The organism is Flavihumibacter solisilvae, from assembly GCF_000814475.1.
Lineage (GTDB): Bacteria > Bacteroidota > Bacteroidia > Chitinophagales > Chitinophagaceae > Flavihumibacter > Flavihumibacter solisilvae.
Genome location: NZ_JSVC01000045.1, coordinates 1 through 57,671, shown reverse-complemented (window position 1 = coordinate 57,671; position 57,671 = coordinate 1). Strand labels below are relative to the sequence as shown.

48 protein-coding genes and 1 tRNA gene (1 of these 49 running past the window's edge) are annotated in these 57,671 nt (G+C 47.0%); 25 read left to right on the top strand and 24 right to left on the bottom strand.

Going from position 1 to position 57,671, the window contains the following annotated elements:
- Positions 1-446 carry the 3' portion of a hypothetical protein gene (locus OI18_RS22755; RefSeq protein ID WP_039144421.1) on the top strand. 1,006 nt of this gene lie to the left of the window's left edge, so only the last 446 of its 1,452 coding nucleotides appear in the window; its start codon lies beyond the left edge, outside the window; its stop codon occupies positions 444-446.
- Here the strand turns inward: OI18_RS22755 and OI18_RS24085 are convergent, their stop codons facing one another.
- Together OI18_RS24085 and OI18_RS22740 are read right to left on the bottom strand one after the other, a co-directional pair.
- On the bottom strand, positions 447-1,073 hold the full coding sequence (locus OI18_RS24085; RefSeq protein WP_082038099.1) for a molybdenum cofactor guanylyltransferase: 627 nt from the start codon (positions 1,071-1,073) through the stop codon (positions 447-449). It abuts the gene before it with no gap.
- Positions 1,042-1,335 (bottom strand): Rdx family protein, encoded by a 294-nt coding sequence (locus OI18_RS22740; RefSeq protein WP_039144419.1) that lies wholly within the window; start codon positions 1,333-1,335, stop codon positions 1,042-1,044. The genes OI18_RS24085 and OI18_RS22740 overlap by 32 nt, the downstream gene beginning before the upstream one ends.
- A 67-nt stretch (positions 1,336-1,402) precedes the next feature.
- On the opposite strand from OI18_RS22740, the gene OI18_RS22735 reads away from it, so the two are divergent.
- Positions 1,403-2,200 carry an MOSC domain-containing protein gene (locus OI18_RS22735; RefSeq protein WP_039144596.1) on the top strand — a complete coding sequence of 266 codons (798 nt, stop codon included), beginning with the start codon at positions 1,403-1,405 and terminating at the stop codon, positions 2,198-2,200.
- On the opposite strand, the gene OI18_RS22730 is transcribed toward OI18_RS22735, so the two are convergent.
- From OI18_RS22730 to OI18_RS22695, 8 genes are all read right to left on the bottom strand, one after another.
- Positions 2,187-2,615, bottom strand: coding sequence for a hypothetical protein (locus OI18_RS22730; RefSeq protein WP_052273501.1), 429 nt, complete (start codon positions 2,613-2,615; stop codon positions 2,187-2,189). The two genes, OI18_RS22735 and OI18_RS22730, sit on opposite strands and share 14 nt — an antisense overlap.
- Before the next feature lie 31 nt (positions 2,616-2,646).
- Positions 2,647-3,723, bottom strand: coding sequence for an NAD(P)/FAD-dependent oxidoreductase (locus OI18_RS22725; RefSeq protein ID WP_039144417.1), 1,077 nt, complete (start codon positions 3,721-3,723; stop codon positions 2,647-2,649).
- Positions 3,724-3,746: 23 nt separating this feature from the next.
- Positions 3,747-9,809 (bottom strand): alpha-2-macroglobulin family protein, encoded by a 6,063-nt coding sequence (locus OI18_RS22720; RefSeq protein WP_082038098.1) that lies wholly within the window; start codon positions 9,807-9,809, stop codon positions 3,747-3,749.
- A 107-nt stretch (positions 9,810-9,916) separates the two neighbouring features.
- A complete protein-coding gene (locus OI18_RS22715; RefSeq protein WP_039144412.1) occupies positions 9,917-11,872 on the bottom strand; it encodes a T9SS type A sorting domain-containing protein in 1,956 nt (651 codons plus the stop codon).
- Positions 11,873-12,144: 272 nt separating this feature from the next.
- Positions 12,145-13,020, bottom strand: coding sequence for a succinate--CoA ligase subunit alpha (gene sucD / locus OI18_RS22710; RefSeq protein WP_039144409.1), 876 nt, complete (start codon positions 13,018-13,020; stop codon positions 12,145-12,147).
- Between the two features lie 76 nt (positions 13,021-13,096).
- Positions 13,097-13,906, bottom strand: a complete 810-nt coding sequence (locus OI18_RS22705) for an ABC transporter ATP-binding protein (protein ID WP_039144407.1) — start codon at positions 13,904-13,906, stop codon at positions 13,097-13,099.
- Between the two features lie 13 nt (positions 13,907-13,919).
- Positions 13,920-14,657: an MlaE family ABC transporter permease gene (locus tag OI18_RS22700; RefSeq protein WP_039144402.1), complete on the bottom strand. Its 738-nt coding sequence runs from the start codon at positions 14,655-14,657 to the stop codon at positions 13,920-13,922.
- Between the two features lie 48 nt (positions 14,658-14,705).
- Positions 14,706-17,051, bottom strand: coding sequence for an NADP-dependent malic enzyme (locus OI18_RS22695; RefSeq protein WP_039144399.1), 2,346 nt, complete (start codon positions 17,049-17,051; stop codon positions 14,706-14,708).
- A 138-nt stretch (positions 17,052-17,189) separates the two neighbouring features.
- On the opposite strand from OI18_RS22695, the gene OI18_RS22690 reads away from it, so the two are divergent.
- From OI18_RS22690 to OI18_RS22675, 4 genes are read left to right on the top strand one after another with little or no spacing between them, the layout of a single operon-like run.
- On the top strand, positions 17,190-18,020 hold the full coding sequence (locus OI18_RS22690) for an ABC transporter ATP-binding protein (RefSeq protein ID WP_039144396.1): 831 nt from the start codon (positions 17,190-17,192) through the stop codon (positions 18,018-18,020).
- 22 nt (positions 18,021-18,042) lie between these two features.
- Complete coding sequence (locus OI18_RS22685) at positions 18,043-18,849, top strand: hypothetical protein (protein WP_152616945.1); 807 nt, start codon at positions 18,043-18,045, stop codon at positions 18,847-18,849.
- A gap of 22 nt (positions 18,850-18,871) precedes the next feature.
- Positions 18,872-19,249: a GntR family transcriptional regulator gene (locus OI18_RS22680; RefSeq protein ID WP_039144391.1), complete on the top strand. Its 378-nt coding sequence runs from the start codon at positions 18,872-18,874 to the stop codon at positions 19,247-19,249.
- 10 nt (positions 19,250-19,259) lie between these two features.
- On the top strand, positions 19,260-19,973 hold the full coding sequence (locus tag OI18_RS22675; RefSeq protein WP_039144389.1) for a hypothetical protein: 714 nt from the start codon (positions 19,260-19,262) through the stop codon (positions 19,971-19,973).
- Here the strand turns inward: OI18_RS22675 and OI18_RS22670 are convergent.
- From OI18_RS22670 to deoC, 3 genes are all read right to left on the bottom strand, one after another.
- Positions 19,966-21,156, bottom strand: coding sequence for a M20 metallopeptidase family protein (locus OI18_RS22670; protein ID WP_039144386.1), 1,191 nt, complete (start codon positions 21,154-21,156; stop codon positions 19,966-19,968). The genes OI18_RS22675 and OI18_RS22670 overlap by 8 nt on opposite strands.
- A gap of 132 nt (positions 21,157-21,288) precedes the next feature.
- A complete protein-coding gene (locus OI18_RS22665; RefSeq protein ID WP_039144384.1) occupies positions 21,289-21,714 on the bottom strand; it encodes an SPOR domain-containing protein in 426 nt (141 codons plus the stop codon).
- A gap of 34 nt (positions 21,715-21,748) precedes the next feature.
- The gene (deoC, locus tag OI18_RS22660; RefSeq protein WP_039144382.1) at positions 21,749-22,423 is read right to left on the bottom strand and encodes a deoxyribose-phosphate aldolase; all 675 of its coding nucleotides are present in this window, start codon (positions 22,421-22,423) and stop codon (positions 21,749-21,751) included.
- A gap of 86 nt (positions 22,424-22,509) precedes the next feature.
- On the opposite strand from deoC, the gene OI18_RS22655 reads away from it, so the two are divergent.
- The 5 genes from OI18_RS22655 (at position 22,510) to OI18_RS22635 (ending at position 29,590) form a co-directional block, all read left to right on the top strand.
- Entirely contained in the window at positions 22,510-25,587 is a 3,078-nt protein-coding gene (locus tag OI18_RS22655; protein ID WP_039144380.1) for an amidohydrolase family protein, read from the top strand.
- A gap of 13 nt (positions 25,588-25,600) precedes the next feature.
- A complete protein-coding gene (locus tag OI18_RS22650) occupies positions 25,601-26,902 on the top strand; it encodes an amidohydrolase family protein (RefSeq protein ID WP_039144591.1) in 1,302 nt (433 codons plus the stop codon).
- A gap of 176 nt (positions 26,903-27,078) precedes the next feature.
- Positions 27,079-27,522: a hypothetical protein gene (locus tag OI18_RS22645; protein WP_039144378.1), complete on the top strand. Its 444-nt coding sequence runs from the start codon at positions 27,079-27,081 to the stop codon at positions 27,520-27,522.
- A gap of 43 nt (positions 27,523-27,565) precedes the next feature.
- A complete protein-coding gene (locus OI18_RS22640) occupies positions 27,566-28,387 on the top strand; it encodes a phytanoyl-CoA dioxygenase family protein (protein ID WP_039144374.1) in 822 nt (273 codons plus the stop codon).
- Between the two features lie 21 nt (positions 28,388-28,408).
- A complete protein-coding gene (locus OI18_RS22635) occupies positions 28,409-29,590 on the top strand; it encodes a DUF5009 domain-containing protein (protein WP_039144371.1) in 1,182 nt (393 codons plus the stop codon).
- 5 nt (positions 29,591-29,595) lie between these two features.
- Here the strand turns inward: OI18_RS22635 and OI18_RS22630 are convergent, their stop codons facing one another.
- The 3 genes from OI18_RS22630 to secA all read right to left on the bottom strand — a co-directional run bounded on the left by OI18_RS22630 (position 29,596) and on the right by secA (position 35,511).
- The gene (locus tag OI18_RS22630; RefSeq protein ID WP_039144369.1) at positions 29,596-31,680 is read right to left on the bottom strand and encodes a TonB-dependent receptor plug domain-containing protein; all 2,085 of its coding nucleotides are present in this window, start codon (positions 31,678-31,680) and stop codon (positions 29,596-29,598) included.
- 42 nt (positions 31,681-31,722) lie between these two features.
- Complete coding sequence (locus OI18_RS22625; RefSeq protein ID WP_039144366.1) at positions 31,723-32,115, bottom strand: hypothetical protein; 393 nt, start codon at positions 32,113-32,115, stop codon at positions 31,723-31,725.
- Between the two features lie 66 nt (positions 32,116-32,181).
- Positions 32,182-35,511 carry a preprotein translocase subunit SecA gene (gene secA / locus OI18_RS22620; protein WP_039144364.1) on the bottom strand — a complete coding sequence of 1,110 codons (3,330 nt, stop codon included), beginning with the start codon at positions 35,509-35,511 and terminating at the stop codon, positions 32,182-32,184.
- A 210-nt stretch (positions 35,512-35,721) separates the two neighbouring features.
- Here secA and atpG point away from each other — a divergent pair, with 210 nt between their 5' ends.
- The 5 genes from atpG (at position 35,722) to OI18_RS22595 (ending at position 40,885) form a co-directional block, all read left to right on the top strand.
- Positions 35,722-36,603 carry an ATP synthase F1 subunit gamma gene (gene atpG, locus OI18_RS22615; protein ID WP_039144588.1) on the top strand — a complete coding sequence of 294 codons (882 nt, stop codon included), beginning with the start codon at positions 35,722-35,724 and terminating at the stop codon, positions 36,601-36,603.
- A gap of 278 nt (positions 36,604-36,881) precedes the next feature.
- Positions 36,882-37,721, top strand: a complete 840-nt coding sequence (scpB, locus tag OI18_RS22610) for an SMC-Scp complex subunit ScpB (RefSeq protein WP_039144586.1) — start codon at positions 36,882-36,884, stop codon at positions 37,719-37,721.
- Between the two features lie 39 nt (positions 37,722-37,760).
- Positions 37,761-38,972, top strand: a complete 1,212-nt coding sequence (gene lysA / locus OI18_RS22605) for a diaminopimelate decarboxylase (RefSeq protein ID WP_039144361.1) — start codon at positions 37,761-37,763, stop codon at positions 38,970-38,972.
- A gap of 24 nt (positions 38,973-38,996) precedes the next feature.
- A complete protein-coding gene (locus OI18_RS22600; protein WP_039144359.1) occupies positions 38,997-39,485 on the top strand; it encodes a DUF4442 domain-containing protein in 489 nt (162 codons plus the stop codon).
- On the top strand, positions 39,482-40,885 hold the full coding sequence (locus OI18_RS22595; protein ID WP_039144356.1) for an MBL fold metallo-hydrolase: 1,404 nt from the start codon (positions 39,482-39,484) through the stop codon (positions 40,883-40,885). Before OI18_RS22600 ends, OI18_RS22595 begins: the two co-directional genes overlap by 4 nt.
- A gap of 200 nt (positions 40,886-41,085) precedes the next feature.
- Here OI18_RS22595 and OI18_RS22590 read toward each other — a convergent pair whose 3' ends face one another.
- Positions 41,086-42,249: a trans-sulfuration enzyme family protein gene (locus OI18_RS22590; RefSeq protein WP_039144354.1), complete on the bottom strand. Its 1,164-nt coding sequence runs from the start codon at positions 42,247-42,249 to the stop codon at positions 41,086-41,088.
- Positions 42,250-42,378: 129 nt separating this feature from the next.
- Positions 42,379-42,798: an OsmC family protein gene (locus OI18_RS22585; protein WP_039144352.1), complete on the bottom strand. Its 420-nt coding sequence runs from the start codon at positions 42,796-42,798 to the stop codon at positions 42,379-42,381.
- Between the two features lie 64 nt (positions 42,799-42,862).
- On the opposite strand from OI18_RS22585, the gene metX reads away from it, so the two are divergent.
- A complete protein-coding gene (gene metX / locus OI18_RS22580; RefSeq protein ID WP_039144349.1) occupies positions 42,863-43,876 on the top strand; it encodes a homoserine O-acetyltransferase MetX in 1,014 nt (337 codons plus the stop codon).
- Here metX and OI18_RS22575 read toward each other — a convergent pair.
- Together OI18_RS22575 and OI18_RS22570 are read right to left on the bottom strand one after the other, a co-directional pair.
- Entirely contained in the window at positions 43,869-44,558 is a 690-nt protein-coding gene (locus OI18_RS22575) for a LytR/AlgR family response regulator transcription factor (protein WP_039144346.1), read from the bottom strand. The genes metX and OI18_RS22575 overlap by 8 nt on opposite strands.
- Entirely contained in the window at positions 44,555-44,959 is a 405-nt protein-coding gene (locus OI18_RS22570) for a hypothetical protein (RefSeq protein ID WP_152616944.1), read from the bottom strand. The genes OI18_RS22575 and OI18_RS22570 overlap by 4 nt, the downstream gene beginning before the upstream one ends.
- Positions 44,960-45,020: 61 nt before the next feature.
- Between OI18_RS22570 and OI18_RS24080 the strand changes: the two genes are divergently transcribed.
- Positions 45,021-47,153, top strand: a complete 2,133-nt coding sequence (locus tag OI18_RS24080) for a PAS domain-containing hybrid sensor histidine kinase/response regulator (RefSeq protein WP_052273500.1) — start codon at positions 45,021-45,023, stop codon at positions 47,151-47,153.
- Here the strand turns inward: OI18_RS24080 and OI18_RS25175 are convergent.
- The 3 genes from OI18_RS25175 to OI18_RS22555 all read right to left on the bottom strand — a co-directional run bounded on the left by OI18_RS25175 (position 47,139) and on the right by OI18_RS22555 (position 48,577).
- Positions 47,139-47,243 carry a hypothetical protein gene (locus OI18_RS25175; RefSeq protein ID WP_338030056.1) on the bottom strand — a complete coding sequence of 35 codons (105 nt, stop codon included), beginning with the start codon at positions 47,241-47,243 and terminating at the stop codon, positions 47,139-47,141. The two genes, OI18_RS24080 and OI18_RS25175, sit on opposite strands and share 15 nt — an antisense overlap.
- 180 nt (positions 47,244-47,423) lie before the next feature.
- Positions 47,424-48,368 (bottom strand): NmrA/HSCARG family protein, encoded by a 945-nt coding sequence (locus tag OI18_RS22560; protein WP_039144340.1) that lies wholly within the window; start codon positions 48,366-48,368, stop codon positions 47,424-47,426.
- A 137-nt stretch (positions 48,369-48,505) separates the two neighbouring features.
- A tRNA-Glu gene (locus OI18_RS22555) sits at positions 48,506-48,577 on the bottom strand.
- 136 nt (positions 48,578-48,713) lie between these two features.
- Between OI18_RS22555 and gap the strand changes: the two genes are divergently transcribed.
- The 5 genes from gap to OI18_RS22530 all read left to right on the top strand — a co-directional run bounded on the left by gap (position 48,714) and on the right by OI18_RS22530 (position 52,952).
- Positions 48,714-49,727, top strand: coding sequence for a type I glyceraldehyde-3-phosphate dehydrogenase (gene gap, locus OI18_RS22550; protein ID WP_039144338.1), 1,014 nt, complete (start codon positions 48,714-48,716; stop codon positions 49,725-49,727).
- Positions 49,728-49,784: 57 nt separating this feature from the next.
- The gene (locus OI18_RS22545) at positions 49,785-50,981 is read left to right on the top strand and encodes a phosphoglycerate kinase (RefSeq protein WP_039144335.1); all 1,197 of its coding nucleotides are present in this window, start codon (positions 49,785-49,787) and stop codon (positions 50,979-50,981) included.
- Positions 50,982-51,077: 96 nt separating this feature from the next.
- The gene (locus OI18_RS22540) at positions 51,078-51,674 is read left to right on the top strand and encodes a LemA family protein (protein ID WP_039144334.1); all 597 of its coding nucleotides are present in this window, start codon (positions 51,078-51,080) and stop codon (positions 51,672-51,674) included.
- A gap of 5 nt (positions 51,675-51,679) precedes the next feature.
- A complete protein-coding gene (locus OI18_RS22535) occupies positions 51,680-52,141 on the top strand; it encodes a TPM domain-containing protein (RefSeq protein WP_039144331.1) in 462 nt (153 codons plus the stop codon).
- Between the two features lie 16 nt (positions 52,142-52,157).
- The gene (locus OI18_RS22530) at positions 52,158-52,952 is read left to right on the top strand and encodes a TPM domain-containing protein (RefSeq protein WP_039144580.1); all 795 of its coding nucleotides are present in this window, start codon (positions 52,158-52,160) and stop codon (positions 52,950-52,952) included.
- A gap of 125 nt (positions 52,953-53,077) precedes the next feature.
- Here OI18_RS22530 and OI18_RS22525 read toward each other — a convergent pair whose 3' ends face one another.
- Positions 53,078-55,573, bottom strand: coding sequence for a M1 family metallopeptidase (locus OI18_RS22525; protein WP_039144328.1), 2,496 nt, complete (start codon positions 55,571-55,573; stop codon positions 53,078-53,080).
- A gap of 115 nt (positions 55,574-55,688) precedes the next feature.
- Here OI18_RS22525 and OI18_RS22520 point away from each other — a divergent pair, with 115 nt between their 5' ends.
- Together OI18_RS22520 and truA are read left to right on the top strand one after the other, a co-directional pair.
- Positions 55,689-56,420: a hypothetical protein gene (locus OI18_RS22520; protein WP_039144325.1), complete on the top strand. Its 732-nt coding sequence runs from the start codon at positions 55,689-55,691 to the stop codon at positions 56,418-56,420.
- The gene (gene truA, locus OI18_RS22515; RefSeq protein ID WP_039144323.1) at positions 56,380-57,138 is read left to right on the top strand and encodes a tRNA pseudouridine(38-40) synthase TruA; all 759 of its coding nucleotides are present in this window, start codon (positions 56,380-56,382) and stop codon (positions 57,136-57,138) included. The genes OI18_RS22520 and truA overlap by 41 nt, the downstream gene beginning before the upstream one ends.
- Positions 57,139-57,671 lie beyond the last annotated feature (533 nt).

Sequence of the window (57,671 nt, the reverse complement as noted above, 5' to 3'; positions counted from 1 at the left end):
GTATAGGCATTAAAACAAGAAATAAGTCGGAGGTTTTCAGTAGTATTCTTGTTCGGAGGAGACCTTTACTGAAGATCGGAAGGTTTCGACTCTTTCATACGTATGATATTTTGTGCGCCCAGGATTACAATCCTAATCAAAGGACAGGTTTCATTTACAGCAAAAATAATCCACGGTGGCTGTTACCGGAGCAATTGAGACGTGCGGTAATTGCATATTACCAGCAAAAGCCGGTTTCCGTACCGAGGGTAAAACAACCTTCAAAGGAAGATGTTTCTTCTGCTCCCGTTACTGTCTACCAGTGTGGCGAATGTCTCACCGTCTACTGCGACAAGGAAGTGCCATTTATTTCACTACCGGACACTTATGCATGCTCGTTATGTGATGCATCGAAGTCTGAATATCGCCAGGTCGATGTTCGATCACTCGGTTACCAGGAAACCTGACTATAATCCATTCAGCTCGGAATGCGCATTTATGTTCCGGAAACTGAATGCCAGGTGCTGCGGCACTGCAATGAAGCACGTGTCAAGTTTACTGATCATGTTTTTCATGCTATGCCTGTGGAGACCGCCTGCCTTGAATTGCCCGTAAATTTTTGCAAGACCTATTGCGGTGTAGATCGCACATAACGGTTCGGTTTCCTCACCGTTTCTGAAGACAAAGGCTTCAAACTCCCGGTGATGCTGGTACTGAGCTGTAAGCAGGCTTAAAACTTCCAGGTTCATCACGGGCATATCACAGGCCAATACGAGAAGATCCAGGTCGGGAAACTGAAGGTGGATGCTCAATATGCCGTGAAGCGGACCTGCGATGATTAAGAGAGGATCGTCTGCTATCAGCTGTCCTGATGGTATGGCAGTTTTATAAGTAGATACCTGTTGCGGATTTACCGATATCAAAACAGGGGTTGTAATAGCTGACAACAATTCAACGCTTTGTTGTACCCATGTAATATCCTTGGGTTTGATCAGTCCCTTATCCGTACCCATGCGGGTACTTTGTCCGCCACACAATACAACCGGCTGCAGCTTGTCCAGGTTAGTGTTCCCTGTGGGGAGGAGTGTCTGCATGTCCAAGATTTTTTTCCGGATTTACAACATCCCGTACGATTTGTTTGATTTCCTTGATTTCCGGGAAACCGCCAAAAGACTTCCGGTCAAACACAACTTTCCCATCAATGCTAATGGTGTAACGTCCATTCACTTCACTTGGTTCCAGTGTCACCGATTTGATTTCGTCAACAAATGTTGTAAGCAGCTCTTGTGCCATATAAGCCGCCCTGAGTAACCAGTTACATTTCGGACAATATTCAATAGTCAGTGTGGGTTTCATATTTGAAGATTCTGATTCAAATGTAAGTCATGCGACAGGAAAAAGGTATCATTGCATAATCAGAATTATGCTAACCGTAAGTGAACTGTTTATTTACCCGGTAAAGTCACTCGGGGGAATCCCGGTCGATGTTGCAAAAGTCACTGAGCGTGGTTTTCAGCATGACAGGCGCTGGATGCTGGTTGATCAGCAGGGAATGTTCTTTACGCAACGTGACATTCCCGCGATGGCATTGTTTCGTGTTCAGCTGCAGGAAAGCGGTTTGAAAGTATTCTATAAACCTGATCCGTCAAGATATATTGATGTTCCATTTGAGCCGGTTTCCGCAGAATTAATGAACGTTGTGGTTTGGGACGATACCTGCTTTGCACTGACAGTTTCTGACGCTGCCGATATGTGGTTCTCTTCGATCCTGGGAATTAATTGTCGCCTCGTGTATATGCCTGATGATTCCATAAGAAAGGTGGATCCTGAATATGCATCAGGAAATGAAATTACCGGTTTTTCTGATGGCTATCCTTTTTTGCTGATCGGGCAGGCTTCGCTGGACGATCTCAATAGCAGGATGGTTGAAGCTGTGCCAATAAATCGCTTTCGTCCGAATATCGTATTCTCCGGCGGTGCACCGTTCCAGGAAGACGAAATGAAAGAGTTTAGTATTAACGGGATCCGGTTTTATGGGGTGAAGCTTTGTGCACGCTGTGTTATCACCACGATTGACCAGGAAACTGCTCTTAAAGGCAAGGATCCGCTAAAAACACTGGCTTCTTACCGTAGCATGAACAAAAAGGTTTTATTTGGCCAAAACCTTTTACATAATGGCAGCGGAGAACTCAGGATTGGCGATGAACTCATCCTGCATTAGCAACTTTTACGGTATTTTCCGGCACCTCAATATTAATCATGATTGTTTTCTGGTTTTTCTTTTCTGCAGGTTTTACAAGCAGGTAATATGCTGCAATAAAAGTAAACCCGATGCCGAAAGGAATTGCAGCATAGTAACGATAGTGGTCAGGTGCGTCCAGGAATTCAACAATCATCCAGTAACAGTTGGCGAGGATCCAGAACAAAACAGCAAGATTATGATATAACTCCGATTTCAGTTTCCTGGTTTGCCATGTGATAAGTACCGCCACTATCAACGTAGGAAAGATCATGGCGATGCCCAATGGCCTCCAGAGCATCGCCCAACTCATGTCTTTGATAAGCCAGAATACGATGTGGAGGTTTTCGATCCTGCGAAAGCGCTCCGGAATTGAATACATGCTGTTGCTTGCCATTTATAAAAATTTCAGCGACAAAAATAAAAATTCATGCCGATAATATTCCGGAAAACCTTGCCACGCTTGCTTCCGGCTGAATTGGTGTGCCATGCACAATTTGGTCAGCTAGCTGCTTTGCAAACCAGGGTGCCAGCGAACAGCCTTTGGTTCCCGTCCCGTTAAGAATTCCCAGCTGGGGGTAAACCGGATGCATGCCCGCAAAAGGCCGTCTTTCCACTGTTGCCGGCCTTATTGCCGCCCAGTGATCCACAACCCGGAAAGGCACTTTCAGCCAGTCTCGCAGCACTTGCTCCGTACGTGTGCGAAATGCAGCGGTGGGCTGTTCATCTTTGAAACGATTCTCATATGTTGACCCGGCCCAGAAATACCGGTCATCTGCTGCGGAATTGAAATGTGGAAAAGGAACTACTGACAAACCCCTTTTGTAAATATGGCTGGCAGGCAATTCTTCTATCTCTAGTAAAAGTGCTTCACCTTTATTGGGAGAAAATGGAAGCCGGTTGAAAAATGGAAGGTGCAAACTTCCGATTCCGTCACAGAATATAACTCTCTCTGCTTTAACGTCTTTATACGATACCAAACCATTTTTGAGTGACAGGGCTGACAGGTCAAATGTTTCCTGCAAGAGGCTTCGGTCACGTGACAATCGCTTTTGCCATTCATTCAAAAGCAGGTTCAGGTCGATCAACAATGCGGGATGAATGCTTCCGAGGCCAAATGGAATCTCCATCAGCTTTTTCCATTTCTCCTCATTTTCCGGGTAAGTCAGGTATTCCGGAATTTCCGGCAACCTTTTGTCAAAGGCCTCGCGCATTTGTGCCGTAGGAAAGCTGTGGAGTATGTCAACCGTGCGAATACAGTTAATGTCCAGCTGTTGACCGAACTGTTCATAGGCTTCCAGCGCAAAGGGAAGGAGTTGCCCGGCCATCCATGTCCGTGCAAGCACCCTCCCTGTAACAGGGTTTATGACCCCTGACGCAATTTTCGAAGATGTGACCGGTTTGGATTCATCAATAACCATGACCTGCTGCCCCATATCTGTCAGCCATTTGCTGAGCCATGTTCCGCATAAGCCCTGGCCTATGATGATTGTGTTCACCTGCATCCTGCAAATCTATTTTTTCATCATCACTCTGTGACAATTTTTATTCCTTCAGTGTGACTGCTGAATTCAGGTGCGTACATGCATTGAATTGTACTGATTCCATTGCTGAATATACCAGCATGTGTTAAGAATAAGGGATATTCGAGCACATGTGTTCCTTTCGGCAGGTAACTGATAAAGAAGCTTGTGCTGGCATCTCTTGTGCTTTCGTAGTACCCAAGTGTGCCCTGCCATTTGTATCCACTGATTACATTAACCGGCTCCAGGGCACTTGCACGCATGTCTTTCAAGTGTACGTATTCCATCGCCCTGTCTGAAACGATCTCAAGACGCACTTTTATTTTGTCTCCGACATTTAACTGCATGCCTTCCTGAACTGGCTCCAAAACCGGTCCGGAAGCTGACATCCTTTCAACCATTACCTGTTTCCTCAGCCGAAGAGTGGAAGCTGATGATTTGATCTTATCGAGGTTCTCGAAGTATTGCCAATAAATAGTGCCCCAGACAGGTAAAGCTGCTGCGGAAGGTTGCTCGGTTATTACTGTTATATTTCCCATTTCCGGGAATACAGCGGTTCCCGGTATGGTCTTTTTTAAATAGCCTGTGCCCGCTTCTGCCGCATCTGATTTTACGGTTGTCACGCTTCCTAATTGAACACTGACCTTCGGTTCATTTTCAAGCCAGTTTACGCCGCTTAATAGTAGTGCATAACAGGCATCGGCTGTTGCCTTTGTCGATGACCACCGGTTCGTCTGTTTGTTACGGAGCAGCCAGGTCTTCAGGGAATTCACTTCTTTTGGATAACTACCTGTTTCGCTGAACGCTTCAATCAGCACCGCGTGTGTTTCAATCGGCGCGTCCTGCCAGAAATACGGCGTGATTTTTTCCTTCCAGTACATACCCAACTCTTCATTGATGATAGATGTTTCCTTCAGCGACCTGACAATCTGTTGGGCGGTATATTTATCACCAGTACGATGAAGTGCAAGCGCTATCATCGCTTTGGCCATCCTGTTGCCTTTGGCCCAGAGCTGCTGCATTTCCTTCCGGTAATAATTTGCAGCGGTTACCTGGTTGCCGGGGATGCCCTTCTCCGGGAAGAAGCTGCGCATGTAATGATATTGAACTGCATAATAATTCAGGTATGCAGGTACAGTGTTCTTTTTGTCACGCTTTTCATAGTCTTCCCTGATCCGGGCATCCAGGTATGGCAGCGCTTTATTGACAATTGCATTCAGGCTTTCAGGGTCTTTCGAAACTGCTCCCAAATGCCTGAGATGACCAATGCCTGTTACTATATATTGGGTAATGAACCTGTCGTCAGGTCCGCCTTTGAACCAGCTGAATCCGCCATTCGGTGTTTGCATTTCCTGAAGCTGTGCAAGCATCTTATTCCGGTCGGCAGCCAATTGCACAAGGTTAAACAATTGTGCAATCCTTTTCCTTTGTTCTGTCTCCGATTTTGCCTCCAGCACCCATGGGGTTTCTTCCAGCAACACCTGTTTCAACTCTTGATTCTTCTCCAAATTACTCAAAAGGGAACTGGTGTCTTTTGTCAGCCACTGCTCCATTACCGCTTTTATCTTCGGCAGGCGCTCCACTATGTTTGCAGCGAGTAGGTTGGCATACAGCCTGTTGAATAATTGCTCTGAACATTCATATGGATATTCGGTAAGGTATGGCAACGCCTGTACGACATTCCATGCCGGGTTGCCGGTAATTTCAATGGTCAGGGATTTGTTGCTCAGCGTTTCACTTGCGCCACTGGCCACAAGTTTATCAAAGGAATATTTCCTGGTTCCTGCGCCACTTAAATAGAATGGCAGTGTTTCCGTAACCAGTTGTCGGTTGCTCAACACCGGTATAAATGCTTCCTCTCCATCGCTGAGGTCGCCTGAACGGGCAATCAGTCGCCAGGTGAGTGCCTTGTCAAACAGATAGGGCACTTCAATCGGGAATTTGACGAGTTCTGAAGCACCCGCTGCAACAGTGAAATACTGGTTTGGAAAAAAATTGTGAAACCATCCGTCGATCGGTTGATTGGTGGTAGCATCTATTAACTGTAGTTCCACCTGCCCGGTTAGTTCTTTTGATGAGAGATTCACCACTTTTGTTGTCAGCTCAAGCCTGTCTCCTTCACGTAAAAAGCGAGGCATGTTCGGCTGAACCATCAGTTCTTTCTGTGTAACGATATCTTTCTGAAGAAGTCCCAGCGCAAGATCCTTATTATGAGCAAAGAGCTGCCATTTCCATGTTGTCAGTGCCTCGGGCATTGTAAAACTGAATTGGTAATTGCCGTCTTTGCCAGCCGTTAACTGAGGAAAGAAAAAGGCGGTTTCCCGGAAGTCCTTACGTGTTGCGGTGCCGGCATTTTTGAGCTCGGGTGTCATTGGCAATTCAGCCTGTTTTTCTTCGTCTTCCTGCTTTTCTCCATTTGCTACAACCATTTTATCTGCAAAGCCAACTTCTTCCGAAACAGCCTTGTCCCTGGGCATCGCAATACCAGGCGCGCGACCACTTAATGTTCTTTGGAGAGAGTGCATGGGGCTTCCAAAAGTAATCAGTTCATCATACTCTTTGCTCTTCTGTTCCAGCACTGGTATTTCAGGATAATTCTGAACCGACATGACGCTTGTGAAATTGCTTGTTCCTCGCCATTGTCCGCGGGCAATGTACTGTGGCCATAACAAAGGTTGCATCCATTGGTGAGGGTAGAACTGGTCTAACGAAGCATCGTACATTCCTGTGAGCAATTCTGCCGCAACTTTTTCACCCTTCTGGCCGCTGATGCTTACCGTCCAGTTTTCCTGCGACCCTGGAAGTGTTTTATCGCGATAGGTTTTTACCGAAATATCAAGCTCCTTATTTGTCCACGGTATGGCAATTCCTTCCACAAAAGCAAACAACCTGTTGTGTTTCACAAAAAACTGGTGCATGCCTAAACCTCCACGATCAATTTCCTTCGCCGTTATGATTTGGGCATGCAAAGAATTATCCAGTTTGATAATATTGAAACGCTCAGAAAATGACAATAACGAGTCTTTATTCATTCGCTCCACGTTTTCTATCTGTTGAACAAGGAAAATGTCGGGTGCACTACTACCAGTCACCACCTGTGCAGACTCGCCGGGTTCAATTGACGACTTCTGTTTCATTGAAACATAATATGCAGGAACTGGCAGCTGCCTGGATTTTGCGTCATATAGGAACACGGTCTTTTGATCTGTTGCTGTGTCCCCGAACCTGTCGACAACAGAAGCCTTTAACAGGTACCATCCGCCCTTCAGGTTTTTAACATCTATTGCAGCCCTGTTATCTGAACTGGTTGTAATGGCCGTTCTGAATACTTCAGTTCCCGGCTTCCAGTTTTTCGGATCGCTTTCATTCACATATTCGTCATTTGGAAATGCACCTACGAATTCAGCTTCCGTCATTACAAACTGGTCTGGCTGTTGCCAATATCTCTTTTTAACCAGCCGGTCGGGAGACAATAGCGGTATGAGTCTTACGTCTGCTTCTGCTTTCTCAAAGTTTCCAGAGTTATTGCGGGTCTGGAGGTTGAATTTGCCAAAGCTGTCAACAGGCATCATTTCAGCAGGTATGCTTAGCTGAACCTGCAGCGCTTTGTAGGACACAGGCACTACTGTGGTCGCCGATCTCGTTTCACCATTCTGGTCTGTTATATCTACACTGACCTGGTAGTCGAAAACAGGATCTGATTTCTTTTCAATTGCCTCGTCAGGCACAGCCGGAAACCGGATAATAAAACTCCCGTCACTGGCTGTCGTCATAGTGCCATTAACTATTTCTACCGGTGAGATGCGGCGTGGCGGCCAGTAGGAAATTTTCCAGGGGTAGGGGAATCGGGCAATCCTGGTAACCCTGTATTTGACTTGTGCCTGTTGAATTGCATTTCCGGCATAGGCTCGCGCAAACCCCCGGATATTGACCGTATCGTTTACACGGTAGCTGCCTTCCACCGGTTTGTATTCCACGAAGAATTTAGGCCGCTTATATTCTTCAAGCTGGAATGAATGCTGACCATTCAACTGGTGGTCCTGCAGGCTGAATGAACCGGTAAGGCCTGTAGCAGGTAATTGAAATGTACCTGAATAAGTGCCGAACTCATTGGTAGTGATTTTCAGAGAATCTGTCTTTTCGCCATTCGCATTATAGAGATATACAGTCGATTGCTGACCGGCAAATATCCTGCTTTGACCTGTTTTGCTATCTTCCGTTATTGCGATGCCTTTGAAGCTTACCTGTTGACCCGGGCGATAGATACTCCTGTCTGTAAAAAAGTAAACTCTCGCTTTTTCGGTTTCGGCGTCTTTTCCTGGTTGCGGTTTATTGCCCGGAGTATATTCCCAATAATATTTGTCTTCTCTCACAAACAAGGCATCGTCACCCTTGCTGATCTCAAGCAGGATACCCCGGTCTTTAATATTTTCATTATAACGAAAGTATCCCTGTTCGTTGGTCCGGTAACTTCCGCCTTTTTGCCTCATATTCCTTCTCCTGTCGTAGTCGTACTGCATATGCCATACCTGCACTGAGGCATTGGATATCGGCTGGCCGGTGTTCCGGTTAAGAACAAAATAATCATTGTTTCTGCCCGTGAAGCTGATTGTTGAGACGTGAAAGAATTGTGCAGCAAGAAAATTGTTTCCTTTGCTGAATGACTCTTCATTTGAAGCAAGTAAAAAGTATTCACCAACCGGTAGTGCATCAATTTTTATCTCAGCATGATGTTCTTTATAGTCTTTGGTTACCGGCATTTGCTGCATCCAGGCACGTACCGGGTTTTGGGTCAGTAACTGGTGCCAGCGCAGTGTATCTCCATAGCTCTGGTGGTTGTCAAGAATATCTCTTAATTCCTTAGTTGCTTTGATAACTCGCAGATGAATCTTTTCGGTATTACGCCAGGTGACCAGGCTGCGAAAGGGAGTGCCAGGCAGGTTCACCTTTTCTGCCTGAATGCTCAACGATACCCTGCGCAATTCCTGGAGTAGGTTGTAGCAATTAATATAGCCTTCGCTGTCTCTTTTTACAGCAATTGTCTTTTCACAAATCGCAGCAGCTTTTACATTGTCTGCCGGTTCGTCGTAAGCATAGCTTGACGCAAGCAGAAATGCTGCCTGGTCGCTACCTGCTGTTTCCGGATACTTCTCTATAATGTGTTCCAGTGCCTGCTGGTAGGCTTGCTTTTTCTGGCCAAAGTTGGCGTTGTTATTTACAAACTGCAGACGGCTAAGGTCAACATCAATCAAGGCGTCCGGGTTTTTGTCAGGAAGGTGAAAGCGGATCAGCTCACGGTAAAGGCTGAGTGCATTGGCGTGATTGCTCAACGAGTCGCCACTATTGTCGCGCTGCTTCACGAATTCCAAAGCCGGGTCCAATAGCTTTTTGTCGTTAAGTTGAAATGCGTCCGCAGCTCTTGGTACATCTATCGGTTCAATTGAAAAGTAATTAAGAGCTTTCCATGCAACCAGGTCGAAAAGTGAAGGTCGCAGGCGTCGTGCATTGCCTTTCCGGATTAATGCATCATACTTTGCCAGCGATGTAGCCTGCAGCAGTGAACGATTTGCTAATGCAGTATGATATTCCCGTGCAATTGCCTGGTGAAAATCGGCAACTCCCCAGGTGCGGATATTCTCTTTCTGGTAACCGACCGTTCTTGTTCTGTCATAAATCTGCCAGCGATACCGGTTATAATAGTGTAGGTAGTAATCTGCCAGCAGGGTATGCAACAATGCCTTTTTTGCTCCACCTGCTGTCAAGGCCTCTTTTCTGAGCCGCTGAACAGCGAGCGTATCACTATATTCCTCCAGTTGTTCCATCAGGTCAATTCTGTATACGATTGCCCTTACCTGTTGTGCCTCGGCTTTTTCCGCAATTGCTTTTTTATATAAACCATCAACCTGTAACAACGCAGTTTTATAAAGTCCTCTTTCGGTAACCAGGGAGTCAATACGCTTCCACCAGTAATCATAATTGGTTGCCTGTGCGTTTAAAAGGACAGGGTCTGAAATCAATACACCCAGGAAAAGAAAAAAGCATGTACGGCTTAGCTGCATACCTCTCATTTTATTGCAATTTATCTTAAGCTTATAGAAAGAGGATGCAGGTTACGACGAAACTGCATAATGCCGTAAAAGAATTTCTGAACCTTAACTTTTTTTTCGCTTGGGTCCTATTGGCGGATAAACCTGCCGGTAAGCAGTTTCTCACCTGTTTTGACCTGAACAACGTAATTGCCGATTGGCAAGCTTCCTGTATTTAACAGGTACTGGTTTGAGCCCTTGAAGAGCTGTTTCACTTCATGGCTGAAGGTCCTTCCGTTCAGGTCACTTATTTCGATAGTTGCTGATGTGCCTGCGGGACTACTGATCACCAGGTTCAGGCTGCCCAGGCTTATTGAAGGATATACTTTTTCCAGGGCTAACTGGCCGTTTCCAAATTGTACTTTCAATGCGGCGCTGTAAGTAGATACATGGTTTTCATATACGGTCCTGATGCGATAGTAACCATCTTTGAGCGGATGCAGGTCCGTATGGCGATATTTTTGTTCACCATTGCCATCAGTATTCAGCTGTGCGATTGATATATAATTTCCATTGAGTGTTGAAGCCCTTTCCACCTCGAAATAGCTGTTGCCATTACCGCTTGCCGTCCAACTCAGCATTACTGCCGATTGTTGGGTTACTGCCCTGAAGTCGGTAAGTTGCAGAGGTAGTACAACACCAATTATTCCAACGCCGAAGGACATGCCGGTGGTTCCGATGGCAGGCAGATCAGAGTTTCGGTTAACGGTGTTCAGTAACCCGTTTCCGGAGCCGGAAGAAGTGGTCCAATTGACAGTAGCCGTATTATAATAAGACATTCCGATATTGCTTGTCAGGCTTACAAAGCCGGCACCTTCAAGTGGTTGCTGCCAACCCAGATCAATCGCTGATGGCGTAAAGCTGGTTGAAGATGTAATTCTCCATACGGCATCAACAAGGTTTACCTTCTGGGCATTGGAAAATGCAGTCCCGCCAAACTGTCCATTGTTTGTAACGCCTTCAAATACAGACACAGTCAGAGTGGGGAAAGTAGGAGCGGAACGTGCAACCGAAACAGGCAGATAATTACTGGCAGTGCCAACTGGGAATACGAGAACTGATTCGGATGCTGAATAAATGTTGGCTGCGGTGCTGCTGCTGCCAAGTTGTATGTAGTTCGAAGGCGAAGCTCCGCTTATGGTGCCGTCCATATTGATTCGCCCGGTAGCGGCCAGAAATTTGATATAGCTCGAACTGGTTGGAGAATTCAGGAAACTGATATCTGCATTCTGGTTCATTACTGCATTACTCCCTTTGAAATCGATAATGCTGTTTGTAAGGTTAAGAACGCCATCCTGGTTAAACCTTGCGTTGTTGCGATCAAAATTCAGCGCACTGCTAACAAGACTGACAGTATTGTTAGCATTAAAAGTGGGAGAGTTACCAGAAAAGTTTATTGTGCTGTTGTTCATGGTAACAGTGCCGTTCGTATTTAACGTAGGTGAGTTGCCGGGAATGTTTACCGTTGATGATTGTAATGACAGGCTTCCTGCAAGCGTAGTGGTCTTGTTGTTCCCTGGTAGTGACAATGTTATTGATGAAAGCTCAAGAGTTGTATTGGCCCCAACCGTAAGAGTGTTGTTGACTATGAAATTGGTGCCGCTGATAGATGCCGTATAGTTCCCTGAGCCACCAGACCTCCTGATCTCCAGAATATTGAAAGTCTGGTTACTGATCGCGTAGGAAACGGTGCCTGCGGTATTTTCGAAAATGACTGTTGATTGTGTATTCCAGTTTATAGTTGTGCCCACTGTAAAATTGGTGGAATTGCTCTGCATCAGGAAAATAAAATTCCTGCTGGGCATATTCACGTTGGCTGTATTGGACCAGGTGTGATTTGCCAGTATTGTAATAGTATTATTATTGTTCAGGGTAGCTGAGGAAGGTGCTGTTGTAGTAGTGATCCAGCCAGACCCGTTATATACTAACCAGTTGGCAGCATTATTCAGCCGGACAGTTCCATTTGAGCGGTAGTCTCCAGTTCTTTGCGCCCATGCATTCACGCACAGCAATATCAATAGCATGAGTACAGATGTACCTTTCATACAGTATGGGTTTGTTATAGTTCAATAGTTTACATGCGCAGAATGGTGCTGTTGCGCATGTTTGTTTTCGGGATAGAACTACAGGTCCATACTATGGTTTATGCATAGGATGTATGGATGGATTAAGTGGCAGCTCTTACATATAAACTCTTATAAGTGGAAAATATTATGCGCGGCGTCGAAAAAAGCTTACAAATAGTAAAAAAGGGTCGTTTGCAGTCAAAAAAAAAGCAGTCCGGTTGGACTGCTTTCAAAATATGTTCTTTGAAAGATTACTTTTTGCGGATCACTTCGGCCATTGTTTTGCCGATATCAGCAGGGCTCTTCACAACGTGAATGCCACATTCGGCCATAATCTTCATTTTAGCTTCAGCAGTATCATCTGCTCCGCCAACTATTGCGCCTGCATGTCCCATCCGGCGGCCGGGAGGTGCCGTCTGGCCTGCAATAAAACCTACTACCGGCTTGGTGCCATTTTGCTTGATCCAACGGGCTGCATCTGCTTCCATGCTACCGCCGATCTCACCTATCATAATGATAGCTTCTGTTTCGGGATCATTCATCAGCAGTTCGATAGCTTCCATGGTTGATGTACCGATCACGGGATCTCCGCCAATGCCAATTGCAGTGGAAATTCCCATGCCTTCCTGGGAAACCTGGTCAGCTGTTTCATATGTGAGGGTGCCGCTTTTTGATACGAGACCGATCTTACCCTTTACAAATGGTTTGCCGGGCATAATTCCAACTTTGCACTCACCGGCTGTGATGACACCCGGACAGTTAGGTCCGATCAGCCTTGTCTTTTTGCCCTGCAGGAAGCTTTTGGCTTTCACCATATCCTGAACAGGAATATTTTCGGTTATGCAAACCACCAGCGCGATGCCCGCTTCAGCTGCTTCCATTATTGCATCTGCAGCAAATGCCGGTGGAACGAATATGATAGATACATCTGCGCCCGTAGCTTTTACCGCTTCTGCCACAGTATTGAATACCGGACGATCGAGGTGCGTGCTGCCGCCTTTGCCGGGAGTAACACCGCCTACAACATTGGTTCCATATTCAATCATCTGTGTTGCATGGAAGGTACCTTCAGTACCTGTAAATCCTTGTACTAATACTTTAGATTGCTTGTTGACTAAGACGCTCATATAGCTTTATTTATTTGCAGGGGCCGCAACGGGCCGAATTGGGGGCAAAACTAAGGATTATGCGTTAATTAGCACATTACTTCAATAAATCATCCATATTCCTGTTATTCTCGATCTTGCCTGCCTGTTCAAGCATTCTCATGTCTTTTGCATCTCGAAGGAACTCTGAGGCAAAGATGAAATCGTTCAAACGCTGGTTTTTGCTGAAGATGATCTCTTTGTTGTTCCCTTCCCATTCTTTATGTCCCTGGTACATATAAATGATCTTGTCACCAATCTCCATCACGCTGTTCATGTCGTGGGTATTTATTACAGTTGTGATCTGGTATTCCTCCGTAAGCTCCTTGATCAGTTTATCGATTACCAGTGATGTTTGCGGATCGAGGCCGGAGTTTGGTTCATCGCAGAACAGGTACTTGGGATTCAATACAATAGCCCTGGCGATTCCTACACGCTTTTTCATACCTCCGCTGATTTCAGCCGGAAACTTTTTGTTCGCGTCTTTCAGGTTAACCCTGGCAAGTACTTCATTTACCCGCTTCCTTTTTTCCGCTGTGGACCAGTCCGTGAACATATCCAGCGGAAACTGGATGTTTTGTTCAACGTTGAGGCTGTCGAACAGTGCCGAACCCTGGAAAAGCATCCCGATCTGTTTGCGGATCTCTTTTTTGCCGTTGTCGTCCATACTGGTGAAATCTTCACCCTGGTATACGATCTGGCCCCGGTCGGGAGTAAAGAGACCAACCAGGCATTTCATAAAGACAGTTTTTCCGCTGCCACTCGAGCCTATGATCAGGTTGCATTTGCCTGGCTCCATTACCGCGCTGACATCATTAATAACTATCTTATCTCCGAATCCCTTGACAATATTATTCACTTCGATCATAGCAGGAAGTTTTCTATAACAAAATGGCAGCGAGAATGTAATCTGCGAACAGGATCAATACACAACTCACCACAACTGACTTTGTGCTGGCCCGGCCTATCTCAAGCGCTCCACCCTGCACATAATATCCGTAAAAAGCAGGAATGCTGGAGATGATAAAGGAGAATACATAGGCCTTTACCATCGCAAAGAAGACATTATAAGGAAGGAAACTTTGCAGAAGACCTTTATCAAAATCGGTTGTGGAGAGAATCTGTGCTGCCTGGCCGGCTACCCTTCCTCCCCAGATACCAAGTGCTGCAGATATCACGACCAACATCGGGATTACCAGCATGGCGGCAAGGATCTTTGGCATCACGAGGTATGTCTTGGTGTTAATACCCATAATCTCAAGAGCATCTATCTGTTCACTTACACGCATATTACCCAGCTCACTTGCAATTTTACTGCCTACCACACCCGCAAGTACAATACACACAAGGGTAGGCGCAAACTCCAGTAACACCGTATCACGCACAATCTGGGCAATACTTGATTTGGGAATAACCGGGCTTACCAGCTGGTAAGCTGTTTGCAATGTCGACACTGCCCCCATGAAAACGGAAATGATGACTACAATACCCAATGATCCTATACCTATATCATTGCACTGGTGCATGAACTCTTTCCAATACACTTTCTTGTTCTCCGGTTTGGAAAACATGCCTTTCAGCATCAGTATGTAGCGTCCGAACTCGGTAATAAATTTCATGCTTAACTGCTTGCTGCGTAAAATACAAATTATTTGCCTGCCTGCCGTTTACATATCCTTTGCAACCTTCCTGAACCTTTTCCACCATTTTGATTTGGTGACTATATCGGCAGTAAGGTTCTTGTTACATTTGATCTGTGCATCAATTACGGCAACAAGCGCCATATTGAAGATGCTGCGAACAGAACTTCCCAGTTGCAATACATGCACCGGCTTCTTGAGACCAAGCAGGATAGGTCCGATGGCATCTGCGCCTCCGACCTCTTTCAACAGGTTGTACGCCACGTTACCTGCAGCCAGGTTTGGAAAGATCAGGGTATTCACATCCTGGTCAACCAGTTCACTGAAAGGATAGTTCTCTTTCATGATCTCCTTATTAAAGGCGATACTTGCCTGCATTTCGCCATCAACAATTAGTGACGGGTTTCTCTCCTTGACAATTTTCCTTGCTTCTGCTACCAGTTTTGCTTCAGGAGAAGCGCTGCTGCCAAAGTTGGAATAACTTAACATCGCAATCCTGGGAACAAGGTTGAAGTAACGGACTTCCTTGGCAACCATCAGCGTAATCTCTGCCAGCTCTTCAGCAGTAGGATTGAAGTTCACCGTGGTATCGGCAAGGAACAGCGGGCCTTTCTTTGTCAGAAGCAGGTACATTCCCGCTATCTTTTTCACACCTTCTTCCGTGCCAATGACCTGGATTGCCGGGCGGATGGTTTCATCATAGTTTCTTGTCAGCCCCGAGATCATCGCGTCAGCATCGCCTGTTTCGACCATCATACAACCGAAATAGTTACGGTCTTTCATGATCTTGAACGACTCATATTTGTTCATGCCCTTGCGCTGACGCTTCTGGAAGAAAAGCTGGCCGTAAAATCTCCGTTTCTCTTCCTGTTCGTCACTGCGCGGATCTATTATAGGCAGGCTTTCAATATCAAGGTTGTTTCGGCTGGCTATATCCCTGATCTTTTTCTCGTCTCCTAACAGGATAGGATATGCGACACCTTCTTCAAATGCGATCTGAGCCGCCTTCAGGATCTTCAGGTTATCAGCTTCCGCAAAAACCACTCGCTTCGGATCCCGCCGTGCTTTGTTACCGATGACACGCATAAGCTGGTTGTCAAGCCCCAGTCGCCTGTTCAGGGACAGTGCATACGCATCCCAGTTGGTAATATTGGTTTTAGCGACCCCACTTTCCATCGCGGCTTTAGCAACTGCAGGAGCTACGGTCGATAACAATCGCGGATCGAGCGGTTTCGGAATAATGTAGTTAGGTCCGAATACGATATTGCTTTCATTATAAGCAAGGTTAACTATGTCCGGCACTGGGGTCTTCGCCAGGTTGGCCAGTGCATGCACCGCAGCCAGTTTCATCGCTTCATTGATCTGCCTGGCACGCACATCGAGGGCTCCCCGGAAAATAAATGGAAAGCCCAGGACATTGTTCACCTGGTTGGGATAATCACTCCGGCCGGTAGCCATAATGATGTCTTTACGCGCGGCCACCGCGGTTTCATATGCGATTTCCGGATCGGGATTCGCCATAGCAAACACGATCGGGTTTTTTGCCATTGACTGCACCATCTCCGTAGTTACTACGTTCCCGACACTCAATCCCAGGAATACATCTGCATCTTTCATCGCTTTTGCCAGCGTGCAGTCGTTGTTTTTAATGGCAAATGGAAGCTTATCCTCAACCAGGTCAGTACGCCCCCTGTGGATTACCCCGTCTTTGTCAAAAAGGATAAAGTTCTCATGACGTGCACCCAGTGATACATATAATTTCACGCAAGCCATGGCCGCAGCCCCGGCGCCATTCACCACAAACCTGACCTTTTCAATTTTTTTCTTCTGTAGCTCAAGTGCATTTAACAGGGCGGCGGCACTGATAATAGCTGTACCATGCTGGTCATCGTGCATGACCGGGATGTTAAGCTTGTTTTTCAGTTCCTCTTCAATATAAAAACATTCCGGCGCCTTAATATCTTCCAGGTTGATGCCGCCAAAAGTCGGTTCCAGCGCTTTTACAATCTCTACAAATTTTGCCGGATCCTTTTCATTCACCTCGATATCAAATACATCGATATCAGCAAAAATTTTAAATAGTACTCCTTTGCCTTCCATAACCGGCTTGCTGGCCTCAGGACCGATGTCACCGAGTCCAAGTACCGCAGTGCCATTGCTGATTACGGCAACCAGGTTGCCCTTTGCGGTATATTTATATACGTTTTCTGTGTCTTGGGCGATTTCTTTGCAGGGCTCGGCAACACCAGGACTATAAGCCAGTGACAAGTCTCGCTGTGTTTTGGCCTCTTTGGTGGGAATTACTTCAATTTTCCCCGGTCTCCCCTTTGAATGGTACTCAAGTGCTTGTGTACGTCGGGTTTCTTTGCTCATTTGTTTCTTTTAAGCGGTAGAGTGCGGAAATAGCGTGCAAATTACGAAAAGCGACCTCCACAAAATTAATTTGGTGAATTGGAACGGTAGATTATTTTTGTACTGTATTAGTACGATAGTACACTAAAACATTAGCTTATGATCCAGATTCAGTCGCTTCACTTTGGATATGGCAGGAAGAAAGTGTTCAACGGCTTGTCGCTCTCCCTTCAGCCCGGTCATATTTATGGCCTCCTGGGAAAAAACGGTACCGGCAAATCCACCTTGTTACGGATAATGTCCGGCCTTCTCTTCCCGACCAATGGTAAAACCGAGATCCTCGGATTCAACCCGGCCCGTCGCAACCCGGATTTTCTGCGGCAGGTTTTCATGGTACCGGAGGAATTCTATTTTCCCAATGTCCGCATCCCGGCTTTTGTAAAGAGCAACGCACCCTTTTATCCGAAGTTCAGCCCTAAGCAGTTCGAGGCTTACCTTAAAGAGTTTCATATTCCGCAGGACAACCTGCTGCAGGAAATGAGTTATGGACAGAAGAAAAAGGTGCTGATCAGCTTCGCCCTTGCCTGCAATACGCCCGTGCTGCTCATGGATGAGCCCACAAACGGACTGGATATCATGAGCAAGAGCCAGTTCCGGAAAGTTATGGCCGGAGTGGTTTCTGCAGATAAATGTGTCCTGATAAGTACTCACCAGGTTAAGGATCTCGAAAACCTTATCGACCGTATCACCATTATTGATGAGGGGGAAATCCTTTTCGATCAGAAGGTCGATGATATCATGAATCGCCTTCAATTCAAGATATCCTTCGATAGTGAAGAGGTAAAACAGGCAATATATTTCGAATCGTCCCTGAAAGGGAATGCTGTCATTCTTGCAAATTCTGATGGCGAAGAAGGAAGGCTGGACCTGGAGATGTTATACAAGGCTATTGTCAATAATAAGGAAGGAGTACAGTCTGCATTTAAATAACCTAACTGCTTAAATCATATTTATGAACTCGAAGTTCAATTTCAATCGTCTCATGTTGCTTGTTAGCAAACAGGCAAGAGAAATGGGGAAGTTCTATGTGCTAGCCGCATTAGCCATGCTTGGTATGATCATTCTGTCATTTATATTTTTCTTCATCTTACTGGACGGGCCCCATTACCGCGAACAAACTATTTATAACATTTACGCCACAGGTTTGCTTGTTGGCGGGGCATTGTTTGGCAGCATTGCGTTTACCCAGCTGGCTGAAAAAGAAAAAGGAATGTACTGGCTTTCATTTCCGGCCAGCCATGCAGAAAAAATGGCCACAACGATCTTATATACTTCAATTGGCTTCCTCCTTGTTTATACAGCGTCTTTTATGTTAATCAAATGGATTGCAGTAGGCTTTGTGAAAACATACCTGGTGGGAAATAGCGGCAGAACCTACCAGGAAGCCATCTGGCACCCCCAGCAAACTAGTTTAGTATTCCAGGTGATGTTCGCCGCATATTTCGGGATTCAGGCACTGTTTGTCCTTGGTTCAGTTTATTTCGGTAAGTATTCTTTTATCAAAACAATTATTGCTTCGGTTGTATTTGCGGGAGTTTTCATATACGTGATGTACAAATCCTATTCAGTTTTTTTACCTGAGGAGTACAGCTGGAGTGTTATCGAAATGAAGCGTTTTTTCGGGCCGGACAACATAAAATATGAATATTATTCAGTGAGCAAGGGATTACGCGAGTCCCTGATATTCCTTGTAAAATGGGCATGGGCTCCGATCTTCTGGTTCATCACCTGGACCCGGCTGAAGGAAAAGCAAATCTAACGAACACTCAAAACAGACAATTATGCAATTTAATAATAACGGGCAGGCCATCTATCTCCAGATCGTGGACTATATCTGCGAGAAGATGTTGCTGGGCGAATATCGTGAGGAAGAGAAGATCCCAAGTGTTCGCGAGCTGGCTGTACAATTAGAAGTGAATCCTAACACGGTAGCCAGGGCATATGATTTCTTAAAGCAGCAGCAAATCATATTCGACAAGCGCGGCATCGGGTATTTCATTGGACCGGATTCAAAGGAAATTGCTTTGGAGTACCGCAAAAAAGAATTTTCTGAAAAAGAGTTACCGGCTCTGTTTCGCACGATGCACATGCTCGGTTTAAGTTTACCCGAACTGGAACCGGCTTTTGAATCCTATAAAAACAAATACGCAGCCGCTTAAAATATTTTACATGAAAACAAGTAACAAACTTTTGGTAGGACTGGCGGCTATACTCTATGCTGTGCCCTTAATGCTGATGTATAGCTTCAGTAATAAAATAAAGAACAAGGATTTTATTGTCAAAGAATCCGGTTGGGCAGACAGTCACAAATCACTCGCCATCAGCAACGCACCAGTGGTTGTCGTGAGTTCACCTGGCCAGAGGTTCATCGATTGCACTATTCACCAGTCGGACAGTGTCTATTATGAATATTATAATACAAGCGACAGTGACAGTCTTTTCGTGGGGAATAAAAGTGATTCACTCGTCTTCCGGCTGACGGAAAAGGGAAAGCCGCTTGATGAACGAACAGGCTCCAACCTTCACTTGTATCTTCCCCTGAAGGGAAAACTGGTGCTCGACGGGGCGACACTTTCATTTGGAAAAGGGCAGTCACCTGACCTTTCTGATATCATCATGATCAACAATGCGAGGCTATATCTGGGTACTAACGAAGCTAACTTTGAAGGCAGATCTGACTACAAACTGATCAGCATTTCTGCCTTGAACAGTAAAGTTCAGATACACCCGAAGACACATATTTCGAAGTTAAACCTCAGGATGGAAGGGCATTCTTCGCTGGAAATAGACCCGGCTGCGGGAATTGATTCCCTTAGTGGTTCTGTTTCATCCGAGTCGATCCTGAATGGTCCGGCCAGTTACCTGCATCAGCTGATCAGGTAAGGCTGTTGGTGGAAGCGCCCAGCCAGGCCATCATTCCCATCCCGGTTTCGATGGCACGTTCGTCGATATTGAAAGTGGGGGTGTGTACACCCGATGTAATGCCTTTTGCCACATTCATGACACCGAGGCGGAAAAAGCATCCTGGGATCTGCTGGGAATAATACCCAAAATCTTCAGCGCCCATTCGAAGTTCAGTCTCCTCAACATGTGGCTTACCCATATATGCGATAGCAAGGTCCTTTGCCTGGTGGTGAAGGACCTCATTATTATATACCGTAGGATAACCGATGTCAATATGAAGGTCAATTTCTGCGCCCATGCTTTTTGCCGTGCCTTCCACAATTTCGCGAATAAGTTCATGAGCCCGGAAACGCCAGGTTTCATTCATCGCCCTGAATGTACCCATCAACTTTACCTCGCTGGGGATCACATTCGTGGTATGACCACCCTGGAAGGAAGTAATGGACAGAACAGAAGGCTGGTGAGGATCACGGTTCCTGCTGATCACCTGCTGCAGGGCAACTACAATATGTGAGGCCACCAGGATGGTATCGGCGGTCAGGTGTGGGGCGGCTGCATGGCCACCTTTGCTCCTTACCGTTATATAGATCTCATCTGCGCTGGCCATCACCATTCCTTCACGAAAACTCACCTGCCCGATATTGAGCTGGGGATGGACGTGAAGGCCGAATATGGCGGCAGGCTTTGGATTTTCCAGCACGCCGTCACGGATCATCAGGCTGGCTCCACCCGGGTTCTTTTCTTCGCCGGGCTGAAATATAAGTTTAATGGTTCCCTTCCATTGGTCACGGGTTTCCTGCAGGATCTTTGCAGCCCCGAGCAGGCAGCTGGTATGAACATCGTGGCCGCAGGCATGCATAATACCCGGACGTGTCGATTTATAATCAATGTCGTTAGCTTCCAGGATCGGCAGTGCGTCCATGTCTGCCCGCAGAGCCACCACTCGCGACGACGGTTCCTGCCCTTCAATTATTCCCACTACACCTGTGGTTGCCATCACAGAATAGGGGACGCCGAGCACTTTCAGGTGTTCCTGCACGTAAGCGCTGGTTTCAAATTCCTGGTAACTTAACTCGGGATGTGCATGCAGGTACCTGCGAACATTTATGAATTCATCGGCATAGCGGGATGCCAGCTGCCGGATTTTTTCGGATAGAGACATGAAGGAAATTAAAAAGGCAAAAGTAGATATTAAAATCTCAACTCTTGCATAGCTCACTCGACCCCAAACTATTCACTTATTCATCCATTCACTTATTGACCAGTCCAAGGCTCGAAGACAGTTCGATTAGTACTAGGAATTGCTCTTATCCGGGTTTACTTCGATAACATCGTTTACGATGTATACATTTTTTTTGAATTCTTTGGAAAGCTGGCGTTGGTAGGCCTCAGCTTCCTTGCGCGATTCGAAATTTCCAACACGAAGGCGAAAGTAAGGTGATTGGTATAAAAGGTAGGCCTTCAGTTCGGGGAAAAGCCTGTATACCGTGGTCTTGGCTTCAATGGCCTGGTTGCGGTCCGTGGTATTGATTACCTGGATCCGGAATCCGGGAATATTTCTTCTCGATTCGCGGGTTGTATACTCATTGATTTCGATCTGCTTGCGGATGAGGTGGTCGATCCGGGGATCTTTGCGAACTACAAGAGTGCCTGAATCGATCTGAGCCTGGGTGGAAACAGCTAAACAGGTAAGGGAAAGAAGTAATATGAAAGATTTCATAGAAATATAAAATCAAATTTGCGGCCAGATTTTATTAATAATTTCCCAACTGGTGATCTGGGGCGCCGGTTACTATCGCCACACTTGCACTGGCTCCCAGGCGCGACGCTCCTGCATCGATAAGGGTTTTGGCAAACGAAAAATCCCTGATGCCCCCTGAAGCCTTGATCCTCACACCCACGGGCAAATGTTTTTTCATGAGTTTTACTGCTTCCACTGTCGCTCCTTTTTCTGCATAACCCGTCGAGGTTTTCATAAAATCTATACCCAATGAGCCAAGTTTAGTACAGCAATCGATAATTTCTTTCTCCTCCAGGATACCCGATTCAATGATCACTTTCAGCAACCTGCCTTTGTTATGGCAGACTTCCCTAATCAGGCTTACTTCTTTCTGGAGATAATTCCAGTCGGATTGCCTCAGGGCGATGAGGTTGATCACCATGTCAACTTCCTGCGCACCATCCACCACTGCGAGAACAGTTTCTGCCACCTTAGCCTCAGTTGCCGAATAACCGAAAGGGAAACCTACAACTGTCGCTACCTTAACATCGGTAGGGGCGAGTATGGCAGCCGTTCGTTTAACAAAAGATGGGGGGATACAAACCGCAGCAAATCCGTATTCGACTGCTTCCCGGCAACACTTTTCAATATCCCCGATAGTCGAGGTCGGTTTAAGGACGGTGTGATCAATGTAGCCGGCTATGTTCATGATGAGAGCGCCGTTGATAAAATTCGGTGACCGAAGTTATGACATTTAGTTAAATTCGGCATTCACGTAAACAAAACTTCACATTCATGAGAAAGCACCAACTGTCCCCACCCGGGCGACGGCTCCCGGCACTTCTCGCCGGAATTTTCCTTGCTACCCTCGTTCATGCACAACCGACATTTCCAGTGAACGGTATAGGCGACGACAGGCAAAACACTTATGCATTCACGAATGCCACAATTGTTACCAATGAAAAGACAACCCTAACATCGGCAACGCTGGTGGTAAAGGATGGAAAGATTATCTCGGTAGGTACCAATGTAGCAATTCCGAAAGAAGCCATGGTACTTGACTGTAAAGGCAAGTATATCTATCCTTCCTTCATTGATATTTACAGCGAATATGGTCTGCCGGCAATTGAGCGGCAAACCCGCGGATTCAATTTTTCTGCTCCAGCACAGCTTACATCAAATCAGAAAGGAGCTTTTGGCTGGAACCAGGCCATGAAAACTGATGTTGCAGCCGGCTCCATGTTCGTTGCAGACGATAGCAAAGCGAAAAGCCTTCGTGAGCAGGGCTTCGGTACTGTGCTGACTCACAACAAAGACGGCATTGCACGGGGGACCGGCGCACTTGTTACCCTGGCGAATGAAAAGGAAAATAAAGTGGTATTGAAAGACCGCGCATCTGCGCACTATTCTTTCAGTAAAGGAACTTCCACACAAAGTTACCCAGGCAGCCTGATGGGTTCAATTGCCCTATTACGCCAGACATTCATCGATGCTGCGTGGTATAAGTCAAACACCCAGCGCGAGGGACTGAACCTCAGCCTGCGTTCATGGAATGAAAACCAGCAGCTGCCCCAGATCTTTGAAGCGAATGATAAGTGGAACGTATTGCGTGCTGACAAAGTGGGTGATGAATTCGGTGTCCAGTACATTATCAAAGCCGGTGGTAACGAATACCAGCGACTGCAGGATATGGCGGCAACAAAGGCCAGCTTTATCCTCCCGCTTAGTTTTCCACAGGCAATGGACGTTGAAGATCCCAACGATGCGCGCTTTATTTCACTGTCTGATATGAAACATTGGGAAATGGCGCCTGCAAACCCCGCGATGTTTGAAAAAGCCAATATTCCCTTCTGTCTCACCGCAGCTGACCTGAAAGAAGCCAAACAGTTCCTGGCAGCTGTCCGCAAAGCCATTGAATACGGGCTGAGCGAATCAAAAGCGCTCGAAGCACTGACACGTACACCGGCAGGCCTGCTCGGTGTTTACGACGAAGTTGGAAGCATTACCACAGGGAAATGGGCCAACTTCATCATTACATCAGGTCCGGTATTCCAGGAAAAGACCGTGATCTTCCAGAATTGGATCCAGGGACAGAAATATAGCATCACTGAAAGCGGCTGGGCAGCAGCGACGGGGCAATACCAGCTTGCGCTGATTTCCGACAAAGGGACCACAAACTACACACTTGAGGTTAAGTCCTCCAGTGCAAACGTAATCGGGAAAGATACGCTTGCCGCTAAGTTCAATTTCGACGGCAAAATGATCAAACTCAGTTTTCCCGAAAGCAAACAGTCAAAAAAGACCATTCGTCTCGGTGGGGTAAACAACGATGGCTACTGGCAGGGTAGCGGAGAGGATGCATCAGGAAATAGATTATTGTGGACGGCCACACTTTCAAAGGCTACTCCTGGCAAAGAAGACAGCGTTAAAAAGAAGACTGTACCAGAATACGGCCAGGTGCAGTATCCATTCAATGGTTATGGATGGGAAACCGCGCCGGCGCAACAGACCATTCTGATCCGGAATGCAACGGTGTGGACAAACGAAAAGGACGGGAAGCTCGAAGGAGCTGATGTGCTCGTCAAAAACGGGAAGATTTCTGCTGTAGGCAAAAATCTTTCTACCGCAGGCGCCCAGGTAATTGATGGCACCGGAAAACATGTTACTGCCGGTATCATCGACGAACATTCACATATTGCTGCAGCCAGCATCAATGAAGGTGGCCAGTCGGTTACTTCTGAAGTACGCATCGCGGACAACCTGAACCCCGACGATATTAATATTTACCGCCAGCTAAGCGGTGGCGTTACCTCTTCTCATATCTTACACGGTTCGGCAAATACAATAGGGGGCCAGACACAGCTTATCAAATTACGCTGGGGCGCCAATGCAGAAGGCCTTAAGTTCGCCAACTGGGATCCTTTCATCAAGTTTGCCCTGGGTGAGAACGTGAAAAGAACTGGTTCAACCCAGAACAATCGTTTCCCCGATTCACGGATGGGCGTGGAAGAAGTCCTGATGGACGCGTTCACCCGTGCGCGCGATTATGAAAATGCCCTTAAGGATGCTGCTGAATCGGCCAAGGCCAAAAAGGCCTTCGGCGCTAATCCTTACAGTACCGTTCGTCGCGACCTTGAGCTTGATGCCCTGGTGGAAATCATGAATAAGAAGCGCTTTATTACCTGCCATTCATACGTGCAGAGTGAGATCACCTCGGCAATGAGGGTAGGCGAGAAGTTCGGTTTCACTTTCAACACTTTTACGCATATTCTTGAAGGATACAAAGTTGCTGACAAAATGAAAGCTCACGGTGCAAATGCTTCCACATTCAGTGACTGGTGGAATTATAAGATGGAAGTAGTGGATGCTATTCCCTATAATGCCACAATTATGCATCGTGTGGGACTTAATGTTGCAATCAACTCCGATGATGCGGAAATGGCACGCCGACTTAACCAGGAAGCTGCAAAAAGCGTGAAGTATGGAGGAATGAGCGAAGAGGATGCCCTGAAAATGGTAACCCTTAACCCTGCGAAAATGCTACATGTAGACGACAGGGTTGGAAGCCTAAAGGCCGGCAAGGACGCTGATCTTGTAATCTGGAGTGACCACCCGCTGAGCATCTATGCAAAAGCAGAAAAGACTATTGTGGATGGAACTATATTTTTCGATCGCGAAAAGGACAAGGAGCTGAGGACAAAAATCACAACAGAACGCAGCAGGATCTCCCAGAAAATGATGGGGGAGAAGAAAGCCGGTGCACCAGTTGCTCCTGCACATGCAAGCATGGAAGTGATGCACACCTGCAGCGATCACAGTCATAGCCACGGACTGCTTGTGGTAGATGCAGATGAAATCAACGGAAACAACTAAACTGAACCAATCAATGAAAAAGACATTCTTCAAAATAATGTGTGGCTTATTGTTGTCCGGCGCAGCCATGTCGCAGGAAACAGTATATCCCGCAAAAGAATTTAAAGGGCGTTTGTACCTGAAAGGTGCGACTGTTCATATCGGTAACGGGCAGGTGCTGGAAAATGCATCCATACTCATCAATAATGGAAAGATTGAAAAGATCGGAAAGGACGTGGCTCCGGGTGACGCTAAAGTGATTGATATCACCGGAAAGCAGGTTTATCCTGGTCTGATACTGAGCAGTTCACTCCTTGGCCTGGTTGAAGTAAACAGTGTACGTGCGACCGTTGACCACACCGAACTGGGTGAGATCAATCCTTCGATCCGTTCAGTTGTTGCATACAACACCGATTCCAAAGTGACCAATACGCTGAAGAGCAATGGGATCCTGTTGGCGAATGTAGTACCACAGGGAGGACTGATAAGTGGTTCCTCTTCTGTTGTGCAGCTGGATGCCTGGAACTATGAAGATGCGGCATATAAGATGGAGAATGGTATTCACTTCAGAATGCCGAGCCTGCTCAATCGTTCAAGCTCCTTCTTTGGAGCGCCTTCCACACAGCCGCCGGTTGATGTGGTAAAACGTGGACTGGAACAGGTAGAGAAAGCTAAGTCATTTTTCCGCGAAGCGATGGCATATGCAAATGAATCGAAACATGCTGCCACAAACCTGAAATATGAAGCGGTTAAAGGACTTTTCAATAAATCACAGAAGCTGTTCATTCACTGCGACATCGTGAAGGAAATGCTGGTGGCCGTTGATTTCGTGAAAGAATTCGGAATGGACGTTGTGATAGTTGGCGGAAGTGAAAGCTACCAGATCGCGCCACTCCTGAAAACCAACAATATCGCGGTGATCATCAACCAGCCGCATTCATTACCAACACTTCCGGATGATGATGTTGACCAGCCTTATAAAACTGCTGCTGCCCTGCAACAGGCTGGGGTATTGTTCGCGATCAATGATGAAGACGGCCAGACCCGCGGACGTAACCTGCCATTCAATGCCGGAACGGCAGTGGCGTATGGACTGACTAAAGAACAAGCTTTGCAGGCCATTACGTTGAATGCTGCAACTATCCTCGGAGTTGGAGATCGCACCGGTTCACTGGAAGCAGGTAAGGATGCCAACATTGTAGTCAGTGAAGGCGATATCCTTGATATGCGAACAAGCATCATCACGCATGCATTTATTCAGGGACGCCAGGTTGACCTCACAGATAAACACAAACAACTCTACGAACGCTACAAGCATAAGTACGAGATCAACTAAATAGAAAGGCCGCCCCAGGGCGGCCTTTCTATTTATTGACAATTCGTGGGACCGTCAATTTTGTATTTGAACTTTTGATTTTTTATTTTTATATTGCAATAAGTTCTTATTTGATTTGCTTGCCGGCTAACGGGCTGCCATACAAGAAGCATTCTTAAACTTTAAAATGTTATTGTATGAAAAGGCAAATGTTCACTTCAGCCGTATTGAGGCTGTTACTTAGTTCCACTCTCTTCAGTATTGCTTTGACTGCTTCGGCAGAATCTTCAGGTTTACCAGCTGAGAAAATGTTGTTAATACAAGACAGCATCCCGCCGGGACAGCCACTTGTAACCTACGTCGGCAGCGACGAAGAATACTTTTATTTCCGGATCCAGATCGATAACCGCACGGGTGCGAAGTATGAAATTGTGATCCGCGACAGGGAGAACGGAACTGTACTTTATAATGACCAGTTTCAAGACCTTGCTTTTATGAAAAAAATCGCGGTTCCGCGGGACATAACCCGGATGAAATGGGATGTTAATGTAAAAGCAGGTAAGTATGGGGGGCACCGGAATTCTTATTCAGTATCGACAGATGTGATGTTGAGGGAAGACGTTTATGTAACGCGGCTGTAACTGGTCCGGCAGTTTTTTATTAAATTGAAGCAAATACGCTTTAATGATTGCGAAAACTGCCACAGTTCCACCTCTCGACGAGCCATATCAATTGACGGAGGAACAAAAGGTTTCTTTCCGGAACAACGGTCACATTTTACTTCCCGGAGTGTTGAAACGGGAAGAGGTGGAGACATACCGGCCGTTGATATTGCAGGCGGCTCAGAAAATGAATACTGAAAAAAGAAAGCTGGAGGAGCGCGATACCTACGGTAAAGCCTTCCTCCAGATCATGAACCTTTGGATCCAGGATCAGCAGGTGCGTAATTTCACACTGGCGAAGCGTTTTGGCAGGATTGCTGCGGATTTAATGGGCGTCAGTAATGTTCGTATTTACCATGACCAGGCTTTATTCAAAGAACCCGGCGGGGGGCCGACGCCATGGCACCAGGATCAGTTTTACTGGCCTATTGACACGCACAATACCATCACTATGTGGATGCCCCTCGTGGATATTGACATCGCGATGGGAATGTTGACATTTGCATCAGGCTCCCATAGTAAAGGGTATGTGTTTGACTTTGAAATTTCTGATGAATCTGACCAGGCTTACGAAGACTATGTGAGGAGCAATGGATTCCCTGTAACAAGGGCAGAAAAGATGCAGGCGGGAGATGCCACTTTCCATTATGGATTTACCATGCATAATGCTCCCGGGAATCTGTCCGCCCTGATGCGGGAAGTAATGACAATTATTTACGTCGCTGACGGTGCAACTATTACAGCACCGAAACACAAGTGGCAGGAAAATGACCACAAGACCTGGTTGCGCGGTTTGCCCGTTGGCTCGCAGGTAAATTCAGACCTAAATCCTCTGGTCCTTTAAAACGCCCTTAAACTTCTGACGATGCCCCAGCCCGCCGTTCGCGTTGCAGCGATAGATCAACTCCGTGCACTTACCATGTTGCTCATGATCATCGTAAATGACCTCTGGTCTTTGAAAGGAATTCCTGGCTGGCTTGAACATGTGCCGGCGGATGCAGATGGAATGGGACTGGCTGATGTGGTTTTTCCGGGTTTTCTTTTTATTGTCGGAATGTCGGTTCCTTTTGCCGTTGGAAACCGCCGGCAGAAAGGCGAAAACCGCTGGCAGATCAGCTACCATATTGCAGAAAGAGGAGTAGCCCTCCTGGTAATGGGATTGTTCCTCGTTAACGGAGAGTATATAAATGAACTAGCGACGGGTTTTCAGCGGGGATGGTGGAATATCCTGGCGTGCACAGGTTTTATTCTCATCTGGAACAAATATCCTTCAACCTGGTCGCGCCCCCTGGTCTATACGCTTAAGATTGCCGGTGCGTTAACCCTGCTCACACTCGCAATCTGTTACCGCGGCGGTGAAGATAACGCGATCTCCTATTTCAACACCTGGTGGTGGGGTATACTTGGACTGATCGGTTGGGCATACCTGTTATCTTCTTTGCTTTATGTTTGGTGCAACGGAAATCCTGCATGGCTATTTGCGGGCTGGCTTGCAAGCATACTGCTTTGTGCTGCCAACCATTCGGGATTCCTGCCAGGCGAAGCCTGGTGGCGTAAGTTTATTTCACCAATCGGTGAAGGTGCGATGACTGGATTTACAATTGGCGGAGCATTTGCAGCTGAAATATTCCGCAGGCGATCGGCTTCCGCCAAAAACTGGTATGCATCTTTTGCGGGTGCCGCAATTGTTCTGCTGGCAATCGGCTTTGCCACAAGGCCGCTTTGGGGAATTTCAAAGATCCGTGCCACACCGTCCTGGGTAATGATCTGTTCTGCGATCATGCTGCTGGCGTTTATTTTCATGTATCGCCTTGCGGAAAACAGGAGATCCGGCTGGTATGAAATCATTCGCCCTGCCGGCACGGAGACACTGCTCTGTTACCTTATTCCCTATTATTGTTATGGTATTGTTCAGCTGGCTCAATGGTGGCTTCCGGATCCTCTGCTGACTGGCTGGATCGGCATCTTTAAATCTGTTTTATTTGCCATCATAGTGATCCAGGCGGCCGGCCTGCTGTCTAAGAAACTGATCCGCCTGCGTCTCTAGGTTCATTAGAACTTGTATCCTACCTGTAATCCTGCATTTCTTCCCGGTTCGCTTACACCGATTGACTTGATAAGTGATGTGTGACTATAGTATTTTTTGTTGAAGAGATTGTTGCAGAATAATACCAATTGCCACCGGTGACCTTTACCCATTGGCGGTTGAACGCCAAAATAAAGATCAGTCAGGCAATAACCTGCTGTAGATGATTCGAAGGCTGCAACATCATCCTGGCTTCCATAGGCACTGAACTGGAAAGTCGAATAGAAGTCGCGCCATTTTTCATTGCCGGCATGATAAGTGATACCCGTAATAAGTTTTGTGGCCGGAATATAGGGTAGGCTGCCATTATCATCCCGAAGTTCTCCACGCAGTGCTCCTGCATTGGCAAACCATTCAACCTGCTTTAAAAAATCAGGTCTGACACTGAACTCAAATTCAATTCCGTTAATGGTTGCATCATGCTGCGACCATTGATATACTTTAAGGTCCTTTACACTGTCTGAAGTCGGTGCAAGAAAAATATAGTTGTCGATCCTGTTGCTGTAAGCCCGCAATTCAGCCTTTACGTTATTCTTCCTGTAGGCGAGGCCGAGATCTGCCTCAAGATTTTGCGACATATCCAGGTTATTGTCGCCAATCTCAAAACGATATGTTCCTTCATGCCTGCCGAAAGATGTCAGCTGTGCATAGTTCGGTGAGGCATAACCGGTAGCCAGGTTTGCCTTGACCGACAATGGGTCAGTCAGGTGATATACAGCACCGAGGTTAAAGGAGAAAGGAATGAACCGCCTGCTGACTGCCTGTGCCGGCTCCGGAAATGAAGCATTGAAAGTATCCGGTTGGGGAATATCAGTTACATAGGTCTGTACATGGTGACCATCCAGCCGCGCTCCAGCCAAGAGGTTGAACTTGCCCGGATTCCAGTGAAACAGGCCGTATGCACCCACCGTTTGGATCCTGGCGTCCGGAACCAACACCCAATTTCCAAAGTTCTCATTGTGCTGCCCAAAGGCCTGTGCGCCAAGAATTACTCCAGCCTTTTTTTGCGGATTTGATTGCCATTGCAGGTCGGCAGTTACTGTTTGAAGGTCAAGCGCTACAGCCAGGAATTTACTTTTCGGGCCGGTTCCCGCCGGTTCAAATTCTTTCCGCTTGTTGAACTGGTAAGCAGCATTGAATGTTATAAAGGATCTGCCGGCCTCGAACCGGTTCTCCAGGCTGATCACATGCGTTTGTACATCCTGGTAAGGCGCTTCCATTTCATAATCGCGCTCTGCTTTTTTGCCTGGGTTATTGATCGCCTCGAGGTTTTCATCCTCGATAATCCCCAGCAATTGTTTATAATAACTGTAGTTGACCTGGTGCGTACGTTTCTTTTTCCGGATGCCAGCCATTCCCTTGAATGCAGCATTGGTGAACTTACTGTTGAACGCCATTGGCCGTTCTCCGTCTACTTTGCTTCCTCCCTGCAGGTAGTTGGTATGGGATTGAAGACCGGTATTCACCGAGAAGTAATGTTCCTTTCCTGCGCCGCGCAGTCCGGCATCGAGGTTTACTCCGATGCTGTTGGAAAAGATGCCTGTGTTTACATAGCCATTTGTTTTTTCACCTGCGGCGGGCGCTTTCTCGTGAAAAACCAATGCGCCACCCATAGTTCCGGGACCATACAATACTGATGCAGGTCCGTTGATGACCTGGATATCCGTATTGCCGGCAGCCGGGATCCCGATATCGTGACGGTCATCCCACGACTGATTGTCCATTCGGGTGCCCATAGCTGAAAGTGTTACCTGGTTGAAGGATAGTCCCCGGATAATCGGCTTGTTGATACCACCGCCGGCACTTATCGCGCTCACGGAAGGCAGGAGGGAGAGCTGCTGCATTAACTGGGTGCGGGGATTCCTGCCCGCCACTGTAAGGTTCAACTCACTTAGACTAAAAGGAATATTGCCGGATTTGCCGTTGAGTGCCCTGATGTAAACAGTGTCGAAGGTGAGGGGCTCCGGGATTACCAGCGTGTCGCCTGTTTGTTGATGAGCGGATGATTGGAGCCAGGAACAGGCCAGTACAATCGCACATGCAATTTTCATGGAAAGAATAAATTTTAAGTAGGGTAATGTTATCAGCCTGGACTAAAGAACATACTCTGGAGGGTGTTCGGCGCTTAGCCGGTACCGTTGGAGCTGAAGGTTCGAATTCTGGTGATGCAGGATCAGCCTGAGGTTGCCAGGAATCCTGGAAAGCAGGGGTAGAAAAAATAAACCGGTAATAAATGCCAATGGTGAGGCGATTTGCCTGGCTGGCTTTGCCGTATCAGCCTTAAATGCAGAAGCGATTGCTGGCTTTAAGTCAGAATTCAAAGTGGTGGCACTCACACTGACCTCATTTCTCCTGGCGGAACGGATATTGCGTTGGTTGCTTAATCGTAAATTAGGGGTATAGTGACTTGCAACGCCCAGCAGCATTGCAACATTAAGGAGAGAAGCGATCAGCAGGAAATAATATGCCGGTCTTTTGCTGGCCATACAACTAAAGTAAATAAAAAAGGAAGGAGTCGGGCTCCTTCCTTTTTTATATTTTGTCATCAATTATCAAAGATTGCTGCCGTGGCAGTTCTTGAATTTTTTTCCGCTTCCGCATGGACATGGATCATTACGTCCCACTTTTGGGCCAACGCGGATGGGTTCCTGTACTACAGGACCGGCTGATGGATCAAAATAATCGTTGCGGTTAGCTGCATAGTCTTCGCCACGAGCATCTACTTCATCTTTATTGGCCTGTAAACGGCTCATGTCGGTCTTTTCCTCATGGCCTTCACGGATTATTTCTGCCGGTTGCTGCTGTTCCATCGGAATTCCGCTGTGGCACAGGAAGGAAACGATCTCACGATTTACTTCACCATCCATCTTACGGAAAAGCTCAAACGCTTCTACTTTGTAGATTACCAAAGGATCCTTCTGCTCAAGATATGCGGTCTGCACACTTTGCTTCAGGTCGTCCATTGATCGCAGATGTTCTTTCCAGGAATCGTCAATCAATGTAAGTGTAATTGTGCGTTCAACTGAATTGACAAGTTCCCGTCCATCCGTATCGAGGGTTTTAGCCATATTGCTCAATACATTGATGCCTTTTCTTCCGTCGGTGAATGGCACAACTACGTTTTCTATATGTTGTCCCTGGGTTGCACGGATATTACTGAATACCGGAACCGCCTGCTCACGGAGAGCATCCATTTTTCGCTGGTAGTTTTCTGTAGCTTCATTATAAAGCCTGTCTGCCAGCTGCTGGATATTTGTTGACTTGAATTCACTTTCGGCGATAGAAGTGTCGATGCCGAAGTTCACGATCACTGCAAGTTTGAATCCGTCAAAGTCTTCCTGTTCGCGGAATGAACTGATCAGGCCTTCCGCAACGCCATAAAATGCATTGTCAAGATCGAGGGCGAGACGTTCACCAAACAATGCGTGCTGACGTTTCTTGTAAACGACATTACGTTGTTTGTTCATTACGTCATCATATTCAAGGAGGCGCTTACGGATGCCGAAGTTGTTTTCTTCTACTTTTTTCTGCGCCCTTTCAATGCTCTTGGTGATCATGCTGTGCTGGATCACTTCACCTTCCTTATAACCCATGCGGTCCATCAGTGAGGCAATACGATCACTACCAAACATGCGCATCAGGTCGTCCTCCATTGACACATAGAACTGCGAAGTTCCCGGGTCACCCTGGCGACCTGCACGACCGCGGAGCTGGCGATCGACACGGCGACTTTCGTGCCTTTCTGTGCCTATGATGGCAAGACCACCGGCATCTTTGACACCAGGGCCAAGTTTGATATCCGTACCACGACCCGCCATGTTTGTGGCGATAGTAACTGCACCGGCCAGTCCCGCTTCGGCGACAACCTGTGCTTCACGGGCGTGTTGTTTTGCGTTCAGTACGTTATGCTGGATCTTCTTAACCTGTAGCATCCGGCTAAGCAATTCACTTACTTCAACTGAGGTTGTACCAACCAGTACCGGCCTGCCCGCATTGCGGAGCCTTTCAATATCTTCAATAACAGCGGCGTATTTTTCACGCTTCGTCTTATATACAAGATCCTGTTCGTCTTTCCGGATCACCTGAACGTTGGTCGGGATAGAAACGACGTCGAGTTTGTAAATGTCCCACAGCTCTGCAGCTTCTGTTTCTGCAGTTCCGGTCATACCGGCCAGCTTATGGTACATCCGGAAATAGTTCTGCAGGGTAATGGTCGCATATGTTTGCGTAGCTGCTTCGATCTTTACGTTTTCTTTCGCTTCAATGGCCTGGTGCAATCCATCGGAATAACGGCGACCATCAAGGATACGACCGGTTTGTTCATCAACGATCTTAACCTGGCCTTCCATTACCACATACTCAACGTCCTTGTCGAACAAAGTGTATGCTTTCAGCAATTGGTGAATAGTGTGGATGCGGTCTGCTTTCAGTGTATATTCATTAAGCAACGCTTCCTTAAGATGAAGTTTATCTTCTGCCTCTGCTGCGCTGTTCTCGATCTCGCCGAGCTTTACGCTGATATCGGGTAGAACAAAGAACTCAGGATCTTCGCCTGACCGGGTAATCATCTGGATACCTTTGTCTGTAAGATCAACTGAATTATTTTTTTCATCTATGTAGAAATAGAGCTCTGCGTCGACCCTGGGCATTTCTTTCTGCTGGTCAGCCAGGTAATAGTTCTCAGATTTCTGAAGTTTTACTTTTACCCCCGGTTCACTAAGGTATTTGATCAAAGCACTGCTTTTTGGCAGACCACGGTATGCACGCATCAGGGCGAGACCGCCATCCTTTGCGTCGTCATTTCCTTCAGCAATCTTTTTGCGGGCTTCATTGAGGAATTTGTTAACCACCTGTTTCTGTGCTTCCACAAGTTGGAGAACACGTGGTTTCAAGGCGTGATATTGTTGCTCGTCGCCACGGGGAACAGGTCCGGAAATGATCAGTGGAGTACGTGCATCGTCGATCAGAACTGAGTCAACCTCATCCACCATCGCAAAGTGGTGTTTACGTTGTACCATTTCATCCGGGCTGTGTACCATGTTGTCACGCAGGTAATCGAAGCCGAATTCGTTATTCGTTCCATAAGTAATGTCTGCATGGTAAGCCTTCCGACGTTCTTCACTGTTCGGCTGGTGTTTGTCGATACAATCTACCGTCAGTCCAAGCCATTCGAAGATGGGACCGTTCCACTCCGAGTCACGGCGTGCAAGGTAGTCGTTCACGGTAACGATATGTACGCCTTCGCCTGCGAGGGCGTTCAGGTACGCAGGAAGCGTGGATACCAGGGTTTTACCTTCACCGGTTGCCATTTCAGCGATCTTACCGGTGTGAAGTACATAACCACCAATCAGCTGAACATCGTAATGCACCATGTTCCAAGTGATATTTCCGCCGCCGGCTGTCCAGGTGTTATTGAAATTAGCGTTATCGCCATCAATAGTGATGTAGTCTTTCTTTACTGCAAGTTGGCGGTCGAGTTCAGTGGCAGTTGCTGTCACTACCGGGTTCTCCTTGAAGCGACGACCGGTTTCTTTCACAACGGCAAAAGCTTCTGGCGCAATCTCTTTCAGGATTTCTTCGATCTGCTCGTTACGCTTTTTCTTCAGTTTGTCAACTTCTACGTAGATCGCCTCTTTTCCGGTGAAATCGCTGAAAGGCAGGGCTTCCGCAGCTGCGGCCAGCTCTGCGATCTCCCCGTTGATCGAGGTAAGGTGCTGCTGGATCCGCTGTTTGAATTCGTATGATTTATTGCGAAGCTCATCATTCGTAAGTGACTGATAAGCAGCGAAATATTCGCTTATTTTAGCTACTGTTGGCTGGACGCTTTTGACATCTTTTTCTGATTTGCTTCCGCCGAATAACTTCTGTATGAGACCTAACATGTTTTGGGTATTGTCTGGATAATGTTGCGTTTAGGCTATAATCCTGTCAATTTCAATGCTAATTACCAAGTTTCGCCAAATTGGCAGGGAAGCAAAGGTAAGGAAAAGCCTGTTGGTGTACTGTTTCTTTGCATTCGTGTACTCGTGGACACTTTTGCTTATTTTATTACCTTATTCTATTACCTTTGCGGCAAATTTCGAGTATTTAATATGTCAGGAGCACTGAAAGAGGTCCGCAACCGGATCAAATCCGTTCAAAGTACCCAGCAGATCACCAAAGCGATGAAAATGGTAAGTGCAGCGAAGCTGCGCCGGGCTCAGGATGCCATCATCCAGATGCGTCCCTATGCAAACAAGCTGCAGGAAATGCTGAGCAATATCGTGAGCAATTCCGAAGGTGAGGTGGGAGGTGTACTGGCTACAGAAAGACCAGTTGAAAAGGTGCTCTTGATTGTGATTACAAGCGACCGTGGACTTGCGGGTGCATACAACGCCAATCTGGTCAAAGCTGCCAAGGCGACAATCAGCGAGCGTTACAGCCGCCAGTTTGCCAACGGAAATGTAACCATCTGGAATATAGGTAAAAAAGGATGGGAAGCGCTTTTGAAGGCTAACTATAAAACGGATGCCACCTATAAAGATATATTCCTGAATCTTCGCTTTGAAACTGTACAAGCTTGTGCCCAGGCTGCAGTGAAAGGTTTTGAAGACAGGCAATTTGATGTAGTAGAGATCGTTTACAGCCAGTTCAAGAATGCTGCAACGCAGCGTTTCGTAGTAGAGCGTTTCCTGCCGATCCCTAAAGTGGTGGCCGGACCTAATGCTAAGAAGAGCGACTTTATTTTTGAACCAAACAGGGAAGAACTGATCGCCGAACTGATGCCGAAGATCCTGAATACGCAACTGTTCAAGGCTGTTCTCGATGCAAATGCTTCAGAGCATGGTGCTCGTATGACGGCTATGGATAAAGCCTCCGATAATGCGAATGAACTTCTTCGTTCACTCAAGATATCCTATAACCGCGCCCGCCAGGCTGCAATTACGACCGAGCTTACGGAAATTGTGAGTGGTGCAGCAGCGTTGCAGGGGTAATTGAAAGGTGAAAAGCAAAAAATGAAAAATAGAAAGCCTCCGTAATGGGGGCTTTTTTTATTGAACGGCCGCAAAGGATGGGTATTGAAACGAGGCAACTGCTTAGGGGCTGCAGACTAACAGCAGCCTGCCAAGCCCTTAGCACCCCCTTAGCAGACCCTTTGCAGGCCCTTTGCAGACCCCGGCTTTTCCACATTGTGTATAAAGTGATTTCCCCGTTTTCGGATTTTCAACCAGCTTGCGGCATGTTGCTTGTAGCAATATCTAAAATGACGACTATGGAAATCGGAACAATCATACCTCATATTGAAGCCCTGATCTTTGCCAGCGAGAAGCCACTTGGCGCCCTTGAACTGACTGACCTGATCAACCAGGCCTTTGGTTTTATGGAAGACAAGATTACTCTCGAGCAGATCGAAGCCGGAATTGAAGGGGTTGTGGAGAAATACCAGTCCGAATTTTATCCCTTCGAATTGCGGTTCAGTGGTGGTGGATGGCAGTTTCTCACCAAGAAGGAATACCACAAGACTGTTGCGCAGCTTAACGGTGACAAATTCCTGAAAAGGCTTAGTCCCGCTGCAATGGAAACCCTGGCCATCATTGCCTACAAGCAACCCATCACCAAGTCAGAGATTGAAGCGATCCGCGGCGTAAGCGCGGATTACAGCATCCAGAAGCTTCTTGAAAAAGAGCTTATTATTATCAGTGGCCGCAACGAAGAAATGCCGGGTAAACCCCTCGTATATACGACATCCAGAGGATTTATGGATTACTTTGGTCTGAATGGTCCGGAGGATCTTCCGCGCATCAAGGAAGTGCTGGCCGACCAGATAGTAGAGCCCACGCTGCTTGGCGGACAACAGCATGTAGCGAACGGCGACGACGAAACCGTTACTGATACACTCGTTGACACGGAAACCCTTGAGGCTCCGAATTCCCACCTGCTGGTTGATGAGAGTGGTGAGTTGCTGGAATCGCTGTTTACGGAAGAAGAAATAGACAGCGACACATCCGGGCAGGACTCTGCCAAGGAAACGGAAAATCCGGACACACAACCAGGTGCGGATGAGGATGAAAGCAACGATGAAGATGCTGAGCCGGGCGAAAAAGAAGAGTGATTGACGTATATTCGCTGCTATTCGCAAGCAAAAGAATTTATGTCGTATCTACCGAATGATCAATTGGTGCAGCTGGCGCAGGAGTTTGGCACACCTCTATATGTTTATAATGCCGGCCAGATTAGTGAGCAGTATAATAAGCTTCAGACAGCCTTCAGCAAGGTTGATGCCCGCTTTTTCTATGCCTGTAAGGCACTCAGCAATATTAATATTCTTAAATATGTAGAATCCCTTGGTGCTTCACTTGATTGCGTGAGCATCAATGAAGTGAAGCTCGGTCTTAAAGCCGGCTTTACCCCTGACCGGATTTTGTTCACTCCCAATTGTGTTGACTTCTGCGAAATCGAAGAAGGGCGCAAGTTGGGTGTCAACCTGAACATAGATAATATTTCCATTCTTGAGCAATTCGGTACAAAGTATGGCGGCAGCTATCCGATTTGTATTCGTTTCAATCCGCACATTATGGGCGGCGGAAACTACAAGATCTCTACCGGGCATATCGACAGCAAATTCGGCATTTCCATCCACCAGCTGCGGCATATTGAAAGAGTGGTGAAATCAACCGGTCTCAATATCGCAGGAATTCATATGCATACGGGCAGTGATATCAAGGACGTGAATGTGTTCCTGCAGGGACTAGATGTAATGTTCGAACTTGCTACACATTTCCCTTCGCTCCAGTTCATCGACCTTGGCAGCGGCTTTAAGGTTCCTTACCAGGACGGCGATGTTCAGACTGATATTGCCTTGCTGGGTGAAAAAGTCGCCGAAGCATTTGCCGAGTATGAAAGGGAGACAGGCAGGCAGCTTCAGGTATGGTTTGAACCTGGAAAATTCCTCGTTAGCGAGTGCGGCTACCTGATCGTTAAAACGAATGTAATCAAGCAAACAACGGCTACCGTGTTTGTAGGTGTGAACAGCGGTTTCAATCACCTGATCCGGCCAATGTTCTACGATGCTTACCATCGCATAAAGAATATTTCCAATTCTTACGGTAATGAAAGAATTTATACGGTAGTTGGAAATATCTGTGAAACGGACACTTTTGCCTGGGATCGTACACTTAATGAAGTTCGTGAAGGCGATTTTCTTGTATTCTACAATGCCGGGGCTTATGGATTTGAGATGTCTTCCAACTTCAACTCCCGCCTGAAACCGGCAGAAGTACTTCTGCTTGACGGCAAGGCACACCTGATCCGCCGGCGTGATGAGTTTGAAGACCTCCTTCGCAACCAGATCGAAGTGTTGTGATGAGGTAATTCACTATCTTAAAGTATGCAAACTGGTTCCCCTGCATTCTTCCGATTGTTGGCCAATCCTGTTAAATTCAGGTTGTTCCTGCTTTCGAAGCTGCCGAGCGCCTATTTTTCGGGTATCAGGGTCCTGAATGCGAATACATCGGGCTGCAGTGTTTCCGTCCCCTTCAAATGGTTTACCCGGAACCCATTCCGTTCTACCTATTTCGCCTGCCTGGCAATGGCGGCTGAAATGAGCACGGGAGTGCTTGCTATGGCACAGGTATATGGCAGGAAGCCATCTGTATCCATGCTGGTTACCGGCCTGGAAGCACGTTACTATAAAAAAGCAACCGGCGTTACAGTGTTCACTTGTGAAGATGGTGATGGTATAAGAAATGCAGTAGAAACAGCGGTTTCTACCGGTGAAGGGCAGACGATTAGAGCCCGTTCTACAGGTCGGGATGTTAATGGCGAAACAGTAGCTGAATTTTTTGTTACCTGGTCATTTAAAAGCAAACGATCATGAAAATTGCATTCCATGGCGCAGCGCGCACCGTTACGGGTTCAAAGCACCTGCTCACCTTAAAAAACGGAAGGAAAATCCTGTTCGACTGTGGCATGTTCCAGGGAATGGGAAAGGAGACTGATGCGCTTAACAGGACCTGGGGCTTTGACCCTGCAGAAGTGGATATACTGGTTCTTTCGCACGCGCACATTGATCATAGTGGCCTAATTCCCAAACTTGTGCGCGACGGTTTCAACGGGCCGATTTTCTGCACACCGGCTACACGAAGCCTTACCGCTATTTTACTGGAAGATTCTGCAGACATCCAGGAAGAAGATGCTAAATATGCCAATAAGCGCAGGGCAGCAACGGGTCAGCCATACATAAAGCCTTTATACACGCTCGAGGATGCCAAAAAAGCAATTCCCATGTTCCGTGAAGTGGAATATGGAAATTGGTTCCGCATAGACGAAAGCATTGAACTGCTTTTTACCGATGCGGGTCATATCATCGGCAGTGCAGCAGTACACCTGCGGGTTACGGAAAACAATAAAACGGAACAAATTACTTTCAGTGGCGACGTAGGTCGTTACCGCGATATAATACTGAGATCACCCGAGACATTTCCACAGGCTGACTACCTGTTAATCGAATCTACTTATGGAAACAGCCTGCATAGCCTGCAGACTACCACACCTGACCAACTCCTTGAATGGATCGACAGGGTATGCGTTCGCCGGCGGGGCAAACTGATCATTCCCGCCTTCAGCGTGGGCCGCACACAGGAGATCCTGTATTCACTGAACCAGCTTGAGGTGGAGCGGCGGCTGCCGCAGATCGACTACTTTGTTGACAGTCCCCTTAGCATCGAAGCGACCGAAGTCGTGAAAAGCTACCCCCAGTATTTCAATAAAACCATCCAACGCTTACTGCAAACCGATAGTGATCCGTTCCGGTTCAGCGGGTTGAGATACATAAAAACGGTTGAAGAATCGAAGCAGTTAAATTTCAGGAATGAGCCATGTGTAATCATTTCGGCCAGCGGAATGGCAGACGCTGGCCGGGTGAAACACCATATCAGCAACAATATTGAAAACACCCGGAATGGAATCCTGCTGGTGGGATATTGTGAACCGAATTCACTTGGTGGCAGGCTTGCAGCAGGAAAGAAAGTGGTGTCCATATTCGGGATGGAGCATGAAGTGCATGCGGAGGTGGGATCGGTTCGCAGTATGAGCGCCCATGGAGACTATGAAGACCTTTGCCAGTTCCTGTCGAGCCAGGACCCCCGGGCTGTGAAAAAGATGTTTCTTGTTCACGGCGAATACGATGTGCAGGTGCAATTCAGACAAAGACTGATCAATAAGGGCTTCCTGGATGTAGACATTCCGGAAAGGCACTATGAGATTGGCCTGTCTTGATCAGAACTATGCTGGCAGTTTCGGGACCAATCGACAAATCTTCATTTTTTACCACATTTTTGGGTTCCCTTATCCTATAGTCATCCTATAGCCATCTTATAGCTAGCCTATACCTAAGGCATTCCTGCGCTGCAGGACAATCACCGGTAATTTTCAAAGGCAAAAATCCCAGTTTATTTTTCTAGGGATAATCGGGCAATTCAGCACTTTTCCAACGCCTGCAGAATATCATTCAGAATATCATCCCTGTTTTCCAGTCCCACTGAGATGCGGATCAGTCCCGCACAGATTCCCACCGCATTTCTTTCTGCATCGGTAAGCTTGGCATGCGTCGTACTTGCCGGGTGGGAAGCGATACTGCGTGTATCTCCGAGGTTTGCTGTGAGGGTCAGCATCTTAAGGGCATCAAGGAATTTCCTTCCGCTTTCAATTCCGCCTTTCAACTCGAAACATACCAGGCCACCGCCGTTAACCATCTGCTTTATTGCAACAGCATGTTGTGGGTGGGATGGCAGGAAAGGGTATCTGACATTGTTGATCTGCGGATGATTCTCGAGTTTCCCGGCAATGTATAAGGCACTCGATGAATGCCTGTCCATCCGCACTTCCAGGGTCTCGAGACTCCTGCTAAGGATCCAGGCGTTAAATGGAGAAAGAGAAGGGCCGGTGCTCCTGCAGAATAAATATACCTCATGAATCAACGCTTTCTTTCCAAGTACAATTCCACCCAGTACCCGGCCCTGGCCATCGAGCCATTTTGTGCCGGAGTGGATGATGAGATCAGCACCAAATTCAATCGGGCGCTGGCCAATAGGTGTGGCAAAACAATTGTCTACATTCAACAACAGGTTGTGTTTCTTCGACAATGCACCTACAGCTTCCAGGTCGATGACCTCAAGCGCCGGGTTGGTAGGCGTTTCCAGGTAAATCATCTTTGTATTCGGCTGGATATGCTGCTCCCACGAAGCGATGTCGGCTGCATCTACATAAGTATGCGTAATGCCGTATTTGGGAAGGTATTTGGTAATGACCGTGTGTGTGCTTCCAAAGATGCTCCGGCAGCAAAGCAGGTGATCGCCCTGCTTCAGGAATGCCATGAACGATGCGAATATGGCACTCATACCGGAAGCGGTGGCAAAACCGGATTCAGTACCCTCCAGAGCGCACATCCTGTCAACAAACTCCTGCACGTTCGGATTGCTGAATCGGCTGTAGATGTTGTCATCCGATTCATCTGCAAATGCCGCGCGCATTTCTTCCACATTATCGAAACAGAAACTACTGGTAAGGAACATAGGCTGGGAATGTTCCATTTCGTTTGTCCGGTCAATTTGTGTCCGGATAGCCTTGGAAACAGGATGCATGATTCAAATTCAAAAGGTAAAAAATCAAAATTCAAAACCGCAGTGGGGCACCCGGGTAAACAACAGTACATGAACGCATTTATTCACTTATTGACTTATTCACATATCGACAAACCTGGGGTCAAGCACTTACTTTATTCTCACTTCCCAGGTTATTTCAGTCCCGGCACGGCGGAGCGTTTCTGCTACGGAACAGTACTTGTCCATTGACAATTGGGCCGCGCGTTGGGCTTTGTCTTCGTCGATTTTTCCGCTGAGTGTGAAGACAATACGGGCAGATTTCCAGAGTGCGGGTTCCTTGCCGGTCTCACGTTCCGCTTCGATATGCATGGAAAAATCAGTGATCTCCTGGCGTTGTTTCTTTAAAATGCTAACAACATCGATGCCGCTGCATCCGCCAAGTCCCATTAACATGACCTGCATAGGGCGGACACCAAAATTATTGCCCCCGGTTTCGGGACTGGTATCCATTCTGATTACATGACCATTAGCATCTGTTGCTTCAAATCCGAATTCGCCTGACCGGCGGACAATATCAACTGTTACCATAATCGCTGGGTAATTTTTTCAAATTAGGTACAAAGGTAACGGTGGGAGGGTTTATTTTGCAGTCATGTTGCATCGATTTGTATCCCGGGGGGCCTTTGAGCTGGAAAATGGCTCCGTTATCAATGATCTCGAAATCGCATATCACACCTATGGAACCCTTGCGCCAGACGGCTCAAACGTAGTATGGGTTTGCCATGCGCTGACTGCAAGCTCCGACGCAACAGCCTGGTGGCCGGGTGTGGTGGGCACAGGTGGTGCCATAGACCCGGAAAGATATTTTATCGTATGTGCAAACATTACCGGCTCCTGTTACGGAAGCAGTGGTCCGCATTCAATAGATCCCCAGACAGGTGAACCTTATTTTTCGGCCTTCCCCTTCATAACCATCCGCGATATGGTTAAAGCGCATATACTGCTCCGGAAGCACTTGGGAATCAGCTCTGTCCGCTTATGTATGGGAGGAAGTATGGGAGGTTACCAGGTCCTGGAATGGGCGCTGGCGGAACCGGAAGTGATCACGCGAATGTTCCTGATAGCCACTTCACCAACAGAAAGCGCCTGGGGGGTAGCCGTTCATGAAGCACAGCGGCTGGCAATTGAAGCGGATTCTACCTGGATGGATAAAGATCTCCTGGCCGGAGCACGGGGATTAAAAGCTGCCCGGGCAATTGGCATGCTTACCTACAGGAACTACCAGGCAATGGTGGAAAGACAGCAGGATTCCGATGCTGAAAAAACAGACAATTTCAAAGCTGCAAGTTATATCCGGTACCAGGGAGATAAATTAGTGAACCGGTTCAACGCCCAGTCATACTGGCTGCTTACCAAGAGTATGGATAGCCATAACATTTCAAGGGGAAGGGGCGGCGACGTGGTAAAGGTGCTGTCGGGTTTACCTCAACCCACTCTTGTAATGGGAATCACTAGCGATTTACTGTGCCCGACCAGTGAACAGCAAAAGATTGCTTCTGCAATGCAAAATGCGGTTTATAAAGAAATCGATTCTATCTACGGACACGATGGATTTCTTGTTGAAGCACCACTTATCAGTGCGGCATTGGAAGAATTCCTTAAATGATTTTAAGCCTGCTCATCACCATTGTACGGTTTGCCTTGCTGATTGGAATCTGTGTTCCTTTAATATATAACATGTTCTCCCTGATATCGGAAATTTTATTCATGTTGATGATATAGGAACGGTGAACTTTACAAAATACAGACGGGTTTATTTTCGCCGTGAGGTTTTTAATGGTGTTGTGAGTTATGATCTTCTTCTCATTGGTGATGAACTTTACATAGTCACCCATGCTTTCGATATATAATATATCATCATTTTCCAGACGGATCAGTTTGCCATCACTTTTAATATAGATATGTGACATTTCCTCTGCTTCGTCCTTTCTCGAAATATCTTCCTTCAGTTTGCCCAGGGAATCCATGAATCGCTGGTAGGTAAACGGCTTTTTGAGGAAGTCAGTAACGCTGTATTCGAATGCGTTGTAAGCATATTCCGTTTTGGAAGTTGTCAGGATCACCTGGGGAGAGTAGGAAAGTTTGTCGAGCAGGTCAAATCCGTTTGCACCGGGCATTTCCACATCCAGGAAAAGCAGGTCGACGATATTTTCCGACAGGAAAGGCAAGGCGTCTTCGACAGATGAAAAACTTTCGATTACATTGATTTTGCCGCTTTTCTGACAATATTTCTGCAACACTTCAGCAGCAATGCTCAGGTCTTCAACGATTACAGCAGTAGTTTTCATGATGCGGGTTGTTTTAGGTATTCCTGGATCCTGACTACTTCAGCGGTAATCAGGGATAATCCTTCGACAATACAGGGATGTTCGGACTGCAGGCGAGCCCGGATTACCTCAGCAGGTGGGTTCTCACCCAAAAACTGTTCCATGTGCTGGTATTTCATCTGCATCTCAGGTAAACCGCAATAACCCCAAAGGGGCTTTACCAGGTGTATGCGACGCTTTAGTTCACTGCAGTCGCCTTTTTCCGCAAGAATCAGGTACCGGTCGAGTTCTTCCGATATCTGTTGCGAAGCCGTAACCAGTATAGCCGAAATGGCTGCCAGGTCATTATCATGCATTTCCATTAGAAATGTTGCATCAAAAGCACTGTTCAGCTGGAAAGCTCTTTGAGTTGCGGCATGCATAGGATACAATTTTGTTTTCCCGGATTCGTTTAATCTGCAGCCATATGAACGGCGCAGCCCCATGAAAACGAAAAAAGGTACCAATATATTATCTATGGTGCTGGGTTATTGGGAAAAACTGGCTGAGGACTATTACCTCCGGCAGGTCCAGGCTCCCCAATCACCCCTAAAATCCCTCACGGAAATCGGTATTGTAGTTTCCGGCATCAACATGATCCTCTGCACGGTCATGAAGGAATACGGTGCTGCCGTAGCCTGCCTGACTGCCTGCAGTGCATTGCTCGCGGCCCATTTTCTCAGGCTCTATCGCCATGAGACAATTGCCAAATGGCTGGTAATTATCAGCTTCAACATGGGGGTCATGATCGTGTGTTATTTTGTCGGACTGCGATCGGGTGTCTATATGTATTTTTTCCCCGTGATCTTTGCGATGATCTTCCTGATAGATACCAGGATCAGTAAAGACCTCATCATTATCGAGATCGCCACCATGATCTGTTTCGGCTTCACATTCATCATTGCCCCTTATGGTAAGCCTGTATCAGCAGATGGCGAGCTGCATTACATATACAATTTCCGGATCAACCTGGCCATGTCGCTGATACTGACAGGCCTGGTTGCCTACTCGATCCTGAATACGCTGAACAAAAAAGAAAATGACATTCTCGGCGAAAAGAGCCTCGGTGATACCCTGTTCAATACATCACTGGATGCTATTTTCATCATCAACCTCGAAACGCTCGAGATCTCCGATTGCAACAAAAGGGCGCTCGAATTATTCATTCTGGAAAGTAAGGAAGATGTATTCGGGCCTGTGGCCGACATGCTGGGGGAAGAAGCTAATTTCCGGTTGAAGGCATTTAGTAATGAAAATTACACGTTGCATTCTCCCTGGTTCGGCAATATGGAGTGCTCAAACTCGGAAGGCACACCGATTTACGCATATGCGAGCATCGTAATTTTTGAACACCAGCGTGGCCGCTATGCGAAGATCAGTATCCTGGATATAACCGAAGTCAAAATTGCCGAAGTGGAGACCCTGCAGGCAAAGGAGCGTGCCGAAAGGGCCGCCCGGGTTAAATCCAGGTTTCTCAGTAACATGAGCCACGAGCTTCGCACCCCATTGAATGCCATTATCGGAACCACGAACATACTGCACCAGGAAGACCACCTCGAAAGCCAGAAGCAAATGCTCGATGTACTGAAGAACTCTTCCGAACACATGCTTGAGCTCGTAAATGATATTCTCGATTACAGTAAGCTGGAAGCCGACAAAATGGAATTGAGCAATGCTCCGTTCAACCTTGCAGAACTGATGCAAAAAGTTACCGGCTCCTTCCGCAACCAGATCGCAGTGAAAGGTCTTTCAATGCATTGTGACCTTGATGCGGTTCAGGGGTTGGTTGTAATGGGTGATGAAATGCGTCTGCACCAGGTATTAAACAACCTGCTGTCAAATGCAAACAAATTCACCCAACTGGGTATGATCAGGCTGGAGGTCAAGACACTGATGAAGCGCAGTAATAACATCACGCTCCGGTTCTCCGTAACTGATACCGGCATTGGCATTTCAAAAGAAAAACAACACCGGATCTTCGATAAGTTTTATCAGACTGATGCGGAAACAACACGGAAGTACGGTGGCTCCGGGCTTGGTTTGGCGATCAGCCAGTACATCGTACAGAAAATGGGTGGGGAATTACGGGTAGACAGTGCACTTGGAGAAGGAAGCACATTTTATTTCACTATTACCCTGCCGGTGGAGGCAGTGCGATATAGTTATATCGAAGAAAAAGGAGAGTCCAAATTCGAGGATCTAAGCGGTGTACGCATCCTCGTTGCTGAAGACAATCCTATTAACATGATGGTGGTGAAGAGATTCCTGTCGAAGTGGAATGCTGTAGTTACAGAAGCTGTAAACGGGCTGGAAGCCGTTAAAAGTTTTGAAGAAAGTGAGTTTGACCTGTTACTTGTTGACCTGGAAATGCCTGAGCTTGACGGGGCGGGAGTAGTAGCACATATCCGTAAATCCTCACCAAACATTCCCATCATTGCTTTTACGGCTGCCGTGTATGATCATATGCAGGCGGACCTTATTTATAAGGGTTTCAACGATTTTATTCCGAAGCCGTTCCGCCCGGATGACCTGCGACAGAAAATCATCCATTATGTAGCGATGTCACTGCGTGCATAGAGATCTGCCTTTGTAAACTATTCTCCAGATCCTGCCTTTTTCCGTATCTGAAATATACAGTAATCCATCAGGGCCCTGAGCAAGTCCCATTGGTCTGTATTGTGCCTCATCCGGTTGAGTAATCACATCAACTCCGGGGAATCCTGACGCGAAAGTTTCCCAATCACCTGTAACCTGGAAATTCGACCGCTATGCCATGCATTAAATGCGGCAAGTAATATGATGTACGCGCGGGATTATGGATATAACTAACAAGGATAACCGAAAATGCTAAAGCGGAATGCGGCTGGCATTTTCACTTAGCCACTGGTTGAACGATTTTAATTCGGGGTTGAGGTTTCGACTGGTGTTTACATCTCTTACTTTATTCACATCCTTCTCAAAATCACGGTAAAACTGGAACATATTCCCAAGATCGTCAGCGCCAGGGAATCCGAATCCTCGATAGGCCTCAGGCGTTACATTGTTGTATTTAATGGAAATGCCGATTGCCTTTGACATTTCTGCTGCCATTTCAATGCCTGTGAGATGTTCTCCTGCTACACCAACCGTTTTCCCGATCATTGCAGGTCCTGCTTTGAAAATACCGTAGGCACATTTGCCGATATCTTCAGACGCTATACCTGCCATTTTTTTCTCGTCGAGTGGGAAGGTGAGATAATAGTTGCCGTCATCTCCTTTTTTGGGTCCGCTGCCGAAATGGATAAAATTATCCCAGTAAAAAGAAGCGCGAAGGAAAGTTGTGGGTACACCCAGGTCGGTAAAGACCTGGTCTGCTTCGCCTTTTGCATCGAAGTGAGGCACCTTGTATTTTTCCATTAATGTAGGCATGCGGTCATCGTTAATCGGAACCCATTTACGGGTGTCCTCAAGGGTTGACCATATAACATGTTTCAGTCCTGCTTCCTTTGCTGCTTCTGCCATGCTCTTTGCTTCACCATATTCTTTCTGCGGTGAAAAGTGAGCCCAGTAAAATGTTACGAAATATGCGCCATAAGCGCCCTCCAGCGCCTTCAGCAATGATGCCTTGTTGTCTATGTCCGCTTCCACAACTTCTGCTCCAAGGGCAGCCAGCTCCTTTGCTTTTTCCGTGGATGCGTCACGTGTGAGTGCACGGACGGAGAATTCCGAAGCTTTGTCATTCAGGATTGCGTGCGCGAGGCCGCCACCTTGTGCGCCTGTTGCGCCGAATACAGCGATGAGTTTCCTGGCCATAACATAATTTTTTGATCAGTCTTTTAGAGAGGAAGCTAAAATCAGGCTTTATGACAGGTTTCCGGGGAATGAAAAGGTAAGGCTATATCTTAAAATAAAAAACGGTCTTTGAAAGTTTTCAAAGACCGTTTGAGTCGTACCGCGTACGGGAATCGAACCCGTCATTCATCCGTGAAAGGGATGCGTCTTAACCGATTGACCAACGCGGCATTTTCCGTTTGGGAGTGCAAAGATAGGGAGCAGCGCATTCAAACCAAAAATTTTTTCAGAAAATTTTTATCACCTACCCGCATGCCTTAACTTAGCGACTCATTTTATTTCTTCACCAAATTTCAAATTGACATTATGAGCACTGTAAAAGTTGCCATTAACGGTTTCGGCAGGATCGGACGACTGGTTTACCGCCAGATATATAACATGAAGGGTATCGACGTTGTGGCAATCAATGATCTTACCTCTCCGAAGGTTCTCGCTCACCTCCTGAAATATGATAGCGCGCAGGGCCGTTTCGACGCCAATGTCACTGCAACGGAAGACTCCATCGTTGTCAATGGCGACACGGTTAAAATATATGCACAGAAAGATCCATCACAGATTCCCTGGGGTTCACATGGTGTGGATGTCGTGATCGAAAGCACCGGATTTTTCACAGACAAGGATAAAGCTGCCGCTCACCTGAAAGCAGGTGCCAAAAGGGTAGTAATTTCTGCACCGGCAACCGGCGATCTTAAAACAGTTGTATTCAACGTGAACCACGATGTACTTGATGGTTCCGAAGAAATTATCTCCTGTGCATCATGCACCACAAACTGTCTGGCCCCGATGGCAAAAGTTCTGGATGATACATTCGGTATCACACTTGGCCAGATGACAACAGTTCACGCGTACACCAACGACCAGAATACACTTGATGCTCCGCATGCAAAAGGTGACCTTCGCCGCGCACGTGCAGCCGCAGCGAACATTGTGCCGAACAGCACCGGAGCTGCAAAAGCGATCGGCCTTGTTCTCCCGAAACTCAAAGGCAAACTTGACGGTGGTGCACAACGCATCCCTGTGATCACAGGATCCCTGACGGAGCTTACAGTTGTGCTCGGCAAAAAAGTTACGCTAGAAGAAGTTAATGCTGCAATGAAATCAGCAAGCAATGAAAGCTTCGGCTACACTGAAGATGAAATTGTGAGCAGCGATATCATTGGTATGACCTATGGCTCACTGTTCGATGCCACACAGACAAAGGTGGTTACAGCAGGTGATCTTCAGATGGTCAAGACTGTAAGCTGGTATGATAATGAAATGAGCTACGTAAGCCAGCTCGTTCGTACCGTTCACTACTTTGCAGGACTTATCTCCAAATAAATTTTCAAAAGCGGGTTATACCCGCTTTTATTTTTCCTTTGCTAAACCTGATGCTATATGAGTAAATTCACCGAATATAATTTTGCCGGGCAGAAAGCACTCATCCGCGTCGATTTTAATGTACCGCTGAACGCGGCATTTGAGATCACCGACGATACACGGATAACAGCTGCCCTTCCGACTATAAAGAAGATCCTGAAAGATGGCGGTAAAGTAATCCTGATGAGCCATCTTGGCCGGCCGAAAGATGGTCCGACCGACAAATACTCCCTCCGGCATCTGGTACCTCATTTAACGAAGTTGCTTGATGGTGTTAATGTCCTTTTTGCCAATGATTGCATTGGCCAGGAAGCAACAGACAAGGCTGCGGCGATGAAGCCTGGTGAAGTGCTGTTACTGGAAAATCTCCGCTTTTACAAAGAAGAAGAAAAGGGAGATGAAGGATTTGCCAAAAAGCTCGCCGGACTTGGTGATGTTTATATAAACGATGCTTTTGGTACAGCACACCGTGCGCATGCCTCTACAGCTGTGATTGCCAAATTCTTTTCGCCTGAAAAGAGGATGTTCGGCCTGCTGATGGAAGGCGAGGTGAGCAGTGCTGAGAAAGTGCTGAATGAATCAGAGAAACCTTTCACTGCCATCATCGGAGGCGCTAAGGTGTCAGACAAGATTCTGATCATTGAAAATCTGCTTGAGCGCGCCACAGATATCATAATTGGTGGTGGAATGGCATATACATTTATGAAAGCCCAGGGCGGAAAGATCGGCACTTCGCTTTGTGAAGAAGATCGCCTCCAGATGGCTAATGACCTGTTGCAGAAAGCTGCCGATAAAGGTGTAAGGATCCATCTGCCCTCCGATTCCGTAATTGCAGATAAGTTTGATGCCAATGCGCAGACTTCAGCGGCTCCAAGCAACGCGATTCCTGACGGTTGGATGGGGCTTGATATCGGGCCTTCGGCCTGCGACCAATTTGCAAATGTGATCAAACGTTCCAAAACAATCCTTTGGAATGGTCCGATGGGTGTGTTTGAAATGAGTAAATTCCAGCATGGCACAAAAGCCATTGCAGATGCGGTTGCAGAAGCGACGATGGATGGCGCGTTCTCCCTCGTTGGTGGTGGTGATTCCGTTGCTGCGGTTAACCAATTTGGTTATACTGACAAAGTAAGTTATGTTTCCACGGGTGGCGGAGCAATGCTCGAATTTTTCGAGGGAAAGGATCTTCCCGGTATTGCGGCCGTGAAATCCTGAGTCTTCCAATAATTATTTTAAGGGTCATCCAACCGGGTGACCCTTTTTTGTGTCTGGTTTATTGTACTTTTAAATATTATCTAAAACTTATCTGCAATGAACTCTAAGAACCTGATCATTATCATTATTGTAGGTGCTATTCTTCTTCTCGGCGGTTGTGCCTGCAGTGGTTACAACAGCATGGTTAAACTGGATGAAAACGTAAAGAATAAATGGGCAAACGTTCAAAGTGACTACCAGCGCAGGAGTGACCTCATTCCAAACCTCGTAAATACTGTAAAGGGGGCTGCAAATTTTGAACAGGAAACGCTTACCCGGGTGATGGAGGCAAGAGCAAAAGCTACCCAGGTAACGGTGGATCCGACTAATCTTACCCCGGAGAGGATTGCACAGTTCCAGCAAGCCCAGGCCGGTGTTAGCAGTGCCCTTGGAAGATTGCTGGCCGTAGTGGAAAACTATCCTGATCTTAAGGCGAATGCGAACTACCGTGATCTCCAGGCGCAATTGGAGGGAACCGAAAACCGGATCAAGGTATCACGAAATGATTTTAACGCTTCGGTTCAGCAATACAACAGTACAGTCAGGACTTTTCCTAATAACATCTTTGCCGGAATGTTTGGATTCACTGCGAAACAGGCATTTACTGCAGACGCCGGCGCAGAAAAGGCACCAACTGTTGATTTCTCAAAATAACCCGCATGGCATTTTTCTCCTTCCTGAAAAAGAACCGGTTCTTCACCCATGAAGAAGCCGAAAAGGTAGTTGGCGCCATCAGGGACGCCGAAACGAAAACCAGCGGAGAGATCCGGGTCTTTGTGGAGAGTCATTGCCGCCTCGTAAACCCGGTTGACAGGGCAGCGGAAGTTTTCTGGAACCTGAAAATGGACCATACGGTGGAAAGGAACGGTGTGCTGGTGTATGTTGCCTCGAAGGACCACCAGGTTGCGATCTGGGGTGACGAAGGAATTCACCGTATTGTTGGTTCTGAATTCTGGACTGAAGAAATTAAGAAGCTGATGCATCACTTCAGGCAGAATGCGTATGCTGATGGCCTGGTACTGGTGATAAATGATGTAGCGGGCATATTGGAGACACATTTTCCCTACCGGGCGACAACCGACAAGAATGAACTTCCCGATGATATTGTATTCGGAAATTAAGTATCAGAAGAATCATATGAAGCGTGTCATAGTTTGTTTCATTTTGGTGCTGATCAGCCTTCCCATGCTGGCGCAAAGGGTGCTTCCGAAACCCAATCCTCCGCGACTGGTGAATGATGTCGCTGACCTGCTTACCACAGACCAGGAGTCTGCGCTGGAACATAAGCTGGTGGCTTATGATGACAGCACATCTAACCAGATCGCTGTAGTGATCGTGCCGACTCTGAACGGACTGGAGCCCAACGACTATGCAACCGAACTGGGCCGAGAGTGGGGCGTAGGCGGTACTGAGTTCAATAACGGGATCATCATCCTGATCTCTACCGGTACGGGTGAAGGGGAGAAACGAAAAGTATACATCGCACCGGGATATGGACTGGAAGGTGCCATCCCGGACATCACGGCGAAACAGATCATTGAAACGGAGATGGTGCCCAACCTGCGAGCCGGGAATTATTACCGGGCACTGGATGAAGCAACTTCCGCAATCATTAAGGCTGCAGCAGGTGAATACAAAGCCCCGGAAGGCTATGGTAAACGTGACAAGCAAAAGAGTATGCCGGTCGGATTAATCATTATGATCCTGGTCGTAATATTTATTATTGCACGCAGGGGCGGTGGTGGGCGAGGTGGCGGTGGAATGATGAGCCGGAGAGGTTACAGGGGATGGAATAGCGGACCTCCGATCATTTTCTTCCCAGGTGGCAGTGGTGGCGGTGGCGGTTGGTCCGGCGGAGGTGGCGGTGGAGGCGGGTTCGGTGGCTTTGGCGGCGGAAGTTTCGGTGGCGGAGGTGCAGGCGGAGACTGGTAGGAATCTGGAAAATGCCCTGGTGATTCGTCGGTAAGGGAATAGGTGAATCAAGTTCATAGAAATATAAAAAAGGTCGCTCTTCGAAGAGCGACCTTTTTTATATTTCTAGAACAAATTCTCTATTCTTAGAATGCTTTCTTTTCGGGGGTAGTGCGTTTTACTTTGATATATTCAACAAGTTCCAGGCTCGCAGGCGTATTTTCTTTCTGCTTGGCGTTCTGGATACCCTGCAGCACCATATTGTTAATGTAGCCGTCTGTCTGTGCCCTGTAAGCTGTCGGAATTGATTCACGGAAATCTGTGATCAGGTCTATACCCTGTTTAACTTTCTCCGGAGATTTCATTTTGCTTATCAGCATAGCAAGAGGCTGCAGCATTTCGAATTTTGTCTGTGTCAATGGCATTGAACCGAATGTTGCAGCAATAGTCGGGAATGCTTCTTCGAGACCGTTCTTTGCAGCCACACTGGTGATGGCACCAAGGAGCTGGCCTTTGGCCGGTTGAGCCGAAAGCTGCTTGACTGCTTCCACTGCTGCTTCATTATTTACTTCAGCCAGTGATTCGAGTGATGCACCTGCAACGGCGTATGAAGAGTCTCTGATTCCGGTTTTGAAGATATCAGCGTAAGTGGCATTGGCATAACTACCCAGCAGGTCGATCGCTTTTGCACGAACTGTGGATTTTGGGTCAGCTTTTGCCAGATCCTCAATGGCTTTTTCTGCGGCAGTCTTGACGGTTGATTTCTTCATGTCAAGTTTGCCCAGCGTAAAGGTGCGGAGACCTTCATACGGATCTTTCAAAGCCTGTAGCAAAAGGGCCTGAGCTGCGGCGTCATCCTGTTTTTTAGCACAGAATTCGATGGCTTCACGACGGTCGAGATAGTTACCTGCATTTTTATACTGGTACACATATTGTTCAAGGGACTTGTTGTCAATTTTCTCGCACAGGAGTATTTTTTCAGCATCCACATTTACGAGGTCGGGATGTTTTTTAAAGGGGAAGCTGAATGTATCCGCCTTTGAATTCAGCTCGACCTTGTAACGGTTCTTTTTACCGCTTTCATATACGTCAACGGCAATAGGTAAACGAAATGCATCCCCTTCCTGGGTCTGTTGAACAAATACATTTACCACGCCTTTGCTGTCGTCATACTTATATTCAATGTTCAACTTGGGGTGGCCGGCGCCGAAATACCATTGGTTGAAGAACCAGTTAAGGTCACGTCCGGTTACCTCTTCAAAAGCAAGGCGGAGCTGATGTGCTTCGGCAGCTTTGAATTTATTGGTGGTGAGATAATTGTTAAGTGCTTTGAAGAATGCGCTGTCGCCAACGATATTGCGAAGCATGTGCAGGATGCGGCCGCCTTTCTGGTAGCTTACAGCATCGAACATATCCTCCTTGTCGTTATAATAAAAGCGGGCAAGGTGTTTTTGCGCATTGTCAGGATTCGAGAGATACCCCTGCATAGCCGAGTAGCTCGTTGCATCACCTGCATCCTTGCCGTATTTATATTCATTCCAAAGAGTTTCGCTATAGTCGGCGAAAGATTCATTCAGGGTCAGGTTGCTCCAGCTTTCTGCAGTAACATAGTCACCGAACCAGTGGTGGAACAATTCATGGGCAATTACATCTTCCCAGCGGTTTTCATCCACTAGTTCGCGGGCATCCTGCTGCGCGCTTTCCTGGTGAAGGGTTGCTGTGGTATTTTCCATCGCACCGCTGACATAGTCGCGGCCTACGATCTGGGAATACTTCACCCAGGGATATTCTACTCCGGTGATTTTACCAAAGAATGCCATCATCTCCGGTGTATTGCCAAAAATTCGGCGGGCCACGGGCTCAAATTCTTTCTCTACATAATAGCTGACCTCTTTTCCTTTGTAGCTGTCTTTTACTACAGCATAATCACCCACTCCCATAAAAAACAGGTAAGGTGAGTGAGGCATTTCCATTTTCCAATGGTCGGTACGGGTGCCGTCGTTATTCTTTTTCTGGCTTGCGAGTTTGCCATTGCTGAGAGTCACATATTTAGCAGGTACCGTCATCAGGATTTCCTGGGTGGTCTTCTGTCCGGGCTTATCAATAGTTGGGCACCATACAGAAGTTGCTTCAGTTTCGCCCTGGGTCCAGATCTGGGTAGGTTTATTTTTTTCCTCCCCTTTGGGGTTAATGAAATATAATCCCTTTGCATCGGTAATAGCGGCGCTGCCTTTTACTTTGAGTTCATTCGGCTTGGCAGTATAGTCAATATAAACTGTGTAAGTTTCACCGCCTTTATAAGGCTTGTTAAGCCTGATATTCAGGAGGTAACCGTCGTAGGAATATTTCAGTGGAGAAAGTTTTCCGTCATTGGAAAGGGACACATTTTTGATCTCCATCCCCTTTGCGTCAAGCACAAGTGAGTCGGTGGTATAGAAATGTGGTTTCAGTGTTATCCATGCTTTGCCATATAACCATGACTTGTCATAATCGAAGCGTGCATCAAGTTTGGTGTGTACAAGATCGTTAACGATAGTTGGAGTTTCCCGGTAAATCTTAGGTACTTCACTGCTTTCATGTTCCTGGCCAAAAACTGCCAGGGCTGAGATAACCAGCAGTGAGCTGATAATTCCTTTTTTCATACATGTGTTTTAACCGGGTAAATTTATTCCTTACCGCCTGATTTGCAGCATAAAATAGTATGAAAGGTTGCATGATGGGTTTTGATCAGGGATGTTCATTAATTTAGGGGGTTACATGAAAAGAGTTTTGCTGATAGTGATTATGTGTTGCAGCTTTCTGGGTCTTACCGCCCAGGATGGTGGTTTTATTTATATAGAAACTGAGCCCTCGCGCCCGTTTTTCGTGAGGACACGCGATAGTATTTATCGTTCTTCGGAAGGAAATTTTCTTCTGCTTGCGCCGCTGGCAAAGAATGTGGGGGAGATTGTGCTGGGATTTCCCGGGTCAAAGCGGGGCGTGCTGTCATTTAAACTGACGGATACGACAAGTGTGCAGGGACTTATATTGAAAGAACAGCCGGGAGATGGTTGGAGGCTTGTGGATGGGGCGAACGGGGCTCCTTTAGCGACCCGTAGATTATCGCGGGAAGAGGACGACCTGGCAGGGATGAATAAAAGGTCGGATTCATTTGCCATCCGGCTGTCACAGGTAATGAATGACAGCACGGTCCTTTTCTACAGAAGTAGCGGTATTGCGACACCGGTAGCACCGCGGAAAGGTAGCTGGATAGGCCAGGTGCCGGCGGTTAAACTGATCAGCAAAAAGGACATGGGTACTTTTTGGCAATTGGAATATGAAGTGCGGGAAGGGGAGGAGAAAGAGATAATTACTATCGAGATAGATAAACCTGAGCCTGAAAAGCCAGGCGAAGCTGTTGAGGTTGGGCCTGTTTCGGCGATCAGGCGCAGAGCAGTACATTCGCAGGATGACCAGGTATTTTATAGAAGTAGCTTACCGGGGCGGTAATTATGCCGGCTTTCAGAGACAAGAAAACGCGCATACGGTCCAGCAGGAGCTGGAGCAGGTGATTTTTACAGTGACTCGTAGCCAGTTAAAGCTAACCGGTTCAAGCCGGACAGATGCCGGGGTGCACGCCCGACAGAATTACTTTCATTTTGATGTGGAGAGCCCGTTGCGGGCCGGGATTGAGTATAACCTGAACGCTATGCTGCCGGACGACCTTTCTGTCCGCAGGATAGTTGAAGTCGGGGAGGCTCATCATAGCCGGTTTGATGCCGTGAGTCGGGAATACCGTTATCATATCTACCGTCAGAAAGATCCGTTCCTGTCGGGGCGGGCTTTTTATTTTCCGTATACCCTTGATTTTGAGATACTTCAGCAGGCGGCGGGAGTGTTGAAGGAGTACGGTGATTTCACGAGTTTCAGTAAGCGGAACACGCAGGTTAAGACCTTTCGTTGCCAGTTGATAGAGAGCCGGTGGGAGGAGACGCCTGAAGGGTATTCATATTATGTTAAGGGAAACCGGTTTTTACGGGGCATGGTGCGGGCGTTAACGGCTACAATGCTGCGGGCCGGCAGGAGCAAGCTGGACATAGCGGGGTTACGAAAGATCATTGAGATGAGGGATTGTACGAAAGCTGATTTTGCGGTGCCGGCGCATGGTTTATATCTGGAGAGAGTGAATTATCCGTTGGGTCATCCGGCGTGTGATGACGGATACTGATTAAAAAAATGTAACCGCTGAAACTCAGTCTGGGTAAGGGTTTGGAGAGGCTGTAGAAAACCAGGGAGCAAAAAAAGTTTGGCAGGTGTTGAATCGCTCTTATCTTTGCGCCCCGCTGATGAGATAAAAGGCACGGCGGTAGATCTTCGAAAAAATGTAGCGAAAAAATCTTCAAAAAAAGATTTGGTGAATTGAGAAAAACACTGCTACCTTTGCACCCCGCTTACGAGATAAGGGGGTTAGTTCTTGGAAATGTTTTGATGGTTTTTTTGATGATTTTGGGGTTCAGAAATGATCAAAAAAAGAAGAAAAAAAATCATCAAAAAAAGTTTGGTTCGAAATGAAAAAAGCGCTTACCTTTGCAACCCGAACGACGGGAAACGGAGATGAGATAAGAGATTGGAAATGAGGAGTTTGAGGCGAAAAAGAACCGGACGATAAATTAGATAAACGGCATAATAACATATACGTTTTAAGATCTTTGAAAGTTTGGAAGCAACAGTACTAAAAGACGCCGAAAGGTGTTGAATAGG

Excerpts from the sequence above, each read along its gene's own strand:
- OI18_RS24085 (WP_082038099.1), bottom strand. The coding sequence starts at position 1,073 with ATGCAGACACTCCTCCCCACAGGGAACACTAACCTGGACAAGCTGCAG.
- OI18_RS22740 (WP_039144419.1), bottom strand. The coding sequence starts at position 1,335 with ATGAAACCCACACTGACTATTGAATATTGTCCGAAATGTAACTGGTTA.
- OI18_RS22735 (WP_039144596.1), top strand. The coding sequence starts at position 1,403 with ATGCTAACCGTAAGTGAACTGTTTATTTACCCGGTAAAGTCACTCGGG.
- OI18_RS22730 (WP_052273501.1), bottom strand. The coding sequence starts at position 2,615 with ATGGCAAGCAACAGCATGTATTCAATTCCGGAGCGCTTTCGCAGGATC.
- OI18_RS22725 (WP_039144417.1), bottom strand. The coding sequence starts at position 3,723 with ATGCAGGTGAACACAATCATCATAGGCCAGGGCTTATGCGGAACATGG.
- OI18_RS22720 (WP_082038098.1), bottom strand. The coding sequence starts at position 9,809 with ATGAGAGGTATGCAGCTAAGCCGTACATGCTTTTTTCTTTTCCTGGGT.
- OI18_RS22715 (WP_039144412.1), bottom strand. The coding sequence starts at position 11,872 with ATGAAAGGTACATCTGTACTCATGCTATTGATATTGCTGTGCGTGAAT.
- sucD (WP_039144409.1), bottom strand. The coding sequence starts at position 13,020 with ATGAGCGTCTTAGTCAACAAGCAATCTAAAGTATTAGTACAAGGATTT.
- OI18_RS22705 (WP_039144407.1), bottom strand. The coding sequence starts at position 13,906 with ATGATCGAAGTGAATAATATTGTCAAGGGATTCGGAGATAAGATAGTT.
- OI18_RS22700 (WP_039144402.1), bottom strand. The coding sequence starts at position 14,657 with ATGAAATTTATTACCGAGTTCGGACGCTACATACTGATGCTGAAAGGC.
- OI18_RS22695 (WP_039144399.1), bottom strand. The coding sequence starts at position 17,051 with ATGAGCAAAGAAACCCGACGTACACAAGCACTTGAGTACCATTCAAAG.
- OI18_RS22690 (WP_039144396.1), top strand. The coding sequence starts at position 17,190 with ATGATCCAGATTCAGTCGCTTCACTTTGGATATGGCAGGAAGAAAGTG.
- OI18_RS22685 (WP_152616945.1), top strand. The coding sequence starts at position 18,043 with ATGAACTCGAAGTTCAATTTCAATCGTCTCATGTTGCTTGTTAGCAAA.
- OI18_RS22680 (WP_039144391.1), top strand. The coding sequence starts at position 18,872 with ATGCAATTTAATAATAACGGGCAGGCCATCTATCTCCAGATCGTGGAC.
- OI18_RS22675 (WP_039144389.1), top strand. The coding sequence starts at position 19,260 with ATGAAAACAAGTAACAAACTTTTGGTAGGACTGGCGGCTATACTCTAT.
- OI18_RS22670 (WP_039144386.1), bottom strand. The coding sequence starts at position 21,156 with ATGTCTCTATCCGAAAAAATCCGGCAGCTGGCATCCCGCTATGCCGAT.
- OI18_RS22665 (WP_039144384.1), bottom strand. The coding sequence starts at position 21,714 with ATGAAATCTTTCATATTACTTCTTTCCCTTACCTGTTTAGCTGTTTCC.
- deoC (WP_039144382.1), bottom strand. The coding sequence starts at position 22,423 with ATGAACATAGCCGGCTACATTGATCACACCGTCCTTAAACCGACCTCG.
- OI18_RS22655 (WP_039144380.1), top strand. The coding sequence starts at position 22,510 with ATGAGAAAGCACCAACTGTCCCCACCCGGGCGACGGCTCCCGGCACTT.
- OI18_RS22650 (WP_039144591.1), top strand. The coding sequence starts at position 25,601 with ATGAAAAAGACATTCTTCAAAATAATGTGTGGCTTATTGTTGTCCGGC.
- OI18_RS22645 (WP_039144378.1), top strand. The coding sequence starts at position 27,079 with ATGAAAAGGCAAATGTTCACTTCAGCCGTATTGAGGCTGTTACTTAGT.
- OI18_RS22640 (WP_039144374.1), top strand. The coding sequence starts at position 27,566 with ATGATTGCGAAAACTGCCACAGTTCCACCTCTCGACGAGCCATATCAA.
- OI18_RS22635 (WP_039144371.1), top strand. The coding sequence starts at position 28,409 with ATGCCCCAGCCCGCCGTTCGCGTTGCAGCGATAGATCAACTCCGTGCA.
- OI18_RS22630 (WP_039144369.1), bottom strand. The coding sequence starts at position 31,680 with ATGAAAATTGCATGTGCGATTGTACTGGCCTGTTCCTGGCTCCAATCA.
- OI18_RS22625 (WP_039144366.1), bottom strand. The coding sequence starts at position 32,115 with ATGGCCAGCAAAAGACCGGCATATTATTTCCTGCTGATCGCTTCTCTC.
- secA (WP_039144364.1), bottom strand. The coding sequence starts at position 35,511 with ATGTTAGGTCTCATACAGAAGTTATTCGGCGGAAGCAAATCAGAAAAA.
- atpG (WP_039144588.1), top strand. The coding sequence starts at position 35,722 with ATGTCAGGAGCACTGAAAGAGGTCCGCAACCGGATCAAATCCGTTCAA.
- scpB (WP_039144586.1), top strand. The coding sequence starts at position 36,882 with ATGGAAATCGGAACAATCATACCTCATATTGAAGCCCTGATCTTTGCC.
- lysA (WP_039144361.1), top strand. The coding sequence starts at position 37,761 with ATGTCGTATCTACCGAATGATCAATTGGTGCAGCTGGCGCAGGAGTTT.
- OI18_RS22600 (WP_039144359.1), top strand. The coding sequence starts at position 38,997 with ATGCAAACTGGTTCCCCTGCATTCTTCCGATTGTTGGCCAATCCTGTT.
- OI18_RS22595 (WP_039144356.1), top strand. The coding sequence starts at position 39,482 with ATGAAAATTGCATTCCATGGCGCAGCGCGCACCGTTACGGGTTCAAAG.
- OI18_RS22590 (WP_039144354.1), bottom strand. The coding sequence starts at position 42,249 with ATGCATCCTGTTTCCAAGGCTATCCGGACACAAATTGACCGGACAAAC.
- OI18_RS22585 (WP_039144352.1), bottom strand. The coding sequence starts at position 42,798 with ATGGTAACAGTTGATATTGTCCGCCGGTCAGGCGAATTCGGATTTGAA.
- metX (WP_039144349.1), top strand. The coding sequence starts at position 42,863 with ATGTTGCATCGATTTGTATCCCGGGGGGCCTTTGAGCTGGAAAATGGC.
- OI18_RS22575 (WP_039144346.1), bottom strand. The coding sequence starts at position 44,558 with ATGAAAACTACTGCTGTAATCGTTGAAGACCTGAGCATTGCTGCTGAA.
- OI18_RS22570 (WP_152616944.1), bottom strand. The coding sequence starts at position 44,959 with ATGCATGCCGCAACTCAAAGAGCTTTCCAGCTGAACAGTGCTTTTGAT.
- OI18_RS24080 (WP_052273500.1), top strand. The coding sequence starts at position 45,021 with ATGAAAACGAAAAAAGGTACCAATATATTATCTATGGTGCTGGGTTAT.
- OI18_RS25175 (WP_338030056.1), bottom strand. The coding sequence starts at position 47,243 with ATGGGACTTGCTCAGGGCCCTGATGGATTACTGTATATTTCAGATACG.
- OI18_RS22560 (WP_039144340.1), bottom strand. The coding sequence starts at position 48,368 with ATGGCCAGGAAACTCATCGCTGTATTCGGCGCAACAGGCGCACAAGGT.
- gap (WP_039144338.1), top strand. The coding sequence starts at position 48,714 with ATGAGCACTGTAAAAGTTGCCATTAACGGTTTCGGCAGGATCGGACGA.
- OI18_RS22545 (WP_039144335.1), top strand. The coding sequence starts at position 49,785 with ATGAGTAAATTCACCGAATATAATTTTGCCGGGCAGAAAGCACTCATC.
- OI18_RS22540 (WP_039144334.1), top strand. The coding sequence starts at position 51,078 with ATGAACTCTAAGAACCTGATCATTATCATTATTGTAGGTGCTATTCTT.
- OI18_RS22535 (WP_039144331.1), top strand. The coding sequence starts at position 51,680 with ATGGCATTTTTCTCCTTCCTGAAAAAGAACCGGTTCTTCACCCATGAA.
- OI18_RS22530 (WP_039144580.1), top strand. The coding sequence starts at position 52,158 with ATGAAGCGTGTCATAGTTTGTTTCATTTTGGTGCTGATCAGCCTTCCC.
- OI18_RS22525 (WP_039144328.1), bottom strand. The coding sequence starts at position 55,573 with ATGAAAAAAGGAATTATCAGCTCACTGCTGGTTATCTCAGCCCTGGCA.
- OI18_RS22520 (WP_039144325.1), top strand. The coding sequence starts at position 55,689 with ATGAAAAGAGTTTTGCTGATAGTGATTATGTGTTGCAGCTTTCTGGGT.
- truA (WP_039144323.1), top strand. The coding sequence starts at position 56,380 with ATGACCAGGTATTTTATAGAAGTAGCTTACCGGGGCGGTAATTATGCC.